Origin of the sequence: Vibrio sp. B4-6, from assembly GCF_963888245.1 — a bacterium.
GTDB classification, from domain to species: domain Bacteria; phylum Pseudomonadota; class Gammaproteobacteria; order Enterobacterales; family Vibrionaceae; genus Vibrio; species Vibrio anguillarum.
In genome coordinates, this window is sequence record NZ_CAWPIM010000044.1 from 173014 (window position 1) to 230684 (window position 57671).

A 57671-nucleotide genomic window follows, 5' to 3' on the forward strand; every position below is an offset into this window, starting at 1 on the left:
AGGGTGTCCCTGCTAATAAGTTAGTCTTAGGTGCGGCTATGTATGGCCGTGGCTGGGAAGGGGTGATGCCGGCTTCATTAAGTGATCCAACCGACCCGATGACAGGGGTAGGTAACGGAAAATTGAAAGGCACTTCCGCGCAAGGCGTGTGGGAAGCGGGTGTGATTGACTATAAAGGCATCAAATCATTCATGTTAGGGGCTAATAATACCGGTATTAATGGCTTTGAATATGGATACGATGCACAAGCTGAAGCACCTTGGGTTTGGAATCGTACAACGGGCCAACTGGTTACTTTTGACGATAACCGTTCAATCAAAGCCAAGGGCGCCTATGCTCGAAACCTTGGTTTGGCCGGGTTGTTCTCTTGGGAGATTGACGCTGATAATGGTGACATCCTAAATGCGATGCATGAAAGCTTAGCAGGAGGAGGTACTACACCCCCTGCGAACCGCGTGCCCACTGCAAATGCAGGTGTTGATCAATCGGTGGTCGGTCCGGTGAGTGTTGTTCTTGATGGCGGTGCATCAAAAGACAGTGATGGCACTATTGTCAGTTACGTGTGGCAGCAAACGGCGGGCACAGCAGTGAGCTTAGTAAACGCTAATTCTGCACGAGCCAGTTTTGACGCGGCCGAAGTGGCACAAGTACAAACGCTGACGTTCAAGTTGACGGTCACAGATAACAAAGGCGCAACGGCTTCTGATGTTGTGACTGTAACGGTCAAACCTAAAGCAACTGAGCCTGTGAATATGCCACCAGTGGCGGTGATTACTGCGCCAAGCAATGTCAGTGCTGGTGAGGTTGTGGTGGTGGACGCTTCCGCTTCAAGTGACGTCGATCAAGACACCTTAACTTTCGCATGGGATGTACCTGCAGGCCTAAATGCAACCATTCAAGGTGCGAGTGTTTCGTTTGTTGCTCCTGAGTATACCCAAGACATCACGCTAAGCTTCACTGTAACTGTCAGTGATGGTAAAGCGGCGGCCTCTGCAAGTGCATCGGTTATCGTGGCGAAGAAAGATTCTGGTGGTGGTGACACTTGCAGTAACTTGTGGGATAAATCAGCGGTTTATACTGGCGGTCAACAAGTTTCTTGGGCAGGTAAAGTATGGGAAGCCAAGTGGTGGACAACTGGCGAAAACCCATCGACTACTGGTGTGTGGGGAGTATGGAAAGAGATTGGTCCTGCAAGTTGCCCAACAAGCTGATTGCTTTAATAAACCAGTTACCTCAATAAGCTAACGGGTTTTAATAAACTTTTTATCGCAAACAATGACTTCAAGCCTCGTTCTAACACGAGGCTTTTTTGTGCGTTTTTCTATGTTTTTTCATTCATCACTTGCAATTCAATATTTTTGCTTTAGTGTTATATATGTGTATAACACTATATCGGTATGAAATTGTGACAGATTGGCAAGATAACCAACCCATATTCCGTCAGCTAGCCGACAAAATTACCGAGCAGATCCTACAAGGTATTTGGCTAGAAGATAGTGCGTTGCCTTCGGTAAGAACCGTTTCGGCAGATATGAAAATCAATCACTTAACTGTCATGAAAGGCTATCAACTGCTTGTTGACGAAGGCATTGTTGAAAAAAGACGAGGTCAAGGTATGTATGTCGCGAAAGGAGCGCTAGCGCAATTACAGGCGAAACAAAAGCAGCACTTTTTAGAGCAACAGATCCCAGAAATTGCACAAACACTCAAGCTATTGGCGATGCCGCTTGAGGATTTTATCAACCAACTACAACAGCATATTGAAGGTGACCAATGAATCCATTAGTCGAAGTCAACGGTGTATCTAAACAGTACGCAAAGCATGCCGAGTCGGAAGCTCTGCAGAATGTGAGCTTTAAGCTCTACGCAGGACAGGTGCTCGGTTTGCTCGGACATAATGGTGCGGGCAAGTCGACTTTAATTAAGTCGTTGCTCGGTGCTCACCATTATCAAGGTGACATTTTGATCCAAGGCTTAAATCCGATTACGGAACATGCGCAAGTGATGGCGCATCTTTCCTACATTTCAGACGTCAATGTGTTGCCAGATTGGATGACGGTTAAACAAATTTTGCGTTATACGTCAGGCGTGCATCCCAGCTTCTCGTTAGACAAGGCCACGCAAGTCCTTACACAAACCAACATTCGTTTATCAAGTAAAATTCGTACCTTATCAAAAGGGATGAAAGTACAACTGCATTTAGCCATTGTGATTGCCACCGATACCAAAGTGCTGATTTTGGATGAGCCAACTCTTGGTTTGGACCTAATCTACCGTGATACCTTCTATCGTCACTTACTCGAATGGTTTCATGATGGTGAGCGTGCCTTGATTATTGCTAGTCATGAAGTATCGGAAATTGAACATTTGCTAACGGATGTGCTGATCTTGAAGCAAGGTAAGGTCGTGCTGCAAGACTCAATGGAGGCGATTACACAAGGGTATTTTGTTCTAGAGGCCAGTAACGCACATCAAGACGTTATCCAAACCTATCGTCCTTTGGCATCTCAGCCAAGCTTGGGAACAACAAAGTGGTTGTTGACTTCAGAACACCGTCAAGCCGTTGAAGGGCTTGGTTCTATTTACAGTGTAAAACTTGCTGAACTATTTCTTGCCTTGCAGAAGGAGAGCGCATAATGCACCCCAGTATTTATATGCTTGAAAAAGAGCTGATTGAAAACAAAAATGTTACGCGTATTCCTTTGTTTCTATTGGTATGCGGAACCCTATTGTTCATCAGTTTGTTAATGAACAATACACTGCAACACAACCTGTTTTTTGAGATGGAATTTGGTGGTGACATCAGTGATGTCCATATTGAATTTGTGGATGATTTCAACACCTTTATCATCATGCTTGTTGGTTTTATTTCGCTAATGCTCAGTTCACTCTATTTCCCCAGAACATTCCGCAAGGAGCGTAAAGAGGGAAGCTCGATGTTCTGGCGCAGCATGCCAGTGACGAACAATATGACCCACATAGTGAAACTGGGGTTTGGCTTATTTGTAATTCCTGTGGTCTGTTCCGTGTTAGTCATTTGTGCGGACATTCTGCTGTGGGGGCTTAACTTAGCGACAGAAAACCGTTTAGCCCTATTATTTGAACAACGTTCTCTAGGATATGCCGTTCAACACTGGTTGAATTACCTCAGTATAATGTGGGTGATTGCTGTGACGATGCTGCCATTAGCCTGCTTTACTTTAGTTATTTCACAGATATTTAATTCGCCGATCCTTGTGATGTTCGTGGGCGGTTTCGCGCTTAAATGGATCTCGATTGTTATGCTGAATTCTGACATTGTAGGGGAGTTTTACCACGCGATTTTCAACTTGCCGTTGCAGTTAATGACTTCTTCAAACATGTTCACGGCTTTCGAAGGTGCTGGTTGGGGTAATTTATTTGTGTATATCATGATTGGTATCGCCAGTTACTGGATTAGCCACAAGCTCTATAGTACTGATGAACTTTCATTGAAGTCACTGTTGACCCGATAAGTTTCTGGTTAAGCTTAATCCAAAAGAGAGCGTTTGTTCTCTTTTTTTTCGCCTACTTCCTGCGGTTACTATGGTGAGGATAGAAAAGGTTAGACCAGAAAAATTCACTCAAAATTAGAAGTTAGTTCCAAAGTGATGAGTAATCAACTCTCTGACTAACATGATATAAATGTGTTAAATGCACTATGCTATTTTGTAGTCCTTTGTGAGCAATGACAAAGACGTGGACCGCTTCAAGTTTTATTTCGAGGCTTGAAATTATAATGTCCAATTGATCGAGAATTCTATCGGTTTGAGTTAAATTACTATTACAAATAGGTCTACCTATGTTTAAAAAAATGTCGTTAAAAAATAAACTGGCGATTTCAGCCAGCGCTGCCATTATTCTTGGGGGATTACTCGTTGAAGCATTGTCGTATCGAGCTGCACTGGAGCGATTAGATATTGATGTTGAACAACGATTACAAAGTACCACCGCTTCTTATAACCAGTATGTGACGGACTGGTTACTGTCGAAAGAGCGTGCTTTAACCTCGCTGTCGCAAGATGCCGAGAAACAAGCCATCGTGACACATTTAAAACAAGTTCGAGATTCTGCAGCGTTTGACAACGTATTTCTTGCTTACCCCGACGGTTCGCAAAACAACGCTAATGGTGTCATCTTGCCGCCGGGGAACGATGATCCGCGCAAATGGGGCTGGTATACAAACGCTAAAGCAAACCCATCAAAAGTGTTTATGGATAACCCAACCGTTGCTGCGGCAACGGGCGCTAATGTGGTTTCATTAGGTAAGGCACTGAATTTACATGGCCAACAAGTCGTTTTAGGCGCCGACGTAGAAATTACTGACATCCTCAACAGCATGAAGCAAGTTATTTTGCCGGGTGAGGGGTATATGTTTATTGCTAACGATAAAGGCAATATTTTTACCCATAGTGATACTAAGCTGCTCAATAAAAGTGTTTCTGATCTGGGTTTAAATTTCGCTGATATCCGCCAAGCGATTGCGAAAAGCAGCGATTTATTGGTGGATATTCGAGGTGAGGAGTATGTTCTCTACGCCCGAAGCATCAACGGAACGAATCTCAGTACTGTTGTGGTCATCAATCACGATTCGCTCATCGCACCTTTATCTGAAGCTACTTTCAGCCAGCTCATTGTTACTGCCGTTGTCGTCATACTCTGTACTCTGCTGTTCAACTTATTATGTAATATTTTGTTCCGTCCTTTGAATAATGTTTCTCAAGCGTTAGCACAAATTGCAAACGGTAGTGGTGACTTAACCCAACGTATTGAAGTAGAGAACAGCGATGAAGTAGGTGAATTGGCCAGAAACTTCAATACCTTTGTGGAAAGCTTACAACAACTTATTGGCCATATTCGTCACCAGTCTCATCAATTGGAAGCGCAATCAGAACATGGCGCGCATCGCGCTAATCAATCGGCATCAGAGCTTAGTCACCAGCAGCAAGAAATTGTGATGGTCGCTACTGCGGTCACTGAAATGGCGTCGGCAACGCAAGAGATAGCCTCTCACGCAGAGCAAACGGCAAGAGCAGCGCAAGACTCGGCAACCAGCACCAATAATGGACATGCTTTGGTGATTCATACCAAAGGCTCGATCAATAACTTGGCAAAATCAGTGAGTGAGGCCAGTGGCGTGATTGCCGCACTAAACCAACACGCGCAAGAGATTTCGACCGTACTGGCAACTATTCAAGGCATTGCAGAGCAAACCAACTTACTTGCGCTGAATGCGGCTATTGAAGCTGCGCGAGCGGGTGAGCAAGGCCGAGGTTTCGCCGTGGTAGCAGACGAAGTCCGTGTGCTTTCTCAGCGCACCCATACTTCTACCGAAGAGATAAAATCAACCATTGATACCCTGCAAGAAACCACTAAACGTGCGGTATCGTTGATGCAAAGCAGCTCAACGCTCGCTGAGAACTCAGTGGAAGATGCCGATAAAGCATCCGGTGCGCTTGAAGAAATTAAAGCAGCGGTTGCCTTGATCAGTGATATGGCGACGCAAATTGCGACGGCAGCCGAAGAGCAAACGCATGTAACTAGTGAAATTACACAAAATGTTACTTCTATCAAGGATGTGACGGAGCAACTGGTCATTGGTGCAGAAGATAGCTTGAGCCAATCCAATGAACTCAAGCAGCAAGCGGAAGAGCTGAGTGCAAAAGTGGCGACATTTAAATTAGCGTAACGGTTGTTTCTTTCTTATTCAAAAGGCTCTGCGGAGCCTTTTTTTGATCAGATTGTTATGTTTTCTCACTTGGTGAGAAAGCAAGTCTGTTATTAATCTTAAATTCTCGATATATAAGAATCATAGTTGAGGCGTGGAATAAATGAGGCTAAAAAGAAAACATGAACGAAACGAAATTATCGGCCAGCCAAGTTAATGAAAAGTCACTGCAATTATTGATGCAAGTGGCGGTAAATGAAGAGCCAGTATCAGCGAAAACCTTGAGCGAACAATTGCAAGTTCCGCTGAGTAGTTTGTACCGACATCTGAAGATTTTGAAAGAGTGGAACTTGATCGAAGAGAGCCCACACGACAAAACGTTGATCATCGGTTCGGCGGCTCTACTTTTAATGCGCAGTTATGAAACGAGTCAACACAATTTAGATGCAGTCGATGCGGTGTTAAGTCGATTACAGAAACAGACAGGCGAAATGGCGGCATACATGGTTCCGGTGGGATACCGAGCCTTGTGCGTTAGCCAAAAAGAAAGTATGCAGGCACTTCGATGCAGCTTCGTCCAGGGTCAAAGTCAACCCCTGCTTCGAGGTGCCTCATCTAAAGTGATGTTGGCGTATTTACCCGCTCCGCGCTGTGAAAAAATTCTTCGTTATTTTGGTGAAGACCACCAAATGGAAAAATGGCAGACAGAGTTGGAAAAAATACGTCGTAATGGGTACGCCGTGAGCACGTCAGAAATTGATCCTGGCGTTTCCGGAATTAGTGCCCCCGTAATGAAAGGGAGTAAGTTGATCGGCGCAATTTCAGTGATGGCTCCAGCCCATCGTGTTGAAACCAACAAGCAGCGGATCATTTTACATGTATTACAGGCAGCAAGAGCGTTGCCACCAGAAAGGTAATTCATAATGCTAAGTTTATTCAAACGCTACCGTATGAGTCGTACACAGAGCCAACCCGCTTATCCATTCACGTTCATGACACTCTGTGAACAGATAAAGCCAATGTCTCAAGTAGAGTTTGAATTTGCTCAGCAGAGCCTTGAATTTGCATCAGATTGGCTCTATCAGCGTCAATCCACGCCTTGTTACTCTGATGCGGGACATATAGTCGTCAAAGATAAAAATGCCACCCGTTTTCAAGACACCTTGAGTCATCAATTAGCACTGAGCTCAGTGCCCGTCGTACTAGCGAATTGTCACGAAATGCTGCTCAATGCATTACCAGTGATGGCTTTTGAGAATGACGAAGTTGGTATTGTGAGTATCGGACATCATTTTGAGCTGAAACAAACGCTGGACCTACAAGTTGGCTCTGCATTTCATTTTGCACTCTCTCGTTATAACAATACGCGCCTATTTTGTATTGGAATTGATGAAATGCATCAATCCAACCAAGTGTGGGAGTATGCAGAAGATTTAGGCTGTGATTGGTTAACGCTGAATGAGTGTGGTTTTCGTCATCGTAATCAACTAAAAAGCCAATTAGGTCACTACATAGAGCATTGTGATCAATTGATCGTGACGATTGATTTAGCCTCTTTAGTTCCGGGAGTGGGGGTTGATGAGAACAACGCGTTAGATAACCAAATGGTACTAAGAACGTTAAGGCAATGTGCGCTTTCGGGCAAGGTAAAGCTTATCCAACTGGTGGGGGCGAAGGATAAATTGATTTATTCTAAGCAGACCAAAGAAATTTTAGATGAGCTATGTGCTTTATCGCCAGATGTGATCCACGCTGCGTAGTGGCACTGTCACCGTTAAGCAATGTAAATTTAACTTATTTGTCACGATAGACCGCTAAGCTGCTTGCAAAATCCAATAACAAGACAAGTAAAGTCAAGGAGCAAACATGTGGAAGCGTGAAGAGCAAGAGTCTCAATTTAGTGAAATGATCGAAGCGAGACTCTCTCGCCGCCGTTTTATAGCGGGTAGTGCGGCAGTCAGTGCAGGCGCGTTTTTATCTTTAAATCCAGTTGCTAAGGCTGTGGCGGCAAAGTCGAGCTCTTCACTGCTCAACTTTGAAGCCATTCCTGTCTCAACGGCAGATGCCATCGTTGTTCCTAAAGGGTATAAAGCGACCCCGTTGATTTCATGGGGTGACCCCATTTCTGTTGATGCTCCTGAGTTTGACCAAAGTGGTAAACAAGATTCACGAGCACAAGAGCTTCAATTTGGTGATAACACCGATGGCATGAGTTTCTTCCCTATTTCAGATAATCGCGGTGTACTTGCGATTAATAATGAATACACCAACTACGAATACTTGTTTGATCACAAAGGTAAATCGATGACAGCAGATGATGTGCGTAAAGCGCAAGCTGCGGTCGGCGTTACTGTCGTTGAAGTGATGAACAAAAATGGCCAGTGGACGGTTGACCGCGCAGGGAAGCGTAACCGTCGTATCACGGCAAACACACCAATGCTGCTCACTGGGCCAGCTGCAGGCCATACGCTAATGAAAACCGCCACTGATCCTAAGGGCTTAAATCCACTGGGAACTTTTAACAATTGTGCGAATGGTCAAACGCCGTGGGGGACATACTTAACGTGTGAGGAGAACTTTGATGATTTCTTTGGTAGTAACCAAGATGGCGTGAAGTTAACGGCTGATCATAAGCGTTATGGTATTGAAGCCAAACCCAGTGATTATCAATGGCACCAACATGATGAGCGTTTTGACGTTGCGAAAAACCCCAATGAGCCAAACCGCTTTGGTTGGGTAGTGGAAATTGATCCGAACGATCCAACATCGACGCCACTTAAACGCACGGCGTTAGGCCGTTTCAAACATGAAAATGCGGCGCTTACTCTCAACAAAGATGGCCATGCTGTGGTCTATCTGGGGGATGATGAACGCGGTGAACATCTATACAAATTCGTTTCAAAAAATCGCTACCAAGCTGGTAACGATGCGGCGAATCGCAATTTATTAGAAGAAGGAACCCTCTTTGTCGCTAAGTTTGATATGAATGAGAAAGAACTGAAAGGCTCGGGAAAATGGCTTGAACTGACCTTTGGTAAAAATGGTTTAACGCCAGAAAATGGCTTTAAGGACCAAGCCGAAGTGATGATTTTTGCTCGCCGCGCAGCGACTCAAGTGGGTGCTACGACAATGGATCGTCCTGAATGGGTTGCGATTCACCCTGATAATAAGCACGTGTTCTGTACACTGACCAACAATAAAAACCGAGGTAAAGAGGGGCAACCTGTGGGTGGCCCTAACCCTCGCGCTAAGAATAACTATGGCCAGATTCTGCGCTGGATGCCAGCCAATGAGGATCACACTAGCACTGTGTTTGCATGGGATCTGTACTTGATTGCGGGCAACCCAACGGTACATAAAGGCGATCTCTATGCGGGCAGCGACAATATCTCAGCAGACAACATGTTCAACAGCCCTGATGGTATCGGCTTTGACAAAGCGGGTCGCTTGTGGATTCAAACCGATGGCAACTATTCCAACAAAGGGGATTTTGCTGGGCAAGGCAACAACCAAATGTTGTGCGGGGATCCAATTACTGGTGAAGTGAAACGTTTCCTAACTGGGCCGATTGCTTGTGAAATAACAGGGTTAACTTTTTCACCGGATCAAAAAACCATGTTTGTTGGCGTTCAACACCCTGGGGAAGATGAAGCGCCATCGCATTTCCCATACGGTGGAACCACCAAGCCGCGTTCGACCATTATGATGATCACTCGTGAAGACGGCGGGGTGATTGGCGCATAAGCCCTGATCATTTTCCTCTGAAGGGAGCTGCGGCTCCCTTTTTAACATTCCTGCTGTCGGTCAACGCTGTTGCCATCATCCATTCACGGTCTTAGCGTCTCCTATCTTGCACGAAAGAAGACGTTGTTTCGGTTAGGCAGGACATGGTCTGGTTTGCCTTTTCTACACGTTATGTATGAACTCTTTGTGTCAGGAAAATAAGTAAAAAGGGTGAGATCGGGGCGATTATTTTCCCTCAAATTGACAATTGCTTGATACGTTCTTTGCGTGTCGTCCGTTATTATGCTGATCTTCAATAATCCAGCGGTGTCTATTGAGCGTGAAAAAGCAAATCCAAATGAAAAAATCGGGCTTAGTACTCTTAGCCTTGTTCTCGTTGCTGTTAGTTCCCATCTCATTGGTTGGGTCTTCGATTGATTTGACCACGCCAGTGAGCGAGGGCGTCGGTGTATTTTTTACCTATTTAACCGATTCGGCCGGTTGGCAAGGTTTTGGCTTTACCTTTGCTTTGTTGGCTTTTTTGGCAACACGGACAGCGACTTCCCGCATTGAACTGCTTAACCGCATTATTCAAATTGGCTTGTTATTGGTGATTGGTATGGCTGCCAAAACGGGTTTAAAACATCTGACAGAGAGCCCTCGTCCATACACCGAATTAATGACGTATGAGTTACTTATCCCAAACCCTGCGCATTTTTATAAATTGAGTGAATTACAAAAAGAAAGTGTGATGACCGACATCGCAACCCAAGTCAGTGACTGGCGTTTACGTCATTGGCAGGGTGAAAAGGACTATTCATTTCCTTCTGGCCATACGATCTTCGCTGCTATTTGTCTGGCTTTCTTTGGTGGCCTGTTTATTGAACAAAAGCGCTATATTTTTGCGGCGGGTCTACTGCTTTGGGCCTGTGGGGTCGCCTTTAGCCGCTTATGGTTAGGGATGCATCGTCCGGTTGATTTATACGGTTCCTTGCTGTTTGTCAGCATGATTTACCTTGTGATACCCAAAGTGTACCCCTTAGATCACCCTAAATTAAAACCACTATTAACGCGTCTTCATCTCTGTTAACGGGTCACGAGCCATCATAAAAAAGCCAGCACATTTAAACGTGCTGGCTTTTTTGTAATCACATTCAATCACATAAGTAACGGCAATCAGGCAAAGAAGGAGGAAACCACACCAATCAAACCACCGAATACTCCCCCCCAAACAACCAACCAGCCAAGGTGCTGTTTAATCATCTTCTGTACCATCTCTTTCACCAATTTAGGCGTGAGTTCATTGAGACGTTGATCGATGATGTTTTCGATGTTAGCGGTGATCTCTTCAATCATCTCAGGAGCTTCTAACTGCTCTTTGAGCGCTTGTTTAACGCTATCGCTTTGGCTGATATCAATCATAGATTGCTGCATTTTTTCGACAAACGGTTGCTTGAGTGGTTGTAGCGCGTCGGTTCCACCAAACATCGCCAGCATGCCGCCAAATGGAGAGTTTGCAATCACTTCGACCAAAGAATCAAAGGTTGGGTTGAAGTCAACTTTGGCAATCACAGGCTCAAGATCCAACGTTTTACTGCCCGTCATCTCTTTACTGAGGAAGCGGTCAATATTGGACTGGGTGAAAAATTGCTCCATCATCAGGCTCTTGATTGCGGTTTTGAACTCTTCAAAGCGAGCAGGTATCACACCCGAGCCATAGAGTCCTGGCACTTTTTCAAACAGCATGTGAATCGCAAGCCAGTTGGTGATTGCGCCAGAGAAGGCAAATAAGCCCGCATACAGCGCAATAGTGTTATCCAGTTGATAGCCCGCTGCAAGGAGCGCTAGCGCAATGATATTAGTGAGTAAGCTCTTGTTCATAATCCAAATCTAGTTAAATAAAGGGAATGGGCGAATTCTAAGGAAAAAGAGTCAATTGTGGAAGCATCAACGGAGCGCAAACTCCGTTGATAAACCATTAAGCAATCTCAACGTCGTCGCAACCGATAAAGCCACCCGTTTGGTGCGCCCATAGGTGTGCATAAATGCCGTTTTGAGCGATCAACTCTTGGTGTGTGCCTTGCTCAACGACGTTACCTTTATCGAGTACAATCAACCTGTCCATTGCGGCAATGGTTGATAAACGGTGAGCAATGGCAATCACGGTTTTGCCTTGCATCAGCTCATTTAAGCTCTCTTGAATTGCCGCTTCCACTTCGGAGTCGAGTGCGGATGTGGCTTCGTCGAGTACCAACAGTGGCGCATCCTTTAACAGCACGCGGGAAATAGCAATTCGCTGGCGCTGGCCGCCAGACAGTTTTACGCCGCGCTCGCCCACTTGCGCATCATAACCTAGGTTACCAAATGGGTCGGTGAGTGTTTCGATAAACTCATGTGCGTGTGCCTGTCGGGTGGCTTGCAGCAGTTGTTCTTCACTTGCATCAGGGTTGCCATACAAAATGTTATCGCGGATCGAGCGATGCAGCAGTGAAGTATCTTGCGTCACCATACCAATTTTGCTGCGCAACGAATCTTGGGTGACGTCATTGATCGCTTGCCCATCGATGCGAATTTGCCCACCTTCAACATCATGAAAACGAAGCAGTAAATTGACTAAAGTTGATTTTCCAGCGCCAGAACGCCCTACTAAACCCACTTTTTCACCCGGTTTAATAGTCAGGTTTAAATGGTTAATAACGCCTTTATTCTCGCCATAGTGGAAACTCACGTCATCAAATTCGATGCCACCTTGTGCAACCTGCAACGGTTTTGCGTTGGGTTTATCTTCAATGGTGATCGGTTTCGAGAGGGTTTTCATGCCATCCACGACTGTGCCCATGTTTTCAAAGAGCGCACCGACTTCCCACATGATCCATTTCGACATGCCATTAATGCGCAATGAAAGGCTGATCGCAATCGCGATTGCACCAATACTGATGGCACTCTGCATCCATAGATAAATCGAAGTCGCCGCAATCACGAACACCAAAATATAGTTGGCGAGTTCAACGCACAGGTTAAAACCAGTCACTAAACGCATTTGGCGGTGAACCGTGTCTAAAAAGCTCTCCATGCCTTGTTCGGCATAGTCGGTTTCTCGGCGGGTGTGTGAGAACAATTTGACCGTGGCAATATTGGTGTAGCTATCGACAATGCGCCCCGTCATGGTTGAGCGAGCATCGGCTTGTTCTGATGCCACTTTTTTAAGCTGTGGTACAAAGTGAAGTTGAATGCAAATGTAGGCCGCGAGCCAGACTAGCATCGGCACCATTAAACGCCAGTCTGCTTGCGCCAACATCACCACAATCGCAGTGAAATAGACTGACACATAGACAAACACATCCAAGGTCTTCATCACTGTTTCGCGGATGGATAACGCCGTTTGCATTACTTTAGTGGCAATTCTTCCCGCAAAGTCATCTTGGTAAAAAGAGAGGCTTTGTTTGAGCAGATAACGGTGCGCTAACCAACGGATCGACATGGGATAATTGCCGAGCATAGTTTGGTGGATCAACAGTGAATAGATGCCAATCAAAAGTGGCATGATCACGAGTACCAAAATAGATAAACCGATCAAGGTGTCTCGGTTCTCAGTTAGGAAAGTCTCTGGGTTACTGGATGAGAGCCAATCCACCAGTTGGCCCATAAAACCGAACAGTGATACTTCAACAACGGCAATTAACGTGCTGATTAACGCCATTAAAATGAGTGGTTTTTCAAAGCCGCGCGTGTAGTAACGACAAAAGGCCCATAAGGTCGCAGGAGGCTGTTTGGGTTCCTCTTTGGGAAAGGCTTGGGTAAAGCTTTCAAATTTTTTATACATCGAAAATCCTTATGCCAATTCTCGCTAAAGTATGAGAGACCAAAAGCCTAGAACGCGAGAATCTAACGTTGAACTCCTATAAGGGGAGCAAATGATGGAGTAAGCCGAACAGAAGTATAACGAAATCACAACATAAGTGGCGGATTACTTTTCGCGCTTGGCTCTAGAAAACGGCGCCTGATTAATACTGTGGTCAATGCAGCAAGCATCGGCTCGAATGGTCAGTAACGTCCATCGGGTGAAAAAATGAAGCGAGTTAAATATCGTTATCGACGATAAGAGAACCATAAACGAGTTGCGTTACTTTTAAGTGAGTTTTTATTGTGAATATTTTTTAAATAAGGGTGAATATTTTTAGATGTGATGATGATTTTGCCGTAATTTTTAATGTGAAAAATAGTTTTCTCAGTAATTAATAGGAGTTATTCGATGAAATAACCCAAAATTCAGTCAATGTTGTTTTAACATTATGCTTACAATTGGCCTAAAGTGAGTAGAAGGGAAAGTTTCTATGATGTTGCAGGAACAAGTGATCACACAGCCAGCCGTGAATACGGTGCAAAATGCCAATTGTGTCGTAATGGTGCCGCCAAAAGAGTTCAAATTTAACGCTCAAACGGCGCAAGATAATGAATTTCAACACCAAGTTGCATTGAGTACCGAACAAGTTCGCATCCAAGCCATGGCCGAATATCAAAGCATGGTTGAGACACTGCGTCTCGAAGGCGTACAAGTAGTGGAGTTTGATTACCCATTATCTGAAGTGGAAACGCCAGATGCCGTCTTTCCCAATAACTGGTTTAGCACTACGCCAGAGGGAACTTTGTTTACCTTTCCGATGGCTTGTAAAAATCGACAGCAAGAAGTGCGCCCACAAGCGTTGGTTGAAGCTCTTACTTTGTCAGGCCGTAAGGTATTGGCGCAAGATTCGTTGCTCGCGTATCAAGACCAGCAGGCTTATCTTGAAAGCACCGGTGTGATGGTGATGGATCACCTTAATCGAACCATCTATTCGGCGTTGTCACAGCGCTGCGACCGTGAAGTGCTAGAGGAGTACGCCAAACGTATCGGTTATGATCGCGTGGTCTCTTTTCAAACGGCGTTGCCTTCAGGCCAACCGGTTTATCACACCAATGTGATGATGGCGGTTGGTGAAGCATTCTGCGTGATTTGCGATGAAGTGATCCCGGAGTTTGAACGTCGTTTTGTGGTTAAATCACTGGCTAAAGATAAGCAGATCATCTCAATTTCACTTGAGCAGATGAACTGTTTCTGCGGCAACATTTTACAATTAGAAACGGCGGCAGGGGATAAAGTGATCGCTATGTCGCAATCGGCTTTTGATGCCTTTTCGCTGGCGCAGCGTGCGCAGCTGGCCAGTCACGGTAAGTTACTGCCGTGTAATGTGAAGACCATTGAGGATATTGGTGGTGGTTCGGTGAGATGTATGTTAGGGGAAGTGTTTTTGCCTTCTATTGGCTAAGATTGATGTACTCAACGCCATTTTTGCCATTTTTCTTCACCTGATACATTGCTTGGTCGGCCAATTCATATAAGGTTTCAAAAGTATGCGTTGAGGTTGTGAATTGGCAAACACCAATACTAAAGCCAATTTGCACTTCTCCATGGCTTAATTTTAGTGGTGAATAGGCTTTGGTGATCAAACTGTCGATAAACTGCTTTAACGTTTCTGTGCTTTGATTGATGCACAAGAGGACAAACTCATCGCCGCCCAAACGAGCAATCGATGATGGTTGAGGCGCATTTTCTTGAAGCCATTGAGAAACTTGGAGCAGCACGAAATCCCCAGCTTGGTGCCCAAGATGATCATTGACGGTTTTAAAGTCATCCAAATCGATAAAAATCAGTGCCGCAGGGTGTTCGACAAGATCATTCATCTCGTCAAACTTAGTTTCTAACGCCTTTCGATTTAATAGGTTGGTTAATGGATCTTGCGCAGCGAGTTTGGAGAGTTCTAATTCATAATGTTTTTCATTGGTAATATCCGTGTGGGTGCCCATCATGCGCAGCGGCTTTCCATTCTCATCATATTCAACGATTCGGCCGCGATCCGACACCCAGCTTTGACCTCCATCTTTGCGGATCATCCGGTGTATGACCTGATAGGTGTCAGCCTTGCCATTCAAATGGTCCTCAAAAGCGCCCACGGCTAAGTCATAATCATCAGGGTGGAGTTTGCTTTTCCAAATGTCGACGGTAGCGTCTAGCTCGTGTGATTGATAGCCAAGCATATCACCCCATTCTCTATTGAATATTTTAAGGGTTCCGCTAGGAATGTGTTGTTCCCAAAGACAAAGTCCAGTGCCTTCTAGCGTTGCATTCAGTTTTTCTTCAAGAGAGCTGTTTTCTTTTTTGAGATGCTCAACTTGCTCTTCAAGCTGCTTGATTCGTTTTAAGTACTCTTCCATAAACCGTGATGAACCGAGTCTGCATTTATGTCGAGTGTGCCACAGTTTGCCGATGGATTCACAAGGTTGTTGATATCTTGTTCAATATACATCTCATTTTTTCCCGTGGGTCACAAAGCTTATTTGGTTTGAATAAATTTGCTGTAGGTACTGACTCGGCCGTTGATGTACTCAATACCGCAGTGAATGCTCTGTTCGTTATTGCCAACAATCTGATATTCGACAATAAATTCACCGCTGATCACTTTGATAAATAAGAAACCGTCGATGACTTTCCATAATCCTTGCAGTGTTTTTTCACCAAACAGATCTCGCTCGACCAACGTGCCATTAGGCTTTAAATGCAAAGCGGAAGAAAAACCGTCTACATTCACTTTTACCCAAGTATGCTGGTGAGCCTCAAAGCTTAATATTTTGCGTCGACACTTAACCCACTCTGCCAGTGCTTGTTCTTGGGTTGGGGTGAGCGTAGGGAGCGCTTCCATTTCTAAAAGGGTGTGATGCTTTTCATACCAGAAGAGTTGTAAGTGAAGTAATTTCATTGGTTCTCAGAGTGTTATGCATCGGGGCGTTATCAAAAAGCAACTCTGCGCGATTGTGTTGGTGATGTCAATATTTGCCAAGAAAAGCTACCGCGCTCATGGGGGAGAGGGCGCGGTATTATCCAATATGAGGATGAAGGATGCATAAAAGATGCACCCGAGCACAATTTATAGGTTGAATAAATGAGCTATAGGTTGAATAAACGAGGCGAATCAGCGGCATCGCAGGCTTGATTTAGCCGATGCTGCGCAACACGAATATTGTGTTTCCAATGTTCATCTTGCGCCCACATTTCGATCACCATCGGCACAACACAGTTTGCCTCTTTCAGCGTTTGGGAAATAGCATCGAAATTGACTTCTCCTTCACCAATCACCAAGTCTCGAAATTGGCCCGTGGAACTAGAGGTGACGCAATGAGTATCTTTAAGGTGGATCTGAGTAATGTGTGGCATACCAAGTGCCAATTCAGTACACACATCGTAGTTCCAACCTGAAATGTTGCCTACATCTGGATACGCCATAAAATAGGGGGAGGGTACTTCCCGCTTTAGTATTTCGAACTTGCTCAGTGAATTAAGATAGCTGGTATCCATGATCTCCACTGCCAGCATCACACCAGCACGCTCGGCCAGTTTGGCGGCAAGCTGCATGCCTTCAATGAAACGTTGATGAGTTTCTTTATTAGCGGGTTCGTAATAGACATCATAGCCTGCGAGTTGGATGGTGCGAATGCCCAGTTTGTAAGCTAAGGTAATCGCTTTCTCCATGTGCAGAATGGCTTGCTCTCTAATGGCGGGGTCTGACGAGCCAAAAGGAAACTTGCGGTGTGCACTTAGGCACATCGATTGCAGCGGGATTTGGTATTGCTCACACCATCTTCGTAGCTGATAGATGGTTGCATCATCCCAGTCTAAGCGTTGACGACGTTCATCCGACTCATCGACGGATATCTCTAAAAAATCAAACCCCAGCTCTTTCGTTGTGGCGAGCTTTTCTTCCCAACTGAAATGATTGGGTAGCGCTTTTTCATACAACCCGATACGTTGGCGTGGCAAATGCTGATACATACGGCCTCCTAGCACCAAAAACGATCGATTTGACTGCGCAGTGCTTCGGCAGTGACGCGACCTTTTTCACCGACCAATGCACGCCCCGCAATGAACGTTTTGGCCTTAATGCCTTCAAATAAATAGAGATCATCTGGCACGATGCCACCTGTGATGGAAAGCTCAAGCCCCATATTCGATAGGGTTCGCATCTTCTCCACATCTTCGCCTGTCCAACCAATACCAGCCAGTTCGGCATCTCTTGAACGGTGATAAATGGCTTGAGTGATGCCAAGGTCAATCCACGCTTGTGCATCAGCAAAGGTCCAGTTGCCGTAAATTTCGATTTGGATTTCGCCATCCAGTTCATCGGCGACTTTCTTACACGCGCTGATGGTGGCGATATGCGCTGCGGCAGAAACGGTGATCCAATCCGCGCCAGCTTCAAATGCCATCCGCGCTAAAATAGCGCCGCCATCGGTGGTTTTCATATCGCACACTAGAATATGGTCAGGGTGATTATGGCGTAACGTTTTGACGGCCTTCATGCCTTCAGCAAAGGCGAGGATGGTGCCCACTTCGATGACATCAACAAAGCTTGCTACGTTTTTTGCCACTTCGATGGCAGAAATAAGGTCAGTTTGGTCGAGAGCGATTTGGATCATTGGTTTAGTCATGAGAGTTATCCTTGAATTTTGTCACGGATCAAACGGGCGAGCCCGTCGTGATTGTTATCGGTTGTACAAATCAGTTTGGCGTGGGATTTCACCGTATCGTCGGCATTGAGCATCGCCACACCGAGCCCGGCGTAGTCGAGCATTGAAATGTCGTTATGGTTATCGCCGACAGCCAGCACGTGATTAGCGTGGTAGCCGAGCGATTGCACATATTCAGCCAAGCGCTGACCTTTACTGTTGCCTTTGGCAGCAAAGTCGACGCGATTCGACCATGAACGCTCACCGTTGAATGTCTCTTGTACCCAAGCTTGTTGGGCAAGGCGTTCAACGGAACTCGGTAGCCCTTCAACTACAAATTTCCAAATAAACGTTTCTTGCTCGACGCGGTGACGAAACGAGTCAATTTGCTCGATTTTGGGCTGTGCCGTCGGTGGATACTGGTTGGCCCATTTTTCTAACGCTTGCATGTAGGCGATTGGGCTACGCTTGGAATAGGTCATCGCGTCGGTCACATACATCACCAGTTTCATTTGAAACTCTTTAGCCAAAGCGAGAAAGGTCAATGCATCGTGCTTGGTGATGGCATTGTGCTTGAGCACTTTTTCATTTTGGTAGTCATACACATAAGTGCCGTTGCAGCAGATGATGGGGGTTGTGAGCCCCAATTCTTGATAATAGGGTTTAGCCGCCGTGTGGTGACGGCCAGTCACGATCACCACGTGGCAGTGTTGCTGCGCCTGTTGAATCGCTCGCTTTAGCTGAGGATGAATGGTGTGTTCATCAGTCAACACCGTGCCATCAAGGTCGAGCGCGAGAACTTTATACATAGCCGCTACCTTTGACCGTAGTAAGCGTTATCACCATGCTTACGTTGATAGTGTTTATCGGATAATTCCGGTTGAATCTTGATGCCACTGTTGAGTGAACGAGTCGCCAGCGCCATGGCAGAAATCTCCTCCAAGACGACGGCGTTATGAACCGCATCGTTAGCATCTTTGCCCCAAGAGAAAGGAGCATGCCCGGCGACAATCACGCTTGGCACTGCCATCGGATCAATGCGACGATGTTTGAACTCTTCGATGATCACAAGGCCGGTATTTTTCTCATATTGGCCAGCGATTTCATCGCAAGAAAGTTTGCGTGTGCAGGGGATGTCACCGTAAAAATAATCGGCGTGAGTGGTCCCTAAAGCAGGAATGTCGATGCCCGCTTGCGCCCAAATAGTGGCACTGCGCGAATGGGTGTGTACCACGCCGCCAATCTCTGGATAAGCTTTATAGAGTTCGAGGTGAGTGGCGGTATCACTGGATGGATTAAGTGTGCCTTCCACAATCGCGCCGTTAAGGTCAACGATCACCATGTCATCGACTTTCATCACATCGTATTCTACGCCGGAAGGTTTGATGGCGATGACGCCCTTCTCGCGGTCTATTTCTGATACATTGCCCCAAGTGAAAGTGACTAAACCGTATTGGGGAAGCTTAAGATTTGCCGCAAATACTCGCTGTTTTAGTTCGCTATACATGACATCCTCACTTGACCAATTGTGCCGCTAACGCTTCATCAATTACTTGGTAAACATCCTGCGCGGTACGACAACGGCGCAGTTTATCGAGATCAACGCCAGTCTCGCTCTCTTCATCATCCAGCACTTGGGTTACTTCCATTAATCCTTCCATATGCTGATCAGACGAGCTGCCCGCTAAGGTGATCAGCACATCGACTGGTTCATCTTCGCCGTCAAAATAGATAGGCGTTTGTAGCGTCACTAAAGCAAAGGCGGTTCTGATCACGCCATTTTCAGGACGAGCATGAGGCAGGGCAAGATTAGGCGCGATGACGATATACGGGCCTAATTGTTCAACGCTGCTGATGATGGCATCGTGATAGCAGGGGTGGATGGCTCCTGATTTGATCAGCCTATCCGTACCGATTTTGATCGCCTCTTGCCAAGTGCTCGCCTGTGCATTTAATTGGATGGAATCATTGTCGATCAGTGATTGTTTCAGTCCCATGGTTCTATCTCCAGAGTGGGTGCCAGTGCGTCTGGCACCTATTGTTGTTTTTGTACTTATCGTTTTGTAGTAAATAGCTATTTCAAAGTGACAAAGTTTTTATCGATGATATCGAGCAGCTCATCACCAAAAGAGTTCGGATTCAGCATGTTTTGTACGCCGAGCACAAATTTGCCTTCTCCGGGCTCCATCTCACCAGAGAGATGTTTTGATGAGACGATGATGTCGGTGGTGGCGAGCTTAGATTTATAATCAGACACTGCGCAGGAATCCATCACGTGTGGAATGCCTTTTTTCTCCAGATACTTACCGATTTTCATCTTCATCATCATTGAGGAGCCTTGCCCATTACCACACACGGCTAAAATGCTGACCGGACGTACGCCATCACTGACTTTCAGTGCTTGTTCGACGGCGGCGATGACGTCTGGCTCGTCACTGATGTTTACCAGACCCTGCGCATCTTCCTCTTCACGCAGCTTTTTAGAGGCGAAGAACATGTACACCCCAGCCAATGCAATTAGCACAAAGAAGAACAGTTTTGAGGCGGATAAGCCTTGCATGATTGGCGGGAAGACTAACGCCCAGTCGGCCATGCCCATCCAGCCGCTAAATTCAGTGCCGTATTGGTTGAAGATGTGAATGGCCCATGCGGACCCCGCTACTTCGATGATACCCATCACAAAACAGATCTTCATGACCGCGCGCCAGCCGCCAAAGTGGTTAGCAAAAACACCAATGGTGGCGTTGGAGAAGAACATCGGGATAAAGCCGGGAATGATCATGATCGGTGCATCAAAAGCGAGCATGGCCAGCACCGCGGTAAATTGACCAATCGCGCCCCACATAAAACCAAACACCATGGCATTAGGTGAAAATGCGTAGATAGCGGCGCAGTCAATGGCTAAAACCGCGTTAGGGATGACGCGCTCTGAGATACCTTTAAAGGCTTCAGACAGTTCAGCAACGAACATGCGTACACCTGCAACAATCACTTGGATCGCTACCGCAAATTTAAGACCAGTTTCCAGAATGTAGATAGACCAATGGGTTTTGCCCGCCATTGCTTGCAGGTTGTCTAAACCAAATGAGAGCAAAATAATGCCGAAAAATAGCGTCATCACAATCGCGGTTGCGGCAATGCTGTCGTGGAAAATGTGCAACCATTTAGGCAGCTCAAGGTGGTCGACACTTTCGTTTTTATCGCCCAATTTGGGGGCAATCTTAACTGCAATCCAAGACGCGACTTGTTGCTGGTGGCCGATGGAGAAACCGGCTCCACCCGTGACGGCTTCGGTGGGTTTGAACATAATGTTGGAGGAGATAGACCAGTAGAGCGCCATCAAAACAGCCGAATAAAGGATGGTTTCCCACATGCTTGCGCCCAGCACAAGGTAGAACACCGCAATTAACCCTGCCTGTTGGAACATAATATGCCCCGTTAGCATGATGGTGCGAATGCCTGTGTAGCGGCGCAGCAAAACGAGCAAGATGTTGATCGCCAGTGCCAGTAGCACGGTATAGCCGACCCAAGAATAATCATCCCCCATGATTTCCATGGTGGCCATCATTGAGGTGTACGGGTCGATAACCGAGCCAGTTAAACCATGATATTCCGATAATTTCTCAATCACAGGCTTAAAGCCTGCCACTAAGGTCCCTGCACCCACCTGTACCAACATAAAGCCGACGATGGTTTTGATCGACCCTTTAATGATGGTGGTGGTATCTCTTCTTAATAACCAGTAACCGATAAGGGTGACTAAGCCCAGCAGCAAAGGTGCTTTAGTCATTACTTGGCTATAAAAAATGTAGAAGATATCGTAGATGAACTGCATATCTTTACCCCTTGATTCTCTATTTATCGTTATGTGTATTCCCGTCTTACTCGAAGCTGGGTGTAGGTCAGAGTGAATCAGCAAGGTGATGCCGATTTCAATCCTGTTTTGCTCACGAAATAGACTTTACCAATCAAAAGTAATCATTCAATGCTCATTTGTGATTATTTTGATTTTTATCAATTTCTTCGCCAAATGGAGACATTATTTGATACTCAAGTCACAGTTAAAATTTTATTTAAAATAAAATCAATTAGTTAGGTTTTATTGTGAGCGAGAGGGAAGTTTTGTTCGTCCAGTGTTTGACATTGTGATGGATGAGAAATAGAATCAAAAAAAATCATAAATAATCACCAAGTAATCACTTGATGAAAAGATAAGGTGATAACCATGAACGAAGTACAGAGACATAACGAGATACTGTCTTTGCTAGACAATATGCGCACCATCAACGTCACGCATATTATTGAGAAATTTAACGTGTCACCAGCAACGGCCCGCCGCGATATTTCTAAGTTAGATGAGCTAGGTAAGCTGAAGAAAGTTCGCAATGGTGCTGAACGCTTAGAGATTAGAAAGCGAGCGTGGACGCCGTTAAATATCGACAGTACGGACCATTTCCATGAAAAATCACAGATTGCCATGGCTGCGGCTAAGCTCTGCAATCCAGGTGACAGTGTGGTAATTAACTGTGGTTCGACCGCCTTCTTGCTCGGTAAAGAGTTGTGTGGCCAAGATGTTCAAATCGTGACTAACTATTTTCCACTGGCCAGTTATCTTATCAATGAAGATCACGACGATGTGATCATCATTGGTGGGCAGTACAACAAAGCACAAAACATTTTCCTCAACCCCGCCCCTGATTCGTTAGGTGGTTATGCCGGACATTGGATGTTCACCAGTGGTAAAGGGCTGACGGAAAATGGCCTATACAAAACCGATATGCTCACCGCCGTTGCCGAGCAACAGATGCTAGAGCAAATCGGTAAGTTAGTGGTGGTAGTGGATAGTTCTAAAGTTGGGCAGCGTACGGGCATGCTATTTTGCCCCGCCAGCAAGGTTGATATTGTTATCACTGGCAAAGCCGCCGATCCGCAAGTTATCCAAGCGCTACAACAGCAGGGGACAGAAGTGATTCTGGTATAGAAAGCACTTCGCTCTACACATTCTAATAATAAACACAGGCTCAGTGTCTTCACCTTTGGTTAAGACGCTTGGCTCCCTACATCCAAAATTTGTCTAACTGATCGTGAAATAAAAGGTGTTGCTATGAGTAAAATTGATGAAATCACACGCGATTCATGGGTTCTCAGTACGTTTCCTGAGTGGGGAACTTGGCTGAATGAAGAGATAGAAAAGACCGAAGTGGAAGCTAACACCTTTGCTATGTGGTGGCTTGGTTGTACAGGCATTTGGCTAAAAAGTGCCGGGAATACCAATCTTTCGATCGATTTTTGGTGTGGGACGGGTAAGAAAACGCAAAAGAATGCCTTGATGAATCAACAGCATCAGATGATGCGTATGGGGGGCGTGCGTGAACTGCAACCCAACTTAAGAACGTCTCCTTTTGTGTTGGACCCATTTGGCATCAAAGAGATTGATGCGGTACTGGCGACGCATGATCACGCTGATCATATCGATATTAATGTCGCAGCAGCTGTGCTGCAAAACTGTGGTGAGCATGTGAAATTTATTGGGCCACAAGCTTGCGTTGACCTGTGGCAAGGCTGGGGAGTACCGAGTGAGCGCTGCATTGTGGCGAAAGTGGGTGATTGCATTGAAGTCGGCGATATCAGTATCCGAGTGCTGGACTCTTTTGATCGCACTGCGTTGATTACGCTGCCTAAAGGTGTTTCATCTTATGATAAGGGGATTCTTGATGGTATGGATGATCGCGCGGTCAACTACTTATTGGAAACCTCCGGTGGCTCAATCTACCACTCAGGTGATTCGCATTATTCGAACTACTATGCAAAGCATGGTAATGACTACAAGATTGATGTGGCGCTGCTCTCATACGGTGAAAACCCACGAGGCATCACAGATAAGCTGACTGCATCTGATATTTTGCGCGCAGGCGAGGCGTTAGATTGTGAAGTGGTGATCCCATTCCATCACGATATTTGGGCTAACTTCCAAAATGACCCGCGTGAAATTGAAGTATTGTGGCAAATGAAAAAAGATCGTCTGCAATACGGTTTTGCGCCATTCTTTTGGCAAGTAGGTGGTAAATACACTTACCCAACCGACAAAGGACGTATGCATTACCAGCATTTCAGAGGCTTTAAAGACATTTTTGTCGATGAACCAGAGCTGCCTTTCAAAGCATTCTTGTAATGTTCTGAAAGCAAAAATTAGAGAAGAGAAAGAGGCCAATTGGGCCTCTTTGTTTATTGGTAATCTCTTTGCTTATCGGTAATGATGTGCAGCACTTGATTTTATACTTCAGGTTGATAGTGCAAAATTGTCATTGATATAGGCGACTGTAACAACTCACCTTCTGCATGGCCGGGTTGTACGTTACGTAAATTGGTATCGCATATCACTTCCCAGTTTTGGTTACGATCTTTAGGTAGAGTAAAACGAGCTGGTGCATTGGTTTGGTTGATCAAATAGAGCATTTCAGCCCCATCCGATCCAATGCCCATCTGCAATGCCACAGAACTTAAGCGGTTCCAATCATCATGTTCCATCAGTGTGCCATCCACGCGTCGCCAGAATACGCGGTTAGCATTACGTTCCTCACCACTAAAAGCACGAATAAAGGGCACCATATAAAGGTGTCTTGCCGCCACCATTTGACTCAACCAATGCTTGAAGTAGCTTTTGCGTTCGGTCATGTTCCAGTCAAGCCAACTGATCTCATTGTCTTGGCAATAAGCGTTATTATTACCTTGCTGAGTATGAGAAAGCACATCCGCGGTGAGAATATGAGGAATGCCAAAAGCAAAAAGTAAGCTCGCCATCATATTGCGTTTTTGCTTTTCGCGGGTTGCTTTTATCACCATGTTCTCGGTTTCGCCTTCGACGCCATAGTTGTCGGAGCGATTGTCACCGTGACCATCTCGGTTTTGTTCACCATTCGCTTCATTGTGCTTATGCTTGTATGACACCAAATCTTGCATGGTGAAACCATCATGATAAGTGATGTAATTGACGGTCAGTTTGTAGGGCCAGTTTGCGGCACTGTACAAGTCGCGAGAGCCCATTAAGCGTGTGGCGAACTCTTTTAAATAGCCTTGATCGCCGCGCCAGAAGCTGCGTGTGATATCACGTAATTTGTCGTTACATTCATTCCAACCGAAAGGAAAATTGCCTACTTGGTAACCGTTTGGACCAATATCCCAAGGCTCAGCAATCAATTTGACGCGTTTTAATGTTGGATCTTGCGCCACCGCTTTAAAGAACGCAGCATCGGGGCTGAAATTATCGCCATTTCTTCCAAGCGTTGCGGCCAAATCAAAACGAAAACCATCGATTTGGTATTCGCTAACCCAGTAGCGCAGCGTGTCCATGACTAGGTTAAGGGCGGGTTGATAAGAGAGATCAATGGTGTTACCACAACCGGTAAAATTCGCGTAATGTTGGCCGTGTTTTAGATAATATTTAGGGTCGAGTGCTTTTAAATTGAAAATAGGCCCATCTTCGCCCCCCTCTGCTGAGTGGTTATAAACCACATCCAGTATCACTTCAATTCCGTGACGATGCAGTTCTCTGATAGCCGTTTTCAGTTCCGTTACCGCATCTTTTTGCGCATAACGTGGATCTGGCACCATAAACAGATAGGGGTTATATCCCCAATAGTTGACTTTGCCCATATCCAATAGATGTGGCTCATGCATACAAGCCGCGATGGGCAGTAGCTGTAGTGTGTTGATGTTTTGCTTGCGATAAAACTCCAGCATCTCCTCACTGATTAAGCCTAAATAAGTACCTTGTTCTGCTTTAGGCACACGTGGATTGAGTTTGGTCACCCCTTTGACATGGGTCTCAAATAAAATAGTCTTATCGCGAGGTATGTGTGGCTTTTTAGTTGATTGCCAATCGAATTGATCGTCGACCACGACACACTTAGGCAGCTCGAAACTCTTTTTTGAACTAAATGGTGTTTTATAGCCTAAGTTTTTATCTATCGCCTTCGCGTAGGGGTCGGAAATATAGTGCGGCTCGTCACCATTTAAAATGAGGTAACCGTATTTTTGCCCTGCTTTAATGTTTGGCACATGAGTGTACTTCACGCCCGCATATTCATTCTCTAACTCGTGGGTGGTGAAACTTCCCTGTTGATCAAACAGAGCGAGTAGAAGCTGTTTATTTGCTGGAGCATGAATAGCAAAATTGCAACCTGTGTTGTCAAGGGTTGCACCGAGTGGGTAAGGGCTAGAAATAGTACATTTCATATGGGCATCTTTAATTGTTATTTTGCTGCACGTCATCGCTTTAAGTAAAAAGCTTTGTTGATATTAGGTCAAGCGCCCAATGAATAAAATTTGAATGTAATTTTATTTCATTTTAATGATGTTATTGGCCCTAAATAGTGATCAATAAGGCATTTTGTATTCTATTTTATAACCATTAACTGATCTCCTCCCCCTGAAATCCGTGATCCGTGCTTTAAAAACGCCATACTATAAAATTACTCATCCTTTCTCCTCCCCCCTAAATTACTTTGAGGTGGAGGAAGCAAGCCTATTACGCCTTTAGTAACCTTATCACCGTTGAAACAACTGGGGACTTAGTCCCGTCTTACCTCTTCTTTTAGCGTCTATCTGTCAACTGCCTTGCAGGTTCCAATAGGAGAAGAGTGAAAGTTTTAAATGCTGTCCGTAGTTAAAATTTTCCATAAATATAAATCGTCCTTAATGGAGTTAAGAATGAAAAAAGTAAGTGTAATTGCTGCCGCAGTGGCTGCTACTCTAGCAGCAGGTTCTGCTTTTGCTGTTGATTTTAATGGTTATTTCCGCGCGGGTACCGGAATTAGTGGTCAGGGTAATGGTGATCTTGCTGTCAATAAGAATGGGGTAGGTCGTCTCGGTAACGAAAACGACAACTACTATGAGTTTGGTTTTGCTGAGGAGTTAAAGACAGGCGAGCAAACTTGGCGTGTCGAATCAATGATTGCACAAGGTAACAAAGGTGCAAATGGTTGGGAAGATGGCGATTTTAACGTTGCTCAGTTTGCGGTAAAAGCTAAAGGTCTTATTGCTGGTGATGAGTCTGCTGAAATTTGGGCGGGTAAATCTTATTACCAACGTAAAGATATCCACATCACCGATTTCTATTTCTTGAACACTTCTGGTACAGGTGGCGGTATTCAAAACCTATCAGTCGGCAATCAGAAACTGTCACTTGCTTTGATCCAAGATGGCGATAATACCAACTCAACGGGTTATATCTTTGATGCGCGCTTAGCCAATATCGGTCTTTGGGAAAATGCGAATCTAGAATTTGCATTGGCTTATAACTTTGCAACCGAAAAAGGTGATGCAACAGAGCAAGCTGATGATGGTTTGTTGGCATCAGCCATTCTGCACCAAGGCCTATCAAACGGCTTTAACCAAACAATTCTTCAAGTGGGTACCAATGGTTATGGCGTGCAAGCGGCTAATCTTTGGGGTGCAGGCACTTATTATAACCGTGGTAATGCAGATCAGAACGATGCAACTGGCTACCGTTTATTAAACTGGGGTGTAGTGAGTTTTGGTCAATCGTGGGAAATGGGCCATCAACTTGCGTACTTAGCAGGTTCTGATATTGGGGCTAGTAAAAAAGACATTGATCAGTATTCAGTTGTTGTGCGCCCAATGTACAAATGGGATGAGACAATGCGCACTGTATTTGAAGCTGGCTATAACGCTGGTGAGAAAATTAATAGTGCAGGCACAGCAACAGAAGATTTCGGCAATGCGAAATTGACAGTTGCACAAGCGTGGGCAATGGGAGACAGCTTCTGGGCTCGTCCAGAGTTCCGTGTATACGGCTCATACCTACTTGATACCGAAAACAAAAATGCATTTGCAACTGGCAAAGACACTGAATACGTCGTTGGCATTCAAGTGGAAGCTTGGTGGTAATTCCTCCTTGTTCTTATTAGTCTAAATCCATATGCTGATAGCCGACTGATGTCGGCTATTTTTTTAACGACTCGGAGATGAGTCGTTAAAAAAATACTAAAGGAGCGGAAAATGGTTTTTAAAACACTACTATTAGGTAGTTGCATTGCTTTAACTGGCTGTCAAACAGCTCCTGTTGTTGAGCAAACACAAAGTTCGGCAGTGCAAGCTGTCAATAATATAGAACAACTACAAGTCACAAAAGTGAAGCTACCGAGTACAACAAAAATGGTGCTCACAGCCAATACTCAGCGCTTGCATAACTCATTGATTCATAGCCCTGTCGCCGTGTTTGAAATACCAGCCGATCGTGGCCAAATGAATTTAACGGTCACCAGCGAAATTCAAGATTCAGTATTTTATCCTTATGTTGTTATCACAGATAAAACAGGAACCGTTTTAGAATCGTACACCGACACTGAGTTCGAATATCGTAAGCCACGTTTAAATTTGGGTAATCGTCTGGTTGCTGATTTGGAGTTTTATCCTCCTCAAGGTCATAAGACGCTGTTACTTATTGTTTATACAAAGGAAAAAGATCTGTCAGGCGTAACTTATGTAGCACATCCCGGACGTATTGATGCCGAAGGCCGTGGTAACTACATGCCGGAATTAAAAGATATTCCGATGCCACACGGTTTGACTGGAACCATTGAGTTGGATGTTTCTGGTCCCAGCTTTCTATCGTTTGTGAAGCCTGAGAATAAAGTAAAGACAGTTTCAACTGATGAAGCAAAACTGACAAAAAAAGTGCAGCCAGATACTGAAACTTACTACAAGGTATCGATTCAGAAAGCGGTAAAAGCGAACGATATATCTAAAGCACTTAGCTTACTTGATGAAGCCAAAGCGCTAGGTATTGATGGAGCACAAGAAGTCTTTGTTAAAGCCGTGAATGCGAAATAATTAAAGATTGTACTACTGGCGTCCCTATGTGGACGCCTTTCTTTTTCTAGTCTCAAAATTCTGAGCTTCGATTACTAAAGATGACAAGCGAATTATCACTTCTCTCACTTTAGAACTCACTAGATCATTCAATGCAGAGATAAATATCATGGAACCCAAATGGTGGCATAGCGCTGTGGTATACCAAATATACCCGCGCAGTTTTTACGATTCTAATCACGATGGTATCGGCGATTTAAATGGCATTATTAGTAAGCTTGATTACCTTGCAGAGTTAGGCATTAACGTTATTTGGCTATCTCCTGTTTATCAATCTCCAATGGATGATAACGGTTATGATATTTCTGACTACCAAGCAATAGCTCAAGAGTTTGGTTCCATGGAAGATATGCAGCGTTTACTGAGCGAAGCACAAAAACGCAATATTAAGATAGTGATGGATCTTGTCGTTAATCACACATCGGATGAACACCAATGGTTTTTACAAGCGAAGCAATCGCGAGACAATCCGTATCGAGATTACTACATTTGGCGGGATGCAAAACCGGATGGCAGTGTACCGGATGATACAGGGTCAATTTTTGGTGGCAGTGCTTGGCACTGGGATGAGCAAACGCAGCAATATTACTTCCACCTTTTTTCTAAACGTCAGCCAGATTTGAATTGGGAAAACCCTAAAGTGCAGCAAGAAGTGCACAGCATGATGAATTGGTGGATTGAACAGGGTATTGGTGGTTTTCGATTAGATGTTATTGATTTAATTGGCAAAGAAATTGATAAGGGCATTACTGGTAATGGCCCGCGCTTGCATCCGTTATTACAGCAAATGAATGCCGCCACCTTTGGTAATCAAGATCTGCTGACCGTGGGAGAAACTTGGGGAGCCACACCAGACATTGCAAAACTGTACAGTGCGCCGAGTCGTCGTGAGTTATCGATGGTTTTCCAATTTGAACACATCACTTTGACGTGGGAGCAGGGTGACAAATGGAGCCCTATTCCGTTAGATCTTAAGCAGCTTAAACAGGTATTAACCAAGTGGCAGATTGAGCTTGCCGCTCAGGGTTGGAATTCATTATTTTGGAATAATCATGACTTGCCACGTGCTGTATCGAAGTATGGTGATGACAAACGCTACCGAGTTGAATCTGCGAAAATGTTGGCAACGAGCTTACACTTTCTGAAAGGCACGCCTTATATTTATCAAGGCGAAGAGATTGGTATGACGAATGTGGCCTTCGATTCGCTCGATCAATACCGAGACATCGAGACGTTAAATTTTTATCGTGTGAAGACAGAATCGGGCGTTTCTCATCAGCATATGCTGGATGCTATTCATCAAAACAGCCGCGATAACGCTCGAACGCCAATGCAATGGTCAGCGGATAAACACGGCGGATTTACCCAAGGTTCTCCGTGGATAGAGGCGAATCCTAACTACCTAAAAGTCAATGTTGAACAAGCGCTCGCTGATAAACAATCGATTTACCATCACTATAAAAAGTTAATTGCACTGCGTAAAAAACACCTGTCCATCGTCTATGGATCGTTCACGCCTTTATTTGAAGAACATGACCAAGTGTTTGGCTATGTGCGCGAGTACCAAGGTGAGCAAATTGTCGTGGTCAGTAATTTTTCATCGGCCACGGTTTGTTTAACAATACCCGAAAAGTTTCAATTGAGAGCGGTGGAGTGTTTGAGCTCTAATTATCAAGAGATTGAAAAATTAGAAGAAAACCTAGTACTCGAGCCTTATCAATCCATCGCGGTTTTGATGAGAGAGTAAAGTGAGCGGCTCATTTTTGATCTGGAATGAACGCAGCGATTTGGCTGCGTTTTTTCATTCATTGACCCAAATCGGAATCTATTCCTCAATTAGTGTGATTGTGCGTAACACTCTTGAAAAGAGTACGGTACTATCTTCGTGCTAAGGCTACGTGGCTTAATTAATCCACGAGCATTAGATATAGAGTGGCCTCTCTGTTTTGGATGAACGGATTTGACTGTTTCGTATGCTTTAAATGGTTCGAGACAGAATGAATGTGGTCAGACTTTTTCAAAGATTGAGAAAAATGGTCGATAATGAAGTTAATCAGCTAAATAAGATTTGAATCAATGAGCACTATTGGGATTGCCATAGGCGCAACCGGGTTATCACTTATCCTCATCTTCGTGTGGATGTTTTCGCTCTCTTTGCGCAAAAAACGCTTAGAGGAAGAGAGAAAAGAGAGAGAAATCGCTTATCGCAAAGCGATAGAAAAATCACGTGAACAAGAAAGACAAGATCGCTTGTTTAAGGCCGAAACAGGCCATGTGCCGACGATTTTGTATTTAGCGAAAGAAGCCGAACGAACCAACCTCAAAGAGGCGATGTACTGGTATGACAAAGCGGCAAATTATGACAATGTTACGGGAATGTATGGTGTTGTTCGGATTTGCCAAAAGTTTCGAGATGATCTGATTTTGCGGGAAAAAGAGAAGTTTTGGCAGACTTGTATTGCAGGAATTGAAGGTAACTTAACCGCAAAGTATGAAACTGGCATGGCCTATATTCATGGCCGTGGCGTGGAAGCGAATACTGCGAAAGGAGTCTCGTTAGTACAAGAGGCTGCGGAAGCGAATTTGCTCGACGCTGTGATTTTCATGGGGGATTGGTGTGTTTCACATGACAATATTGCGCCATCACCAGCGGATTCAACATTTTGGTATTCCAAAGCCGCGAAGCTAAATAGCCCGATAGGACAGATGAAACTAGGCTTGAATTACCTTAAGGGTGTTGGTGTCGCAATGGACCACAGTAAAGCTTGTTATTGGTTAGAGAGAGCTTCTGAAAAAGGTCATGTAGAGGCGATGTATCACGCAGGAGAAGCTTGGATAGATAAAGGTTCAAATGGCAATGCTATTGCTTATATTTGGTTATTTTTATCGGCTCATTTTGGTTTTGAACCAGCAAAGGTGCTAAGAGATCAAGTGGGCTCACGTATCGGTGTCGATTCTGTTGTGGGGTTGCAATCGTTGGCCAAACCACTCATGAAGAAAATCGGTGCGGGTACTGTAAGTAAACACTCAATTATTAAGGCGCTGAACAAGCTCTACAAACGTGGGATCCCTATCCCAGAGAAAGGGGAGTTGCCTGATGAAGACGATCTCTCATTGAGCGTAGTGGCGGATGCCTCCGAAGAGCGTTTGTCATCCAAGCCATCTGATGATCATGAGGTTCTAACGCGATTAGATTTCTCCAATACTTCAATGGACAGGTAATGTTGGATCGATAAAGTGGCTAAGCACTATAAATAAAAAATCTCTGAAATGAAAATCCCCAGCGAATCGGCTGGGGATTTTTGTTGGTATCGGTTTTAGTGTATCGAATGATTATGCTGATTTATTGTGCTCAGCTTGGCAAACCGCAGCGGTGAAGACAACATCTGTGGAGCTGTTGAGCGCGGTTTCGGCTGAATCTTGAATCACGCCTATGATAAAGCCAACGGCAACAACCTGCATTGCTACGTCATTTGAAATGCCAAATAGCCCACATGCGAGCGGGATCAGCAGCAGTGAACCACCGGCAACACCGGATGCGCCACATGCAGAAACAGCAGCAACGATGCTCAGTAGCAAAGCTGTCATCAGGTCAATTTCAATACCTACTGTGTTTACTGCAGCTAGGGTGAGAACCGTGATAGTAATGGCGGCACCAGCCATATTAATGGTCGCGCCGAGTGGGATCGAGACTGAATAAGTATCTTCATCCAGTTTTAGTTTCTCACACAATGCCATGTTTACTGGGATATTGGCGGCGCTTGAACGTGTGAAAAATGCGGTGACACCACTTTCACGCAAGCATTGGAACACCAATGGATACGGGTTTTGGCGAGTTTTCGCGTACACAATGATTGGGTTGACAACTAATGCGATGATCAACATAGCACTGAGCAATACGAATAAAAGGTTGGCATAACCAGCCAAAGATTCAAAGCCAGTCGTGGCAAACGTGGATGCAACCAAGCCGAAAATACCAAACGGTGCTAGGCGAATAATAAAACGCACAATTTGTGAAACGCCGTGGCTTAAATCTTCAAATACGGCTTTAGTTGTTGCTGAGGCATGGTGTAAAGCTAAGCCCAACCCAACAGCCCATGCCAGAATGCCAATATAGTTTGCACTCATTAGAGCATTGACTGGGTTATCAACCAGCTTAAACAACAGGGTATTAAGCACTTCAGCGATACCTTGAGGAGGCGTTGCACCTTCTGCCCCCGCAACCAATGTTAAGGTTGTAGGGAAGATAAAGCTCAATACAACGGCAGTAAGAGCGGCGGTGAAGGTCCCAAAAAGGTAAAGCACCACGATTGGGCGCATATAAGTGTGTTGGTTTTTCTTTTGGTTTGCGATGGACGCGGCGACCAAAATAAACACGAGGATCGGCGCTACGGCTTTAAGTGCGCCAACGAAAAGGTCGCCAAGTAGGCCGACGCTTTTCGCATCATCGGGTGAAAGGGTTGCTAATATCCCACCGAGAACGATACCGGCGAGTATTTGCAGAACCAAATTGCCACGCGCAAAACGGGCGAAAATATTGTTGCTTTGCATAGTTATCCCTGCAATAAATCGAATTACATCCTGCATGACCTAAATACTATGAAGCCATAGCATCGGTTATGGTAGACAAATAGAGTTATAGTGACATCAGTGAGCTCCACTGAAGGGGGTAATGATATCTACGCGGGATATTGTGTCTAGAATTAATTGATAATCAGCACAAATAATTAATCAATGTGTGGAAATGCAATCGATTTTGAGTGAAATGTAAATAAAATGTAGCATTTGTGGTGGTGGAATGATAAGCCTCTCGTCGGGATGTCTCGCTCTCGCCATTAGACTGGTCAATGAGCGTTTAGTGCGATGATAAAAGAGGGTAAGCCAACATCGCTCACCCCCTTCTTTTTAATGGTGTGCCATACCACTCATCACTTTTTTTACTGATGCAGTAATGGTTTGCTGCTCACCATTGGCAAAGGTCAGTTGTACGTCAATCTTTTCACCTTCAACCAATGGTTTCTTCAAATCAAAAAGCATGATGTGCAAGCCGCCCGGTTTGAGTTCGACGTGCCCTTTGGCCGGAATTTTAAATTCAGTGACTTGACGCATTTTCATCACATCTCCTTCGGTGATTACATCATGCAACTCAACTTTCCCTGCCACATCGGTGTTGGCCGATACAATGAAACGGTCCGTTTCACCTTTATTCATGATTTGAGAAAATACTGCGCTGGTGGTGGCGGTTGGTGCGGTAGCACGTGCGTAAGGGTGATGTACCATTATATCTGTGTTCGCAAAAGCTAGTGGGCTAAGGGCAAGGCTTGCTAAAAAAAGAGCATTGAGCTTCATGTTATTTTCCTTGTGATGACGTCATTATTGTTTTGATGGCTTCAACAATGGGAGCCGGTGAAAGCGTGTGTGGGACTTTAGTGATTAATGTTCCATCTGGTTGTAAAAAGTAGAAGTAGGAGCTGTGATCTAATGTGTATTTCAGTTCAGATCCCTTTAATTCGGTTTTGCGGAAAATGACGCCATACTGATGCGCTAGTGGTGTTGTAATGTCTAAAGGAGCAGAAAGTCCCTCGATCATAGGGTGGAAATATTGGGCGTATTGATGAGAAGCATCAGCAGCGTCACGCTCTGGATCGAGAGAGATAAATAAAGGGCGCAGCTTTGCTTTGGTTACATCATCTAGTTGATTGAGTGCACCTGCTAACATAGCCAGAGATGTTGGGCAGACATCTGGGCAGCGTGTAAAGCCGAAGTAAACAACACGTATGCGTTCATCTTTAGTATCGAAAATAGAGATGGGTTGATTTGCTTTGCCAAATAAAATTACTTCAGAAGATGAGCTATTACCGCTCTCTAAATCCATACTTTGCTGCGTATCAAAATAGGTTTTTATACCAAAGCCTAATACAAACGCAACCACCAATGCCAGAGACCAATTTTTACTCATCTTTCCATCCTTATTGCCGGAAATACTTGGGTACGACCATCAGAGAGTTCGCCAATCCATGTCATTTTTTCAGTCGTGCAAACTGGGAGTACAATCTGTGCTGTGTAGAGCCCGTCTTCCTGCGGCGTCAGTACATATTTAGCGGTGCCCATCTCCATCTCTAGCCCATTGAGTGTGAGTGTGAGTTTACTTGCATTGGCTTGTGGCCATTCAACGGTCAGAGTGTTAGCCACCAAAGGTTGAGATTTATCGTGTGCCAATGTCATGACAACATCTCCTTGTCGACAAGGGGCACTCGACAACTGGCAATATCGATTAATATCTGGAGAAGAGTGTGCTGAAGAGAGCCAATTGAAAATATCGCTGCTAAAGTAACCCGCTAGCAGGGCTAGAACAAAGACGCCGATTTTGATTGCGTTGTGCATGGGGACAATCCAAGCGGTTATAAAACGCGAATGTTATCACAGCTATCTTTTTTCAGTGGTGACGAATGGATAAAATGTGCAACAAATCAATATAGTAAAGGTGAGTTTCCCCACCTTTTCTCATTCATGCTATGCGGTGTGATTTACACATCGTGATGTTTTGCATATTGCTCCAAGCCAAGCACGAGGGCAACAGCGCAAAGCATCAATAAAATGGCTACCAGCAGTTGCGAAGGCTGTGAAGTGATGGACTCAAATTCCAATGGAGAAAGGTTTCGCTGTAGTAAAGGAACGAGCTCGCCGTGAGAATTGGTTCGCCAAGTGAGCGTTTCTTTCCAAGGCCAGATTTTGGGTAAGGTGCCGATCATTAATCCCGTAAGAAAAATTAAGGTCAAATCTCTAAATTGTTTGAGTAACCAAGACAATACGTGAGAAAAACTCAGTAAACCACCAATACATCCGAGTAAAAAGAGTGCCAAAATATCGGCTTGCATCTCTTTCACCGCGCCCAGTACCGGTGCGTACATACCAATCAGCAACAGGATAAAACTGCCAGAAATTCCTGGTAGAATCATGGCGCAGATGGCAATAGCACCGGCTAGAACTGTGTTCAGCGCTGTTGGTTCCATCTGCATTGGGTTAAGCACCGTAATACTGTAAGCAAACGCAACTCCCAGCAAAGCGAAGAGCAACCGAGAAAGTTTGAATTGCTCAATTTGTTTCACAATATGGAATACCGAAACTAGAATTAAACCGAAGAAGAATGACCAAATGGGAATAGGATGCGTGGCTAACAGCCAAGAAATGAGTTTAGCCAAAGAGAGGATACTGGTGAATATTCCCCCAAACAGTGCGAGCAAGAAGAAGCCATTAATATGTTGAAATGCGGCGGCTAACCCATCTCGTTTGACTATGCGCAATAAACTCGGGTTAATCCTACGAATGCTTTCAAGCAAAGTGTCATAGATACCAGTGATGAATGCAATGGTTCCACCCGAAACACCCGGCACAACATCGGCGGCGCCCATGGCCATCCCTTTTAAAAACGTACTGAAATAGTTCATTGAATCTGCATGATTAAGTGTATGTGCCGGAAGTATATAATGAAATAACTAAGAAATGCTTGTACAAAAGATGAGTGAGTGGTGCTGGCTTAAGGTGAAAAAGCGCAGAAAGTTAGTTTGTTTTATAGCAACTGGGTGAGTATTGTTTTGCATTCGTTTCGCATAATGCAATTTGCGTAATGCGAAAAAGTACTACATTTTGATGAATTAATGCGATGCATAGCTAAAAAGCAGACCTTTTTTAGTTGGCATACTTCATGCATAATACTATTCGACCCTTCTTAAAGCCGAGGGTCACCTAGCCAACTGACGTTGTTAGTGAATGAATTTGTTCACACTATATATAAGCCAATCGCATCATTGCGGTTGGCTCTTTTTTTGTCTGTTAGGTATGATACGCCTCCTCGCTCGTCTAATGAGAGTTTGCAAATGACAATCAAAAGCCGTGAGCGAAGATGTTTTTCGAGCAAAACCAGTTAGGCCATACGTTCGTAAAACCCATCAAATAAACATCGTATATCATTGAAAATAAACAATATCTATAAGGATGATCCGTATCGATCAATCGTATTTTTTTCGAGTTTATCAAGCTTTTCTTTGATGATCTCCAAACTCATTAAGGAAGATGAGTGAAGCAGTAATAAGAGGTTATATGCACCATTTAATTTCAATTGGGCCCCTTGAGTCTTTCTTAATCGCTATTAGCGTGCTTTTTTTAGGTCACTTTATTAACGCAAAACTGCCTATCTTGGAAAAATTCAACATTCCTGAGCCCATCGTCGGTGGCTTAATTGTCGCTTTCGCGATCACTCTTCTACATTTTTACGGCTTAGATTTAGAGTTCTCATTGCCGTTGCAGAATATTTTTATGCTGATGTTTTTCAGCACCGTAGGCCTTGCGGCCAATTACACTCAACTGGTTAAGGGTGGCGCAAAAGTCTTTCTTTTCCTCGCTGTTGCCTCGTTTTATATCATCATCCAAAATGGCGTCGGTGTATCGTTAGCGACGGCTCTTGGTCTTGACCCACTGATGGGGTTGATCGCCGGTTCTATTACCCTCTCGGGTGGACACGGTACGGGAGCGGCGTGGGCTCAAACATTCAACGACAATTATGGGCTTAGCAATACGCTAGAAATTGCCATGGCCTCAGCGACCTTTGGTTTGATCATTGGTGGGATTATCGGTAGCCCAGTTGCCCAAAAACTCATTAATAAAAACGGGTTTGAATCTGAGTATGGACGAGGAACCAAAACGCACGATAAGTTCCCAGAGCTGGTTACGTACAATGAATATGAAGAAGATAAAGTCACCGCAAAGAAAGTGATTGAGGGTTTGTTCATCCTTCTTATTTGTGTCACTGGTGCTAAATATTTAGAACAGTGGGTAAGTGCATTTGAAATCAAATGGTTGATGATCCCCGATTTTGTCTATGCGCTTTTCATCGGTGTGTTCATTACCAATATACTGGAATTGACGAAAGTTCATAAAATTGATGCTGAAACCGTTGATATCTTAGGCACCGTTTCTCTATCGCTATTTCTTGCAATGGCACTCATGAGTTTAAAGTTATGGAATATTTTTGACTTGGCTGTCCCATTTCTGGTGATTTTAGCGGTGCAATCGGTCGTGTTGGGTATTTTTGCTTATTTTGTGACATTTAAAGTCATGGGATCAAATTATGACGCTGCTGTGATCGCTGGTGGGCACTGCGGTTTTGGTCTTGGAGCAACCCCAACCGCTGTGATGAATATGGGCTCATTGGTGACACGATATGGGCCATCACCACAAGCGTTTATGGTAGTGCCTATCGTAGGTGCATTCTTTGTGGATATTGTGAATTTGGTTATCTTGCAGGGATATATTTCTTTTCTAGGTTAAAAACAATGCAGTTAAAAGCAATGTAAAAAGTAAAAACGCCCTGACTTAACTTGTTTAACAGGGCGTTTTTATTACTTCAACGTCAATTTGGTGCCATCAAACTTCAGTTGACCTAATAAACTTTTCGCATTTTTGACACCTTCTTCATCAAACTGCACTCCGTAACGAGCATAGTGCAGTGAGCGTTGCAAGTTACAAACTTTACCCATCAAAGGCGCAAAGAATTGGCTGCTGCGAGGATCAGTAAATAATTCGAGACTAATCTTATCACCCACTTGGAAAGTACGCCCAAGAGGGGGTGTGACAAAACGACAGCCACTTTTGGAGAGATCTCTTACCTCACAATCCGACTTATGCGTTCCTACCGTTGCTTTTCCTGCCAGATTCACATCGTAACGAGCTTCTTTGCGCAGTTGGGTCACTTGCATGCTGTTGGGAATGGATAACATGGCGAGCGGTATAGGCTCTTGCAATACATGTAACAACTGGCTACGAAAATGGATTAAAGCCCCTTCGCCACGTGGTGAAATAGCTCTGATATTCATCCAAAAACCTTCTTGGAAGAAAAAAGAGAGATCATCTGCGGAAATTTTAGGAATTTCTACAAGGAGATGGGAATGAGAGTAGGTACCGATAAATGACGTTTTACACTGGAATTTCGTACCAACGGGAGTGGTTATACTTAAGGTTAGTTCACTACTGTGTTCAACCATAGATAACGCATCAGTACTATTAAGTGTCGATAGGGTTTTATTACGTTCGGTTGAACGGTTTGGGTTCTGTTCATCTTTCAGCACTGCCGACTGCGATTCCATCTTAATTTTCTCCGTGATGCAGTAGCTGCATTTTATTCTAATTTTTGTAATAGTTTAAATTCTAGGGGTAGATGTTGGAAGATTCAATTCTGAGAATATCAATTTATTTGATTTATATATCAATTAGGACGTTATCATGATTCATGAAGTGCAACATGACATACAAAATTGTCAATATAAAGTACATCTTGAGGGAAATCTATTCGCAACTGTGACATACCAACAACAGGATGAAGTGTTGTTTATTACTTCGACTCGCGTACCGGATGAACTTCAGGGTAAAGGATACGGAAAAATAATGATGGAGAGTGTATTACCGCAAATTGAAGCGCAAGGTTACACCATTAAACCTGTCTGTAGTTATGTTGTGCATTATTTAAATCGACACAGTGAATGGCAGCATTTATTGCATCGAGAGTCGTAGCATACAAGCCCATTAGCTCGGTGTTGTGTTTACTTTTAATGTGACCGCGACCAGTGCATGGTCAGTACTAAAGTTATCGAGCTCATAGCTCGGGTTGACCAGATGTTGATCAAGCACAGTATAGTGGCTGATATAGCTTTTCATTGGCTGGATAAAAGGCGCGAAGTCTGCGGAAAGGAGAATATAGTCGAGTACAGATCCCGTGGAGCCGGCGTAATGAGTGGCTTTGCGAGGCTGCTCAACACTCTCGGTATGCAGATCCCAAGCATCGTAAAGCGCATAGCCAGCCAGCGGTTGTTGTGTTTCTGGTCTGCGGTATAAGGCCTGCGATAGTAGTCCTTGAAACTCCTCGTGATGTAACGGTTTATTAAAATCGCCCATTAGCACACAAGGCCGCCCAGTTTGTTTTTGAGTATTGACGATATATTGGTGAGTCAGGTTTGCTTCAAAGCCTCGCTGAACAGTAGAGAGCCAGCGTCCTAGCATTTCTTGTTGCCATTCATCGATCAGATGATGAGGTGCCGCAGGCGATTCTGCCGGACGTTGAGATTTAAAATGCACAATATAGACATCGATATCCCCGAGCATTGGCAGGCAAACCGTAGCGTGTAACGGTGTACGATTAAAGCAAAAAGGGGCAGCTTGGTTTGGTAGCGTGCCATGTACGGCGCTCACTTGGCGCAGAGGATAGCGAGAGGCAATCACCACAACCGGATGGCTGTAGATGTATCCATCTTTGACGATAGGTTCATCTACACAGGCCACATACGGGTAGCCTAAATCCATCATCTGGTTGCGCAGTTCATCAAAACTGAAAACTTCTTGAAAGCCAATGATATCGGCATCCAGCTGTTTGATCTTCTGGCTAAACCATTGCTTTTTTTTCTGCCACTCTGCTTGCGTGTAAATATTATCGAACTGATAATATGCGTTCGGCGGAGCTAAATAATTGAATAAATTAATCGTTGCGAACGTAATCGTCATGTTAAATCCCAATATTTGTGCCTCGGTCGATCTTATACCCGAACGGTGTAATTTAGCAGTGCTAATCCCTAACCTTGTTTCCTGTTGTGATGAGCTCTCGCCTTTTAAGGCGACTTGAGTATATGATGCGCTGAAACATAGATAAGGATCTCTCATGTACCCTAAAGCCTCTCAAGGTTGGCGCACGCCACAAAATTTCCTATTGATTATCTCCATTATTGTGCCGATTGCATTTTCTAGTTGGATGGCACTGTTGAATAATTTCGTGATTGAAAAAGCGAATTTCGATGGTTCAGACATTGGCTTATTACAAAGTGTACGAGAAATCCCCGGATTTTTAGCCTTCACCGCCGTATTCGTTTTACTGTTCATTCGAGAGCAGCGATTTATCCTGATCTCATTGGGTATGTTGACGTTAGGAACCGCGATGACGGGTTTTTTCCCTTCTTTAACCGGGTTACTGCTCACGACATTATTGATGTCGACTGGGTTCCACTACTTTGAAACGCTTAAACAATCCTTGTCTTTGCAGTGGTTGAATAAAGATGAAGCGCCAGAAATGCTTGGCAAACTCATTTCGGTTGGAGCACTTGCATCACTGATCACTTACGGTGCTTTGTGGGTAATGTTAGAAGTGTTTCAGCTCGATTTTAAATGGGTCTATGTCATTTCTGGCGGTGCTGGTTTTGTGCTGGTGTTGATCATTGCATTTGCCTTTCCTGAATTTAAAGCGGAAGTGCCACAAAATAAAAAGCTCGTGCTACGCAAACGTTATTGGCTGTATTACGCCTTGACCTTCATGAGTGGTGCGCGTAGGCAAATTTTCACTGTTTTCGCTGGTTTCCTTATGGTGGAGAAATTTGGTTATTCAGCGGCCGATATTACCTTACTGTTTTTGATCAACTATTTGTTCAACTTTTTGTTTGCTAAACGCATTGGTAAGTTCATTGGTGTAGTCGGCGAGCGTAAAGCGCTACTGTTTGAATATACGGGGTTGATTGTTGTTTTTGTTGGGTACGGTCTTGTACAAAACGCACATTGGGCGGCGGCACTTTATGTGGTTGACCACCTCTTTTTTGCCTTGGCCTTGGCGATTAAAACTTATTTTCAGAAAATTGCAGATCCTGCGGACATGGCGTCTACAGCGGGAGTTTCTTTTACCATTAACCATATTGCGGCCGTGTTCATCCCCGCCACGTTTGGTTTAATTTGGCTTATCTCTCCGGCGAGCGTTTTTTATATTGGAGCGGTAATGGCACTTGTTTCGCTGCTTTTATCACTCAATATTCCAGTAAAACCCGAAGCGGGTAATGAAGTGAGAATTCTGCGTTGGAGCGACAGATAACAAAAGGGTCGTTTACGACCCTTTTAACATGATACCAATAGTCACTAGACAAGCGACATCTGGGTTGGCTGTTTTTCAACGTATGTCGTGACGGATGGTATCTAATGATCTATGTAGAGATAGTTTTGCCAACTTTTCATCCGGATGAGTACCTTACGCATAATCGAGACATGAGAGAAACTGTCTGAATAGATAGCGGCTTCAAAAGCAGTACCGAGTGGCAGGTGATAATCGCTTAAATCATCGGTGATTTTAAGGGTGACGAGTACGCGTCCATTGGTACGTAATGCCTCAGTTCCTAGCAAGGTACCTCGTGCTTGGATCTGGCTTTCACCAATAACAGGTAATATTTCAACCACCTCTCCTTTGAAGACTTTTCCGGGTAGTGCTCTGAACAAAAACTCGGCTTCAAAGCCCGGTTTTAGGCGTTGAAGAGAATTTTGCCTAAATGCAGCTGTGTAGATTTTATCTTCTGTGTGTACAAACGTCATCATTGGCGCTAAGGGTAATGGTACGGACATCGCACCTGGTCTGAGAGCTAATTGCGTCACATAGCCATCAGTAGGCGCTCTGACAATGGTTTGTTCAAGGTTGAATTGGGCTTGTCTAAAATCGGCAAGCAGGCGAGCAACGGTAGTATTCTCACCATTGATTTCTGAGTTTAAGGAGATATTGGCTTGATTTAGACGTGCTTGGGCGACTTCTACTGCTGCCTCTGCTGCTTTATAAGCTTGGCGACGGGTATCAAGATCTTGTTCGGTGAATGCACCTTTATCATACCCACGTTGATAACGAGCATACTCACGTTGTGCTTTATCCCGGTCAGCGATGGCCTGTACTTTCGCTGCCGCAGCTTCAGAAACATTCGATTCTAGGCCAAGTGCACCTTGGCTCGCCTCTTTGATCTGAGCTTCAATTTTTGCCAATTCCGCTTCAAAAGGCACAGGGTCAATTCTAAAAAGCACATCACCTTGTTTTAAGGGCTGGTTTGCTTGTACCGGAACCTCAATCACTCTTCCTCGTACTCCTGAGACGACAGGTGTTGTGGAAAAAACTTGGCTACCCAATTGAGTAAAAGGATGATTATAGTTCATCAGTAAGATCAGGGTGCCGATCAAAATAACGCCACCTAATACAGCGGTAGGGACGGTCCACTTATTTAATGGAATTTTAAAGACTTTGAATATCGCAATACATAAAGCGGCATAAGTCATGATCAGAAGTAAATCCATTATTTTGTCTCCTGATTACTGGCATGGTCGATGTTCGCTTGAGCAACGGGTGGCTTCGCTTTTAACTCATGTAATTCTCGAGTGAGTGTTGCGACTTGATCGATAAGTTCATCGACACGATGATGAATATCGTGCTGCTCTTCTTGAAGTTTAGTGAACCCCCACCCGCGATCTTTTCGCCACAAGGTTGCCCAAATCCACAAAAATGGCCAGATTGCATGTAAGGTAAATAGACTGACCCAGCCAGAAACATGAATGGCATCTTGATGTGGATGGTCGCGCTCTTTGGCGATTTCATAGGGGATATCATGAATGACGATGATTCCATAAAAAATGACCAAGGCTACGAAAATCAGTAGACCAAGGGCAAAGTAATCTAAAAACATAGTTGCTCCTGTATTTCAATGACGAGTGTAAACGGCAGCCAATAGCTTAACGTGATGGAAAGTTACTCAGTGCACACTTGGTTGCGGCCATTCGCTTTCGCGCGATATAAGGCTTTGTCGGCGCGGTAGAATGTACGTTGTGTATTTTCACCATCTCGATGCAAGGTTATACCGATACTGACGGTTAAGCCGCGCTCACCTAGAATATCGTGCCAACCAAATTGGAATATGCGTTCTCGATAGTTTTCGGCATGCATTTCAGCTTGGTCGAGCGAGCAATCTTCTAAAATCACCAGAAACTCTTCTCCACCAAAACGGACACAGGAGGAGCCTCGGAATTTAAAGTAGTTTTTCAACTCACGTGAAACATTGACTATCGCTTTGTCACCAACCAAGTGACTAAGTTCATCATTAATCGATTTAAAATGGTCAATATCAATGACTAGAAATGCAAATAGCTTCTCATGAAGCAGTAGGTCTTTCAGCTTTACATCTAACCAGCGGCGGTTGTGTAAGGTGGTGAGTGGGTCAGTGAAGACATCCTGTTGAAGTTGGGCTACAGCATTCTTTTGATGTTCTGTGGTTTCTTTGAGCTCGCGATTTTCAATCTCAGATAAGATCAATTTCAATTGCAATTCAAAGCGCGATAAGCGACGCAGTTGATTGGCCCCCAGCTCACTAATCGGGATGTTTTTCATCAGATCAGTTTCAATTCGAAAGCCTTTTTTTTCATAAATCAGGGCGGCTTGATAAAGGCCTTGGCGCTCGCACACGGCACTGAATGCTCGATACAGCTGCTTGGCCATCGTGGGTGACGTGTATCGTTGCAGACGTTTGTCTGTACTGGCCAGCATCATATTGGCAATATGACTTTTGCCTATTTTAGCCAGGCAGTTGGCCGTTTCAATTCGAATCATATTCGATAGCCAGGTGGAATTCATATTCCCAGCACTGTACTGAACACTAGAGAGCGTAATGAGCGCTTTATCGACTTGATCCTGATGAAGATAAAGTTGAGCTTGATAGAGTGAAATTTGCCCGGTAAGAATTTTATCGCTGACCAAAATACTCAGCTCTTCACACTCTTTAATTAGGTCGGTGGCGGCGGAGATTCGGTGCAGTTGAATGTAACACGATAGCATGTAAAGTTTATAACGCAGGCGTAATGAGCGGCTGGTGATTGCGTGATCAATACTATCAATTTTTTGATAGTAACGAAGGGCTCGGCTGTGCTCACCATAAGCATCACACAGGTTACCCATGCCAATGACGGCTAGTACATATTCGTCAATGTAACCTGTGTCGACGGCAATATTAGAAGCGGACACATATTCGTTGAGCGCCGCGGCAAATTCACCGCTTTCCATTAGGCGATCGCTTAAACTGTTTTTCACAGACAAAATAATTTCGGCGTCCTTAGGCAATTCAAGTAATGCTAAGGCGTGACGAAGCTCCTCTATACTGGCGGACGACTGATGCAGTTCTGAACGATACTCTGCACTGATGATGTAGCTAAGTGCTTTTTCTTTTGATGTTGAGGCTATATGTTGTCGGACGTGATTCCAGAAAATGATGGCCTCTTCTCCGGAAACGGAGGTGGCATCCAAACCCGTATCTTTAATCTTACTGAGCAGTACTTCCATGCGACCATTCCTGAGGTTGACTGTCTTCCAGTTGTTCTAATGTGAATGGGAAACTCAAAATGTCTTGGAACATCACTTGAGGTAGCGACCCCGTTAATCCTTTTCTTTCCCAGGGGTATATTTCAATCATCTTAGCCAATACATGGAAGACGTGCAGCGCTGCATCGCCTTTATCGGCAAGAAGCAGCGCTAAGCGTTCGCTACTTAAACGAGAAACGAGATCTTTTTGGTTACAGAGCGAGTGGGCAATCTCGGTACATACATCGAGGTACTTTGAGTCGTTATGTTGGATGACAATGACAGCGTGATTAGAATGCTTCAACTCGGTCTTGAACAGCATGAGTTGTTCCCACCAATAAGTCTCTGAAACCACATTGGAGAGATGTTTCTCTGGGTCGTATTCGTGTTGACCACGAATACGGTTAATGAGTTTACGTGCTCGTTGCTCAAGTTGTCGCTTAGAGGCTCTTGCTTTATCAAGGCCAATGCGCGCCGTTTGTTCTCGAAGCATCTCAACCGTAAATTGGCGATATTTCTTAAATGAGGCTAAAGAAGCTTTAAAATCACCACGCTGCTCTGCGACTAGGGATTGTTGGTAGCAAATTTGTGAAAGTAGCTCACCTTTATCAAACGAAGCCGCGGAGGCTTCAGCAAGAAGCAACAGCTCAGTTGCTTTCTTGGAGTCTTTTCTCAGCAGTTCCAAACGAGCTCGACTAATGAATGAGTGAGCCTTCATCCACACAAGGTTATGCTCCACGGCAAGTTCGAGTGCTTTGGTGGTTGCCGCTTCCGCATCTTCGATTCGTTCAAGCCCGAGCAGTGCCAAGCCGCGAAAATCCCAAACCTCGGCTTGCCAAGTTTTATCGGGATGATCCTGTAGCGCTTCTTCTGCACCATCGAGCACCGTGAGCATATCGATGTATTGGTTAAGTAGATAGAGATCCCATGCCCACAGAATACGGGCTTTGCCTTCTAACCAATGGATACGGGCATTATTAGCGACTTTAACGGCTAGCTCGTGTGTTGAACATGAAAGTTGATATTCGTTAGTAATACGCCAAACATTACCCAGACCAATGAGGCACTCTATCTGGATATCAACTTCATCAACCAGAGCTGATTGTTCTAAGGCATTTATCCAATATTGTTGGGCGGTATAATATTTTGCCTGACCCCAAAGTTGCAGCGCGTGAATATGCAGAATTTCGGGAAGGCAATCATCAGTATCGAGGGTATTTTGAGTGGATAAGGCTTCTTTAATGTATTTTAAACCCACACGGTAGTCCATTAGACACCAAGCGCAGCGAGATAAAATGATCAAACATTGAATCGCCCCTTCTGGGAAAAAGATCTGCTGTGCTCTCAATAAACACTGCTCCGCGACGATCGACACCTTCTCCGGCTCAGTTTCAATACGGGCTCTAAGCTGTTCTATTTCAATTTCAAGAAGGTATTGGCTTTTATCCAAACGGGCTGTTCCTCAAAAGTAAGAAGCCTAAGTCACCGATTCATTATATGAAGCCAACGTTAAAGCGCACTATTTACTTTCCCAAAAGTGGGTGCATTGGTTATTCATTACCACAATAATCTGCGCTACTTCACAATCCACAGTCTAAATATAACCTAAAAATCTAAGAGAGTAGTTCTTTTAATGTCAGTGGATGTTTGGTTAATTCCAAATTTTGGGCGGCAGTGAATCCATGTTTATCTTGGTAGCACAGATTGTGCCAAGCACGAAAAATATCCAGCATTGGTTGTAGGCCGCCAGGGCGAAGTTTGCGCCTCGGTTCGTTGATAAAGCTTTCGAACAACAGCTGGAAGCGTTTTTGATAGAACTCTGTTTGCTTAATAGATGCTTTATCGAGCCAAGCTTCGGGTGTTGGATTGTCTCCTGCCAAATAGCAAACACCTTTGGCAGCCTGCGCCTGATTGGCAATAGCCCAGCGATCTCGCCACCATCCCATGTGAACAATGTCCGTTTTATTCACGGAATGTCCATTTTGCCATTGCGGATCTTCCTCAACGTACATCAAGTCAACATTCTTACGCTTGATTCGCGGCAAACAGACGCTCAATGCGGCAGAACGTAAAACCGGATCTTGAGGCAGATAAATAGAAACTCGCTTATCTTCAAGGCACAAATCCAGCACGTGGAGGAAGTGAGCATAAGAGGTGTAAGGAGGGCGAATCAAGGCACCTTTAGAAGGGTAATAAAAAGTGGTGAGGTTACCCATGGGGTCTTCAACATTACCGCGGGCTAAAATCGTTTGGTATTTCTGATCAATACGCTCACGTAACAGCGGAGATGCGTCAGGAGTGGGTAGATTCGCTTCGGATGAATGTTCACGAGAAACAAAACGCGCGGGCGAGTGATAGGGGTTGTGATCAAGCTCGCCTGCAGGCTCTTCATTGGCGGAATAGTTTACGTGCTGACAGAGTATATAACCTGTTTTGGCTTCACCTGTTGCAAACCACAATACGCCGTTGTCGCTATGGGGCTGGAGCGGGATGTAATTGCAAGCCAGCTCATATTGGTTTGCATGATTCACCCAACGCGCATCAATCATGGCCAGTTTTCGCCGACAGCGACTGGCAATGTGCTCGACATGATCATAAAACGTTTTTGGGTTGATGGATAATTTACGGCAAATCTCTCGCACCGAATAACTCATGAAGAGTAGGCCGAGTAAGGTTTCTTGAAAAACGAGTTTTTTGTTGGCTCCTGACCACTTATCAACAAAGGTACTCTGACAAGCTTTGCAACGGTATCGCTGGCGATCGCCGCTGTAGCCAAAAGCGTGATAGAGGTGTTTGTGTGTATGAACAGATAAACCGAAATTTTGGCAATCATCACTACGACAAGCGGGCAACCCGTCGCTGTGAAGCTGTCTCAAACGGTGTAATTCGTTTAACACTTCTCGGTTGTTAAGTAAGGGGGGGAAAGCTCCACATTCACGACAAACCATCGTTGGACGCTTCGGGTTTACGCGCTGCAGAACGTACCGTTCGGCTTCACTCAGTCCAAAGTTGTCACACGCCAATGTTTTACAAAAGTTGAGTTGTAAACCATCTGCGTCCTTGGGTAGTTGGTCGTTGGACACAATCGCCCCCTCGGGGTAATTTAAGGCTGCCAATTTGGGTGAGCAGCTGAGGTTTAAAAATTAGATACTAATCGCTGTTTCAAGCGCGACTTTCATCATGTCGTTAAAAGAGGTTTGGCGATCTTCAGAGCTTAATTTCTCACCGCGAATGATGTGGTCTGACACCGTAAGAATCGTCAATGCTTTTGCGCCTAGATCCGCTGCAACGCCATAAATACCGGCCGCTTCCATATCCACACCTAAGATGCCAAGCTTATTCATTTTTTCGAATAAATCACCTTCAGGTGTGTAGAACAGATCAGCGGAAAACACGTTGCCTACTTTCACGGGCACGTTTTGTGCGCGTGCTTGATTGACGGCCGTTTCAAGCAATCCGTAATCCGCAATCGCGGCAAAATCGTGGTTGTTAAAACGGATGCGGTTAACTTTGGAATCGGTTGAAGCACCCATACCAATAACGATATCCATTAGATTGACATCGTCACGAACTGCGCCACAGCTACCAATACGGATGATATTTTTTACACCGTATTCTGAAATCAACTCGTGAACATAAATCGAGCATGATGGAATGCCCATACCGTGGCCCATAACGGATACTTTTTTACCTTTATAAGTACCGGTATAACCGAACATACTGCGAACATCACAAACCTGTTTAGCATCATCTAAAAAAGTTTCAGCAATGTATTTTGCACGTAATGGATCGCCTGGCATTAGAACGGTTTCAGCGAAATCACCAACTTGCGCATTAATGTGTGGGGTTGCCATCGTTGTTACTCCAAAGTTTTCGAGTCAGCGATTTATCCGCAATAAGTGGATTAAATTACTAATTCTGTTGAATCTGATGTGTTTTGTTGAGGCAATACTAGCTAGACCTGACAATGTTCCTTGAGAGATTTGTCACAGAATGGAGGTTAATACCCTTTTTGTAGCTCATTGATAACTAAAAGTGTTGAAAGTGGTAAGGCAATCGATTTGGGTAAACGTTTACCTTTTATGTGTACATAAATATATTTTGTATAAGGTGGTTGGAGTGTGCTATACATTATACAACAAATATTTTTGTATATGAGGCGGCGATGAGTAATCCAGAAATTCGTATCGGGATCAGTGCATGTGTGCTGGGAGAGCAAGTCCGTTTTGATTCTGGCCACAAAGCGAGTGACTTTGTGACCAAAGAGTTAACGAATTATTTCTCTTTCATACCCGTTTGCCCAGAGGTTGCGATTGGCTTAACCGTGCCAAGGCCTACCATTCGCCTGATCTCTCACGAAGAGCGTTTAGCGCTGGTTGAAACTAAAGATGAAACCAAAGATTACACGCAAGCCATGTTCGATTTCTCAGAACGAAAAGTTGATGAGCTCGAATTGATGAAATTGTGTGGTTATATCGTTTGTGCGAAATCCCCGACATGTGGCATGGAAAGAGTCAAAGTCTATAAGCATCAACGAGCAGACAAAGAGGGTGTTGGGCTTTATACCGCCACTTTGATGCGTAAAATGCCGTGGTTGCCTGTAGAGGAAGATGGCCGTTTGCATGATCCTGTGCTTCGCGAAAACTTCATTACGCGTGTCTACTGTTTACATGACTTTTATCAATCGATAGGTGACAACCCGACACCGGGCAAAGTGGTGGCCTTTCATTCACGTTACAAATTGACGTTAATGGCGCATCACCCGCAAGCGTATCGAGAACTCGGCCGTTTGGTGGCTGAAGTCAAGCAGCATCCGCCACAGTATTTTATTGAGCACTATCGCCAAGGGCTAATGGATGCGCTTAAACACAGAGCGAGCCGTAAAAATAACACCAATGTTTTGATGCACATTCAGGGTTATTTCAAACGAGCCTTAAACAAAGAGCAGAAAGTGGAGTTAGCGCAATTGATTGATGACTATCGAACTGGCGAGCTTCCTTTACTTGCGCCTATTACGTTGCTCAAACATTACATAAAAATGTATCCCGATGCTTATCTGCAGCAACAGCACTATTTATCGCCTTATCCACAAACGCTAAGGTTACGTTATGGACTATGAGAACCCACTGACTGAAAACATGATGACTGAAAAATTATACGCTATTCGAGACGTTGCCGAGATGACTGGAGTAAAGCCCGTTACCTTGCGTGCATGGCAGCGCCGCTATCACCTCGTTCAGCCACAGCGCACGGAAAAAGGGCATCGCCTTTATTCACAAGAGGATATTGCGACGATTCGCACTATTCAAGGCTGGCTGGCGAAAGGGGTTTCGATTGGCAAAGTGAGTGCATTGCTCAGTGGCAGTGAAAGCATCATCGATACTTTGGCAAATCATGGTTCAGAGCTTTTAGAGCAAGAACAATTGCTGCAAGCTTTAGTGGATCTCAATAAAGGCAAAGCGGAATCAACCATTGCTACGGTATTGAAAGAGTATCCGTTAGAGATTGTTGAGCAGCAGTTTGTCTTTCCTGTCATCGACACGTTAGAGCGGGTTAAAGGACCGCTGCGCAGTTTGCAAAAAGGGCTTTTTCAGGCACTGATGATAAGCAAGTTGAGCTCGATCATTGAAGCGGAAAACAAAGCGGCGACCAAGGGGAAATGTCTTTGCGTTAATCTTGATCCGACATCGAGCATACTGGCTTGGCTATGGTTCGTGGGAAAGGTGGAAGCTGGTTATAACCTCACTATTTTAGATGGTGTCGAAGATCTTACCGCTCTTGTTGATCATGATGCTTTAGCAAACTACCAACAGGTTGCGCTGTTTGCTAATCGCTCTTTTACGGAGCAGCAAGTTCAAGCGTTACGGAAATTGCGTATCTCACTGGGAGATAAGCTTTCGTTGTCAGATGTGGTTACTCGTCTGCACCATTCGTTAGATTAATCAATAAGGATGTACAGTGAAATTACTCTGGCTGCGCCGAGATTTACGATCCGTTGATAATACGGCATTACATGCCGCCATTGATGGCGAAGAACCTGTTGTTGCCGTATTCATTGCAACGCCAGCACAGTGGCAAAAACACCATCTTGCTCCGATGCAGGCGGATCTTATTTATCGGCGTTTATTTGAGCTGCAACGTGAACTGCAAGCACTCAATATTGCTCTGCTGTATGAGGAAGTTGATGATTACGCTGATGCTGCGCAGCAGATTGCCACTATGGCTAAGCGGCTTAATGCCAGCGCAGTGTTGGTTAATCGCGAGTATGAAATCAATGAGTTGCAGCGTGATGAGATGGCGAGCCAGTTTTGCCTAGAGCGCCAGATCGAGTGGCGAGCATACGACGATAAGTGCATTATTGCCCCCGGTTCGGTCAAAAATAAGCAAGGTGATTATTTCAAAGTCTTTACGCCTTTTAAACGAGCGTGGTTATCACAAGCGGCTATTCCTCAAATTTTACCAACGCCTATTTCTGCACATTATAAACGCATAAAGGATCTTGAGCCGTTGCTGTGGAGCGAACACCGCTCGTTCAGCTATCCACGCATCAGCAGTGATCATTGGGTGGTCGAGTTCGATGCAATTCGCGCTAAATTACGCCAGTTTTGCCGTGATAAGGTACAGAATTACCACCAGCAGCGTGATTTTCCCGCGTTGGATTCGACCAGCGCACTGTCACCTTATCTCGCAATAGGGGCGCTTTCTGCGCGTCAATGTATGGCGCGTCTATACGCTGAATCGCAACATATTGGGTTGTCTGAAGGGGCGCAAACTTGGCTGAGCGAAATTATTTGGCGTGAATTCTATCAGCATCTGATCGGGTTTCGTCCTGATCTCTGTAAAGGAAAAGATTTTGCACCTTGGGGGAAACATGTCTCTTGGTGGGAGAACTCAACGGCCTTTGAACGTTGGAAGCAGGGTCAAACCGGGTTCCCTATTGTCGATGCGGCGATGTGCCAACTCAATAAAACGGGGTGGATGCATAACCGATTAAGGATGGTTGTGGCCAGTTTTCTAACCAAAGATCTGCATATCGATTGGCGACTTGGTGAACAATATTTTATGCAAACATTAGTGGATGGCGATTATGCATCCAACAATGGCGGTTGGCAGTGGTGTGCTTCAACAGGGTGTGATGGGCAACCTTATTTTCGAATTTTTAACCCTACCAGCCAAGGGGAACGTTTTGATCCGAAAGGGGATTTTATTCGTCAGTGGGTACCTGAATTGGCTTCGTTGCCAGATAAGTACATCCACACGCCTTGGAAATTCCCTGCCGTCAATTCCTTGTCATATCCCGCGCCAATGGTTGATCATAAAGTAGAAAGAGAGATAACCTTACAGCTCTATAAAGACGCCAAGGATACTTGATCACCATGCTACGCAAGCTACTCTCTTTGTGTTGTTGCTGGGGTGCGCTCAGTGTGAACGCGTTTGCCGCGACTTATGATTTTCCTGCCGAAGGCAGTAGCATGGTTGGCCGAACTCAATATCACGTGATTGAGCAGGGCGAAACCTTAGCGCAAATTGCAAAACAGTACGATGTTGGGTTTTTATCTTTGATGGCGGCTAACAAAGGAATTGACCCATTTTTGCCGCAGCAAGAGTTTGTGCTAACCATTCCGTCACAAATTATTTTACCGCGCGTGGCTTACGAAGGCATCGTCATCAACTTAGCGGAACTGCGGCTCTATTACTTTGAGCCTGAAAAACGCAAAGTGCATATTTTCCCCGTCGGTATTGGCCGTATTGGTCGTGATACGCCCGAAATGGAAACCACTATCAGTCAAAAACGACCGAACCCAACTTGGACACCTCCTCAATCTATCCGCACTGAATATAAAGCGAAAGGTATTGAACTGCCTGCGGTGGTGCCTGCTGGGCCAGATAACCCGCTTGGTGAATACGCGCTTCGTCTCGCTTATGGTGCGGGTGATTATTTGATCCACGGTACCAACAAAGATTTTGGTATTGGTATGAGAGTCAGCTCAGGTTGTATTCGTATGGATCCCAAGGATATTGAATGGCTGTTTAAGCAGGTTCAGCGTGGCGAGAAAGTGAAAGTAATTGATGAGCCGATAAAATTAGCCTTAGAGCCAGACCGAAGCGTATTTCTTGAAGCTCATGAACCTTTAACGCGCAGTAACGGTAGTAAAAAAGAGTTGCAGGTACCGCAAGAACTTCGCTGGTGGTTGGATGAATTTAACAAATCAGATGCGAAAGCGAGAGCGGTGATCTTGGCGCAAAATGGTGTGCCTGTCGAAGTTGTGGCTGCAGATTTTTCAACCTCATTGGAGTAATTAAAGAAGTTGATGAGTTCATTAATGGTGAACAGTGTAATAGCAGCAATAAAAAAGGCTTGAATTAACAAGCCTTTTAAGCAATTTCAGCTATGGAATATAACGAAATTATTTCGTGTATGACTGAGCAATATTATCGATACGCTCGTTTGCACGAGCCGCTTCTTCTTGCGCAGCGGCAGCGGCATCAGCCGCTTGGCTTACTTTAGACGAAAGTGTCGATTGCTCGCTCTTAAGTGCAGAAATTTGATCACTGAGTTGGCTAACTTGGTTGCTTAGCTGATCCATTTTCGTCATTGCTGCGTCATCAGGGCCTGATGCGCAACCAGCAAGTAGAAGTACAGAAGAGGCTGCAGCTGCAATTAACATCTTATTCATTATTGAACTCCTTGTTTGTAAGATTATTATCAATGACGCCCTATTATACTTTTCCTACTTGAAGCTACAGCGGTGCTGTTTACCTGCAACGTCAAGTTGTTTGGGTATACACTTGTTTGGAAATCATCATATAGTGACGAACTCAATTGTAGACACTATTCTAGCGTTCACCCAGTAGCCGAACGTCAAAATAATCCAAGAATTTCAATTTATGCTCATTTACTCCGCTATGTTTCATCGTTAAGAGACGTATTTTCTATCTTCTTATGCCTTGAAAAAGTGTGCGTGCTGATTATTTTTATGTGATCTCTATCTATCTAAGCGCCTTTCGGGCTATCATATTGCGTTTTCATTTTGACCTCTTGCCCTATTTATTGTGGCAACTTTACAAATTTTTGGAGAATCCTTTGCAGTTTAAAGATTTAGGCTTAGACAATCGCTTATTGAAGACCCTCAAACACTATGACTTCAAACAAGCGACAGAGATCCAACAACAAGCGGTTCCCGTGGCGATTGCAGGTAAAGATTTGTTGGCATCCTCTAAGACTGGTTCGGGTAAAACATTAGCGTTTGTTTTGCCAATGCTGCATAAGTCTCTAAAAACTAAAGCGTTATCAGCAAAAGATCCTAGAGCTCTGATTCTTGCTCCGACACGTGAGTTGGCCAAACAAGTGTACGGTGAGCTGCGTACTATGCTCAGTGGGTTGAGCTACGAAGCAACGCTGATTGTGGGCGGTGAAAACTTTAACGACCAAGTAAAAGCACTGCGCCGTTTCCCCCGTTTTATTGTGGCGACTCCCGGTCGTTTAGCGGATCACTTAGAGCACCGTTCGTTGCGTCTTGATGGTTTAGATACGCTGATCCTTGATGAAGCTGACCGCATGCTGGACCTAGGTTTTGCTCCGGAACTACGCCGTATTCATCATGCAGCGAACCACCGTCGTCGCCAAACACTGATGTTTTCCGCAACGCTTGATCACGGCCAAGTGAATGACTTTGGTACCGAGTTGCTTAAAGATCCAAAACGCATTTCGATTGGTGTTGTCAACGAAGAGCATAAAGACATCACCCAAAAATTCTACCTCTGTGATCATCTCGATCACAAAGAAGCCTTACTCGAACGCGTGCTGCAAGAAGCCGAATATCGACAAGTGATCATTTTTACCGCGACCCGTTCTGATACTGAGCGTTTAACGCTTAAACTCAACGAGCAGAAACTGAAAGCCGTTGCGTTGAGTGGTAATTTAAATCAAAACCAACGCAACACCATCATGAGCCAGTTTGAGCGCGCTGTATTTAAAATTTTGGTCACGACGGATGTGGCTTCACGCGGCCTTGATATTGCAAACGTGACGCACGTGATTAACTTTGATATGCCCAAACATACGGAAGAGTATGTGCACCGTGTTGGTCGTACAGGCCGTGCGGGTAATAAAGGTGATGCAATCTCGCTGGTTGGCCCAAAAGATTGGGACAGCTTCAAGCGCGTGGAAGCCTTTTTGCAGCAAGATATCGAGTTCTCTCAATTTGATGATCTGAAAGGTAAATTTACCGGACTAAAACCACGCGTTCCGGCCTTTAAGAAAAACGCAGCCGCTAAGACTAAAAGTACTAAGCCCAAGGCGCACACCGCCAATAAGAAGCCCGTTAAACGCGATAAAACCTTTTATCAGAATGTGGCAGTGGGTGATGCGGTATTTGTGCCGAAAAAGAGAGTTGCACCTAAAGTTGAGGATGAGTAACAGCGAGCGTCTTGTCAGCGTGATCTTTCGGTCAATCGAATCTGCTGGTGGACTCAATGCCAGTATTTGCTGAGACAACCTCATACTAATTATAAAAACACCGCCAAATTGGCGGTGTTTTTATATACACGCAAACGTTCACCCTTATAAATCCCATAATTTCTCCATTTTATACAAAAATGATAATTGATCTCATTATCGTTTAGTGGCAAGCTGCGCCTCATTATAATAATTGGCTATGTTTTCACTGATCATAATGAAATTACTCAATATCATTGCTTTTGTTGTTGGTTTGTCTTGTTTTCATTCATCTTATGGTGAGTCACTGCAGTGGCTGGAAGATGGCTCGCGTAGACAGCCTAAGGTTCGAGCACACCTTGAAGATCACAATAAAAAAACACAACAGTGGCTCAATCAAGCCACACCACTTTCTAATGCACTAGTCAAAACATGGTCAGAGAGTAAGAGCGTAAAAGCACCGACACCTTGGCTCATCCAGTACCAAAATTACTATCATGATCAAGTGATTAAGGGTGAACGTTTTGTTGTTAAAAAGACCGCAGAAGACAGCCCAATTGAGCGATTGGTCAATATCAGTGTAAGACAGCAGCAATCAGATTATTACCAGTTAGCCAATTGGGCGGTGGCAAAAGGGGACCGCTTTATTGCATTAAGCGAAGATTTGACTGGCGAAGAGCACTACACGCTGACGCTGCTGGATCGTGTATCGAAGCTGGAAATCGTGCTTAGCCAATCTGCAACGACCCAAGCTATTTGGTCTGAAAATGGCCAATACCTCTATTTTTTGGTGGCAGAAGAAAGCCGTTTTTCTCGCTTATTACAGCGCTATGATGTGCTGAGCAAGCAGACAAAAACCCTATGGGAATGGGCTGATCCGCAGTGGATCGTGTCTCTCTATTTGGCGGCGGATCCGCATTTTGCCCTCGTGCAAGTCAACAACGAAAACAGCAGTGAACAACGTATTTTAGAGACTAACAGCTCTCACTTAAGTCTTCCGCTTCGTGCCGTACAGCCGGGTATTGAATACTACGCAGACGTTGCTAATGGTTGGCTCTACATCAATAGTAACCTCAACGGCAAGTTTGCACTCTACCGTCGATTACTGAGCATGAATGAAAACCCTTGGCAGCTTTTTTATGCGCCAGATGATCATTCCACGCTGGATAATTTTTATTTATATCAAGCTGGCGTTGTGGTTAAAACCAACCAAGCACAGCATTCTCAACTGGCCATTATGGATCAGCATGGAAAGTTGAGAGCATCACAGCCTTTGGCAACAGAAAGTGAGGTCGCTTGGGTCTCTCGTAACGGTGATTGGCAAAGCAATAAACTGCGGGTGCGTTCAATGTCGATGGTTTCTGCAGGAGTTTGGCGTGAGTTTGATGTGGCAAGCTTACAATGGAAGCGACTGGGTCAAGACCACTATCCTGCTTATTTACCGGAACAGTATGAGTCACAACAGATTGTGGTGGATGTTGATGGCGTGGCTATTCCTGTCACTTTGGCGTACCGAAAAGACACCTTGAGCGCACAGTCCAGCGTCTTTCTTTATGGCTACGGCGCGTATGGCGTCACGATGCGTCCGTACTTTATGCCACAAGTGATCAGTTTATTGGATCAAGGCGTAATTTATGCGATTGCTCATGTGCGCGGTGGTGGCTATCACGGTGAATTATGGCACCGCGCTGGGTCTGGCATTCTGAAAAAAATAGGCATCTCAGATTTCCTGAACGTCGCCTCTTCATTGCAGCATTTTAATAACGGCCAACGCGCTATTTATGCGATTGGCGGCAGCGCTGGTGGAACCTTAGTTGCGGCCGCGGTTAATCAAAACCCAGCACTTTTTGCTGGAGTGGTGCTGCAAGTGCCTTTTGTGGATGTGCTTAGAAGCATGTCCGCAGAAGACTCCTCTTCACTCTCGGTGCAGCAGCGAGAAGAGTGGGGAGATCCTAGCCAGCCATTGCAACGCTCAGCAATTGAAGCTTATGACCCACTACTCAATATTCAAGCCAAACCTTATCCGCCAACCCTCGTCCGTGTCGGGTGGTTTGATAACCGTGTCCCTTATTGGGAAGGCGCGAAATACATAGAAAAAATGTCGATGATGAGTACGGGTAGCGGGCCTTACTTGTTATGGACGGACTTCAATAGCGGGCACAGTAGCGATTCACGTAAGGCACTACAGCAACAGGCCGTGGAATACGCCTTTCTTCTTA

The 57671-nt window shown here is 44.7% G+C and carries 50 protein-coding genes (2 of these 50 only partly in view); 25 read left to right on the forward strand and 25 right to left on the reverse strand.

Going from position 1 to position 57671, the window contains the following annotated elements; all coding sequences use genetic code 11:
• The 9 genes from AACV20_RS12205 to AACV20_RS12245 form a co-directional block, all read left to right on the forward strand.
• On the forward strand, positions 1–1211 hold the 3' portion of the coding sequence (locus AACV20_RS12205) for a glycosyl hydrolase family 18 protein (RefSeq protein ID WP_170907364.1). Its footprint begins 1339 nt before the window's first position; only the last 1211 of its 2550 coding nucleotides appear in the window; the start codon falls outside the window, past its left edge; its stop codon occupies positions 1209–1211.
• Between the two features lie 194 nt (positions 1212–1405).
• Positions 1406–1777: a GntR family transcriptional regulator gene (locus tag AACV20_RS12210; protein ID WP_026028428.1), complete on the forward strand. Its 372-nt coding sequence runs from the start codon at positions 1406–1408 to the stop codon at positions 1775–1777.
• On the forward strand, positions 1774–2637 hold the full coding sequence (locus AACV20_RS12215) for an ABC transporter ATP-binding protein (protein ID WP_013868321.1): 864 nt from the start codon (positions 1774–1776) through the stop codon (positions 2635–2637). The genes AACV20_RS12210 and AACV20_RS12215 overlap by 4 nt, the downstream gene beginning before the upstream one ends.
• Positions 2637–3494 carry a hypothetical protein gene (locus tag AACV20_RS12220; protein WP_170907365.1) on the forward strand — a complete coding sequence of 286 codons (858 nt, stop codon included), beginning with the start codon at positions 2637–2639 and terminating at the stop codon, positions 3492–3494. Before AACV20_RS12215 ends, AACV20_RS12220 begins: the two co-directional genes overlap by 1 nt.
• A gap of 326 nt (positions 3495–3820) precedes the next feature.
• Positions 3821–5707, forward strand: a complete 1887-nt coding sequence (locus AACV20_RS12225; RefSeq protein WP_170898960.1) for a methyl-accepting chemotaxis protein — start codon at positions 3821–3823, stop codon at positions 5705–5707.
• Between the two features lie 161 nt (positions 5708–5868).
• A complete protein-coding gene (locus AACV20_RS12230; protein WP_010316838.1) occupies positions 5869–6603 on the forward strand; it encodes an IclR family transcriptional regulator in 735 nt (244 codons plus the stop codon).
• Between the two features lie 6 nt (positions 6604–6609).
• On the forward strand, positions 6610–7446 hold the full coding sequence (locus AACV20_RS12235) for an arginase family protein (RefSeq protein WP_013868324.1): 837 nt from the start codon (positions 6610–6612) through the stop codon (positions 7444–7446).
• Between the two features lie 106 nt (positions 7447–7552).
• Positions 7553–9430, forward strand: a complete 1878-nt coding sequence (locus tag AACV20_RS12240) for a PhoX family protein (RefSeq protein WP_170907366.1) — start codon at positions 7553–7555, stop codon at positions 9428–9430.
• 313 nt (positions 9431–9743) lie between these two features.
• Complete coding sequence (locus AACV20_RS12245; protein ID WP_081989708.1) at positions 9744–10499, forward strand: phosphatase PAP2 family protein; 756 nt, start codon at positions 9744–9746, stop codon at positions 10497–10499.
• Positions 10500–10585: 86 nt separating this feature from the next.
• Here the strand turns inward: AACV20_RS12245 and AACV20_RS12250 are convergent, their stop codons facing one another.
• Together AACV20_RS12250 and AACV20_RS12255 are read right to left on the reverse strand one after the other, a co-directional pair.
• The gene (locus tag AACV20_RS12250) at positions 10586–11290 is read right to left on the reverse strand and encodes a DUF445 domain-containing protein (RefSeq protein ID WP_017049273.1); all 705 of its coding nucleotides are present in this window, start codon (positions 11288–11290) and stop codon (positions 10586–10588) included.
• Between the two features lie 97 nt (positions 11291–11387).
• A complete protein-coding gene (locus tag AACV20_RS12255) occupies positions 11388–13232 on the reverse strand; it encodes an ABC transporter ATP-binding protein (protein WP_064626585.1) in 1845 nt (614 codons plus the stop codon).
• A gap of 511 nt (positions 13233–13743) precedes the next feature.
• Between AACV20_RS12255 and AACV20_RS12260 the strand changes: the two genes are divergently transcribed.
• On the forward strand, positions 13744–14715 hold the full coding sequence (locus tag AACV20_RS12260; protein ID WP_170907367.1) for an arginine deiminase-related protein: 972 nt from the start codon (positions 13744–13746) through the stop codon (positions 14713–14715).
• On the opposite strand, the gene AACV20_RS12265 is transcribed toward AACV20_RS12260, so the two are convergent.
• From AACV20_RS12265 to AACV20_RS12300, 8 genes are all read right to left on the reverse strand, one after another.
• Positions 14705–15661 (reverse strand): diguanylate cyclase domain-containing protein, encoded by a 957-nt coding sequence (locus AACV20_RS12265; protein WP_170907368.1) that lies wholly within the window; start codon positions 15659–15661, stop codon positions 14705–14707. The genes AACV20_RS12260 and AACV20_RS12265 overlap by 11 nt on opposite strands.
• 119 nt (positions 15662–15780) lie before the next feature.
• Positions 15781–16203 carry a hypothetical protein gene (locus AACV20_RS12270; RefSeq protein WP_017042894.1) on the reverse strand — a complete coding sequence of 141 codons (423 nt, stop codon included), beginning with the start codon at positions 16201–16203 and terminating at the stop codon, positions 15781–15783.
• A 188-nt stretch (positions 16204–16391) separates the two neighbouring features.
• A complete protein-coding gene (locus AACV20_RS12275; protein WP_029189691.1) occupies positions 16392–17273 on the reverse strand; it encodes an L-ribulose-5-phosphate 3-epimerase in 882 nt (293 codons plus the stop codon).
• Between the two features lie 8 nt (positions 17274–17281).
• Entirely contained in the window at positions 17282–17929 is a 648-nt protein-coding gene (locus tag AACV20_RS12280; protein ID WP_017048131.1) for a 3-keto-L-gulonate-6-phosphate decarboxylase UlaD, read from the reverse strand.
• A 5-nt stretch (positions 17930–17934) separates the two neighbouring features.
• Positions 17935–18756: a pyridoxal phosphatase gene (locus tag AACV20_RS12285; RefSeq protein ID WP_094165663.1), complete on the reverse strand. Its 822-nt coding sequence runs from the start codon at positions 18754–18756 to the stop codon at positions 17935–17937.
• Positions 18757–18761: 5 nt separating this feature from the next.
• Complete coding sequence (locus AACV20_RS12290) at positions 18762–19454, reverse strand: L-ribulose-5-phosphate 4-epimerase (protein WP_013868339.1); 693 nt, start codon at positions 19452–19454, stop codon at positions 18762–18764.
• Positions 19455–19461: 7 nt separating this feature from the next.
• Positions 19462–19944 carry a PTS sugar transporter subunit IIA gene (locus AACV20_RS12295; protein ID WP_170907369.1) on the reverse strand — a complete coding sequence of 161 codons (483 nt, stop codon included), beginning with the start codon at positions 19942–19944 and terminating at the stop codon, positions 19462–19464.
• Positions 19945–20021: 77 nt separating this feature from the next.
• Positions 20022–21782, reverse strand: coding sequence for a PTS ascorbate-specific subunit IIBC (locus AACV20_RS12300; protein ID WP_096037183.1), 1761 nt, complete (start codon positions 21780–21782; stop codon positions 20022–20024).
• A gap of 390 nt (positions 21783–22172) precedes the next feature.
• Here AACV20_RS12300 and ulaR point away from each other — a divergent pair, with 390 nt between their 5' ends.
• Both ulaR and ulaG read left to right on the forward strand, forming a co-directional pair.
• On the forward strand, positions 22173–22928 hold the full coding sequence (ulaR, locus tag AACV20_RS12305; RefSeq protein WP_026027147.1) for an HTH-type transcriptional regulator UlaR: 756 nt from the start codon (positions 22173–22175) through the stop codon (positions 22926–22928).
• Positions 22929–23051: 123 nt separating this feature from the next.
• A complete protein-coding gene (ulaG, locus tag AACV20_RS12310; RefSeq protein ID WP_013868344.1) occupies positions 23052–24119 on the forward strand; it encodes an L-ascorbate 6-phosphate lactonase in 1068 nt (355 codons plus the stop codon).
• Between the two features lie 101 nt (positions 24120–24220).
• On the opposite strand, the gene glgX is transcribed toward ulaG, so the two are convergent.
• Positions 24221–26218, reverse strand: coding sequence for a glycogen debranching protein GlgX (glgX, locus tag AACV20_RS12315; protein WP_017048138.1), 1998 nt, complete (start codon positions 26216–26218; stop codon positions 24221–24223).
• 438 nt (positions 26219–26656) lie between these two features.
• Here glgX and lamB point away from each other — a divergent pair, with 438 nt between their 5' ends.
• From lamB to AACV20_RS12335, 4 genes are all read left to right on the forward strand, one after another.
• Entirely contained in the window at positions 26657–27856 is a 1200-nt protein-coding gene (gene lamB, locus AACV20_RS12320; protein ID WP_017042148.1) for a maltoporin LamB, read from the forward strand.
• A gap of 111 nt (positions 27857–27967) precedes the next feature.
• Complete coding sequence (locus AACV20_RS12325; protein ID WP_088733126.1) at positions 27968–28801, forward strand: MalM family protein; 834 nt, start codon at positions 27968–27970, stop codon at positions 28799–28801.
• 148 nt (positions 28802–28949) lie between these two features.
• The gene (locus tag AACV20_RS12330; protein ID WP_170907370.1) at positions 28950–30587 is read left to right on the forward strand and encodes a glycoside hydrolase family 13 protein; all 1638 of its coding nucleotides are present in this window, start codon (positions 28950–28952) and stop codon (positions 30585–30587) included.
• A 329-nt stretch (positions 30588–30916) separates the two neighbouring features.
• Entirely contained in the window at positions 30917–32062 is a 1146-nt protein-coding gene (locus AACV20_RS12335; RefSeq protein WP_170907371.1) for a tetratricopeptide repeat protein, read from the forward strand.
• Between the two features lie 111 nt (positions 32063–32173).
• Here AACV20_RS12335 and sstT read toward each other — a convergent pair whose 3' ends face one another.
• From sstT to AACV20_RS12360, 5 genes are all read right to left on the reverse strand, one after another.
• Entirely contained in the window at positions 32174–33391 is a 1218-nt protein-coding gene (sstT, locus tag AACV20_RS12340; RefSeq protein WP_026028166.1) for a serine/threonine transporter SstT, read from the reverse strand.
• 354 nt (positions 33392–33745) lie between these two features.
• On the reverse strand, positions 33746–34189 hold the full coding sequence (locus AACV20_RS12345) for a copper chaperone PCu(A)C (RefSeq protein ID WP_047688761.1): 444 nt from the start codon (positions 34187–34189) through the stop codon (positions 33746–33748).
• Position 34190: 1 nt separating this feature from the next.
• On the reverse strand, positions 34191–34799 hold the full coding sequence (locus tag AACV20_RS12350) for an SCO family protein (protein WP_013868355.1): 609 nt from the start codon (positions 34797–34799) through the stop codon (positions 34191–34193).
• Positions 34796–35224, reverse strand: a complete 429-nt coding sequence (locus AACV20_RS12355) for a hypothetical protein (protein WP_017048144.1) — start codon at positions 35222–35224, stop codon at positions 34796–34798. The genes AACV20_RS12350 and AACV20_RS12355 overlap by 4 nt, the downstream gene beginning before the upstream one ends.
• Before the next feature lie 143 nt (positions 35225–35367).
• Positions 35368–36288, reverse strand: a complete 921-nt coding sequence (locus AACV20_RS12360; protein WP_047688758.1) for a DUF368 domain-containing protein — start codon at positions 36286–36288, stop codon at positions 35368–35370.
• Positions 36289–36940: 652 nt separating this feature from the next.
• Between AACV20_RS12360 and gltS the strand changes: the two genes are divergently transcribed.
• Positions 36941–38167, forward strand: a complete 1227-nt coding sequence (gene gltS, locus AACV20_RS12365) for a sodium/glutamate symporter (protein ID WP_026028168.1) — start codon at positions 36941–36943, stop codon at positions 38165–38167.
• Between the two features lie 71 nt (positions 38168–38238).
• Here the strand turns inward: gltS and AACV20_RS12370 are convergent, their stop codons facing one another.
• A complete protein-coding gene (locus AACV20_RS12370) occupies positions 38239–38982 on the reverse strand; it encodes a flagellar brake protein (protein ID WP_013868359.1) in 744 nt (247 codons plus the stop codon).
• A 136-nt stretch (positions 38983–39118) separates the two neighbouring features.
• Here AACV20_RS12370 and AACV20_RS12375 point away from each other — a divergent pair, with 136 nt between their 5' ends.
• On the forward strand, positions 39119–39406 hold the full coding sequence (locus AACV20_RS12375; protein ID WP_013868360.1) for a GNAT family N-acetyltransferase: 288 nt from the start codon (positions 39119–39121) through the stop codon (positions 39404–39406).
• A 12-nt stretch (positions 39407–39418) separates the two neighbouring features.
• On the opposite strand, the gene AACV20_RS12380 is transcribed toward AACV20_RS12375, so the two are convergent.
• A complete protein-coding gene (locus AACV20_RS12380; RefSeq protein ID WP_170907372.1) occupies positions 39419–40546 on the reverse strand; it encodes an endonuclease/exonuclease/phosphatase family protein in 1128 nt (375 codons plus the stop codon).
• Between AACV20_RS12380 and AACV20_RS12385 the strand changes: the two genes are divergently transcribed.
• Positions 40545–41735 (forward strand): MFS transporter, encoded by a 1191-nt coding sequence (locus AACV20_RS12385; protein WP_094125047.1) that lies wholly within the window; start codon positions 40545–40547, stop codon positions 41733–41735. The genes AACV20_RS12380 and AACV20_RS12385 overlap by 2 nt on opposite strands.
• 101 nt (positions 41736–41836) lie before the next feature.
• Here AACV20_RS12385 and AACV20_RS12390 read toward each other — a convergent pair whose 3' ends face one another.
• The 6 genes from AACV20_RS12390 to deoD all read right to left on the reverse strand — a co-directional run bounded on the left by AACV20_RS12390 (position 41837) and on the right by deoD (position 48868).
• On the reverse strand, positions 41837–42967 hold the full coding sequence (locus AACV20_RS12390) for an HlyD family secretion protein (RefSeq protein WP_017045041.1): 1131 nt from the start codon (positions 42965–42967) through the stop codon (positions 41837–41839).
• Complete coding sequence (locus AACV20_RS12395; RefSeq protein WP_088729371.1) at positions 42967–43353, reverse strand: DUF3302 domain-containing protein; 387 nt, start codon at positions 43351–43353, stop codon at positions 42967–42969. Before AACV20_RS12395 ends, AACV20_RS12390 begins: the two co-directional genes overlap by 1 nt.
• Before the next feature lie 62 nt (positions 43354–43415).
• On the reverse strand, positions 43416–44996 hold the full coding sequence (locus AACV20_RS12400) for a diguanylate cyclase domain-containing protein (protein WP_013868365.1): 1581 nt from the start codon (positions 44994–44996) through the stop codon (positions 43416–43418).
• Positions 44977–46464 (reverse strand): hypothetical protein, encoded by a 1488-nt coding sequence (locus AACV20_RS12405; protein WP_013868366.1) that lies wholly within the window; start codon positions 46462–46464, stop codon positions 44977–44979. The genes AACV20_RS12400 and AACV20_RS12405 overlap by 20 nt, the downstream gene beginning before the upstream one ends.
• Positions 46465–46627: 163 nt before the next feature.
• Positions 46628–48097 (reverse strand): IS1 family transposase, encoded by a 1470-nt coding sequence (locus tag AACV20_RS12410; protein ID WP_170907373.1) that lies wholly within the window; start codon positions 48095–48097, stop codon positions 46628–46630.
• Between the two features lie 60 nt (positions 48098–48157).
• The gene (gene deoD, locus AACV20_RS12415; protein ID WP_013868368.1) at positions 48158–48868 is read right to left on the reverse strand and encodes a purine-nucleoside phosphorylase; all 711 of its coding nucleotides are present in this window, start codon (positions 48866–48868) and stop codon (positions 48158–48160) included.
• A 311-nt stretch (positions 48869–49179) separates the two neighbouring features.
• Here deoD and AACV20_RS12420 point away from each other — a divergent pair, with 311 nt between their 5' ends.
• Genes AACV20_RS12420 through AACV20_RS12435 form a run of 4 tightly spaced genes read left to right on the forward strand, consistent with a single transcriptional unit; the run spans position 49180 to position 53314 of the window.
• Positions 49180–50133, forward strand: coding sequence for a YbgA family protein (locus AACV20_RS12420; protein WP_026027151.1), 954 nt, complete (start codon positions 49180–49182; stop codon positions 50131–50133).
• Complete coding sequence (locus AACV20_RS12425) at positions 50123–50956, forward strand: MerR family transcriptional regulator (RefSeq protein WP_170907374.1); 834 nt, start codon at positions 50123–50125, stop codon at positions 50954–50956. The genes AACV20_RS12420 and AACV20_RS12425 overlap by 11 nt, the downstream gene beginning before the upstream one ends.
• 16 nt (positions 50957–50972) lie before the next feature.
• On the forward strand, positions 50973–52385 hold the full coding sequence (gene phrB / locus AACV20_RS12430) for a deoxyribodipyrimidine photo-lyase (RefSeq protein ID WP_170907375.1): 1413 nt from the start codon (positions 50973–50975) through the stop codon (positions 52383–52385).
• Positions 52386–52390: 5 nt separating this feature from the next.
• Positions 52391–53314 (forward strand): L,D-transpeptidase family protein, encoded by a 924-nt coding sequence (locus tag AACV20_RS12435; protein ID WP_013868372.1) that lies wholly within the window; start codon positions 52391–52393, stop codon positions 53312–53314.
• 108 nt (positions 53315–53422) lie between these two features.
• On the opposite strand, the gene AACV20_RS12440 is transcribed toward AACV20_RS12435, so the two are convergent.
• Complete coding sequence (locus AACV20_RS12440) at positions 53423–53692, reverse strand: Lpp/OprI family alanine-zipper lipoprotein (RefSeq protein WP_026027153.1); 270 nt, start codon at positions 53690–53692, stop codon at positions 53423–53425.
• A 395-nt stretch (positions 53693–54087) separates the two neighbouring features.
• On the opposite strand from AACV20_RS12440, the gene AACV20_RS12445 reads away from it, so the two are divergent.
• Both AACV20_RS12445 and AACV20_RS12450 read left to right on the forward strand, forming a co-directional pair.
• Positions 54088–55434, forward strand: a complete 1347-nt coding sequence (locus AACV20_RS12445; protein ID WP_170907418.1) for a DEAD/DEAH box helicase — start codon at positions 54088–54090, stop codon at positions 55432–55434.
• A 256-nt stretch (positions 55435–55690) separates the two neighbouring features.
• Positions 55691–57671, forward strand: partial view of a prolyl oligopeptidase family serine peptidase gene (locus AACV20_RS12450; protein WP_170907376.1) — the 5' portion only. The gene runs 32 nt beyond the window's last position; only the first 1981 of its 2013 coding nucleotides appear in the window; it begins with the start codon at positions 55691–55693; its stop codon lies beyond the right edge, outside the window.

What these genes read in the sequence shown, in the direction of transcription:
- AACV20_RS12215 (WP_013868321.1), top strand. Translation starts at nt 1,774, where the DNA reads ATGAATCCATTAGTCGAAGTCAACGGTGTATCTAAACAGTACGCAAAG.
- AACV20_RS12220 (WP_170907365.1), top strand. Translation starts at nt 2,637, where the DNA reads ATGCACCCCAGTATTTATATGCTTGAAAAAGAGCTGATTGAAAACAAA.
- AACV20_RS12225 (WP_170898960.1), top strand. Translation starts at nt 3,821, where the DNA reads ATGTTTAAAAAAATGTCGTTAAAAAATAAACTGGCGATTTCAGCCAGC.
- AACV20_RS12230 (WP_010316838.1), top strand. Translation starts at nt 5,869, where the DNA reads ATGAACGAAACGAAATTATCGGCCAGCCAAGTTAATGAAAAGTCACTG.
- AACV20_RS12235 (WP_013868324.1), top strand. Translation starts at nt 6,610, where the DNA reads ATGCTAAGTTTATTCAAACGCTACCGTATGAGTCGTACACAGAGCCAA.
- AACV20_RS12240 (WP_170907366.1), top strand. Translation starts at nt 7,553, where the DNA reads ATGTGGAAGCGTGAAGAGCAAGAGTCTCAATTTAGTGAAATGATCGAA.
- AACV20_RS12250 (WP_017049273.1), bottom strand. Translation starts at nt 11,290, where the DNA reads ATGAACAAGAGCTTACTCACTAATATCATTGCGCTAGCGCTCCTTGCA.
- AACV20_RS12255 (WP_064626585.1), bottom strand. Translation starts at nt 13,232, where the DNA reads ATGTATAAAAAATTTGAAAGCTTTACCCAAGCCTTTCCCAAAGAGGAA.
- AACV20_RS12260 (WP_170907367.1), top strand. Translation starts at nt 13,744, where the DNA reads ATGATGTTGCAGGAACAAGTGATCACACAGCCAGCCGTGAATACGGTG.
- AACV20_RS12265 (WP_170907368.1), bottom strand. Translation starts at nt 15,661, where the DNA reads ATGGAAGAGTACTTAAAACGAATCAAGCAGCTTGAAGAGCAAGTTGAG.
- AACV20_RS12270 (WP_017042894.1), bottom strand. Translation starts at nt 16,203, where the DNA reads ATGAAATTACTTCACTTACAACTCTTCTGGTATGAAAAGCATCACACC.
- AACV20_RS12275 (WP_029189691.1), bottom strand. Translation starts at nt 17,273, where the DNA reads ATGTATCAGCATTTGCCACGCCAACGTATCGGGTTGTATGAAAAAGCG.
- AACV20_RS12280 (WP_017048131.1), bottom strand. Translation starts at nt 17,929, where the DNA reads ATGACTAAACCAATGATCCAAATCGCTCTCGACCAAACTGACCTTATT.
- AACV20_RS12285 (WP_094165663.1), bottom strand. Translation starts at nt 18,756, where the DNA reads ATGTATAAAGTTCTCGCGCTCGACCTTGATGGCACGGTGTTGACTGAT.
- AACV20_RS12290 (WP_013868339.1), bottom strand. Translation starts at nt 19,454, where the DNA reads ATGTATAGCGAACTAAAACAGCGAGTATTTGCGGCAAATCTTAAGCTT.
- AACV20_RS12295 (WP_170907369.1), bottom strand. Translation starts at nt 19,944, where the DNA reads ATGGGACTGAAACAATCACTGATCGACAATGATTCCATCCAATTAAAT.
- AACV20_RS12300 (WP_096037183.1), bottom strand. Translation starts at nt 21,782, where the DNA reads ATGCAGTTCATCTACGATATCTTCTACATTTTTTATAGCCAAGTAATG.
- ulaR (WP_026027147.1), top strand. Translation starts at nt 22,173, where the DNA reads ATGAACGAAGTACAGAGACATAACGAGATACTGTCTTTGCTAGACAAT.
- ulaG (WP_013868344.1), top strand. Translation starts at nt 23,052, where the DNA reads ATGAGTAAAATTGATGAAATCACACGCGATTCATGGGTTCTCAGTACG.
- glgX (WP_017048138.1), bottom strand. Translation starts at nt 26,218, where the DNA reads ATGACGTGCAGCAAAATAACAATTAAAGATGCCCATATGAAATGTACT.
- lamB (WP_017042148.1), top strand. Translation starts at nt 26,657, where the DNA reads ATGAAAAAAGTAAGTGTAATTGCTGCCGCAGTGGCTGCTACTCTAGCA.
- AACV20_RS12325 (WP_088733126.1), top strand. Translation starts at nt 27,968, where the DNA reads ATGGTTTTTAAAACACTACTATTAGGTAGTTGCATTGCTTTAACTGGC.
- AACV20_RS12330 (WP_170907370.1), top strand. Translation starts at nt 28,950, where the DNA reads ATGGAACCCAAATGGTGGCATAGCGCTGTGGTATACCAAATATACCCG.
- AACV20_RS12335 (WP_170907371.1), top strand. Translation starts at nt 30,917, where the DNA reads ATGAGCACTATTGGGATTGCCATAGGCGCAACCGGGTTATCACTTATC.
- sstT (WP_026028166.1), bottom strand. Translation starts at nt 33,391, where the DNA reads ATGCAAAGCAACAATATTTTCGCCCGTTTTGCGCGTGGCAATTTGGTT.
- AACV20_RS12345 (WP_047688761.1), bottom strand. Translation starts at nt 34,189, where the DNA reads ATGAAGCTCAATGCTCTTTTTTTAGCAAGCCTTGCCCTTAGCCCACTA.
- AACV20_RS12350 (WP_013868355.1), bottom strand. Translation starts at nt 34,799, where the DNA reads ATGAGTAAAAATTGGTCTCTGGCATTGGTGGTTGCGTTTGTATTAGGC.
- AACV20_RS12355 (WP_017048144.1), bottom strand. Translation starts at nt 35,224, where the DNA reads ATGCACAACGCAATCAAAATCGGCGTCTTTGTTCTAGCCCTGCTAGCG.
- AACV20_RS12360 (WP_047688758.1), bottom strand. Translation starts at nt 36,288, where the DNA reads ATGAACTATTTCAGTACGTTTTTAAAAGGGATGGCCATGGGCGCCGCC.
- gltS (WP_026028168.1), top strand. Translation starts at nt 36,941, where the DNA reads ATGCACCATTTAATTTCAATTGGGCCCCTTGAGTCTTTCTTAATCGCT.
- AACV20_RS12370 (WP_013868359.1), bottom strand. Translation starts at nt 38,982, where the DNA reads ATGGAATCGCAGTCGGCAGTGCTGAAAGATGAACAGAACCCAAACCGT.
- AACV20_RS12375 (WP_013868360.1), top strand. Translation starts at nt 39,119, where the DNA reads ATGATTCATGAAGTGCAACATGACATACAAAATTGTCAATATAAAGTA.
- AACV20_RS12385 (WP_094125047.1), top strand. Translation starts at nt 40,545, where the DNA reads ATGTACCCTAAAGCCTCTCAAGGTTGGCGCACGCCACAAAATTTCCTA.
- AACV20_RS12380 (WP_170907372.1), bottom strand. Translation starts at nt 40,546, where the DNA reads ATGAGAGATCCTTATCTATGTTTCAGCGCATCATATACTCAAGTCGCC.
- AACV20_RS12390 (WP_017045041.1), bottom strand. Translation starts at nt 42,967, where the DNA reads ATGGATTTACTTCTGATCATGACTTATGCCGCTTTATGTATTGCGATA.
- AACV20_RS12395 (WP_088729371.1), bottom strand. Translation starts at nt 43,353, where the DNA reads ATGTTTTTAGATTACTTTGCCCTTGGTCTACTGATTTTCGTAGCCTTG.
- AACV20_RS12400 (WP_013868365.1), bottom strand. Translation starts at nt 44,996, where the DNA reads ATGGAAGTACTGCTCAGTAAGATTAAAGATACGGGTTTGGATGCCACC.
- deoD (WP_013868368.1), bottom strand. Translation starts at nt 48,868, where the DNA reads ATGGCAACCCCACACATTAATGCGCAAGTTGGTGATTTCGCTGAAACC.
- AACV20_RS12420 (WP_026027151.1), top strand. Translation starts at nt 49,180, where the DNA reads ATGAGTAATCCAGAAATTCGTATCGGGATCAGTGCATGTGTGCTGGGA.
- AACV20_RS12425 (WP_170907374.1), top strand. Translation starts at nt 50,123, where the DNA reads ATGGACTATGAGAACCCACTGACTGAAAACATGATGACTGAAAAATTA.
- AACV20_RS12435 (WP_013868372.1), top strand. Translation starts at nt 52,391, where the DNA reads ATGCTACGCAAGCTACTCTCTTTGTGTTGTTGCTGGGGTGCGCTCAGT.
- AACV20_RS12440 (WP_026027153.1), bottom strand. Translation starts at nt 53,692, where the DNA reads ATGAATAAGATGTTAATTGCAGCTGCAGCCTCTTCTGTACTTCTACTT.